Annotated in this window: 44 protein-coding genes, 2 pseudogenes and 1 riboswitch (1 of these 47 cut by a window edge); of the genes and pseudogenes, 19 read left to right on the plus strand and 27 right to left on the minus strand. The window is 67.6% G+C overall.

The annotated features are described in order from the left end of the window. Positions 1–168 precede the first annotated feature (168 nt). The gene (gene acs, locus AB4Y92_RS20170; RefSeq protein ID WP_441821292.1) at positions 169–2,121 is read right to left on the minus strand and encodes an acetate--CoA ligase; all 1,953 of its coding nucleotides are present in this window, start codon (positions 2,119–2,121) and stop codon (positions 169–171) included. A 393-nt stretch (positions 2,122–2,514) separates the two neighbouring features. Between acs and AB4Y92_RS20175 the strand changes: the two genes are divergently transcribed. The 3 genes from AB4Y92_RS20175 (at position 2,515) to AB4Y92_RS20185 (ending at position 6,576) form a co-directional block, all read left to right on the plus strand. Beyond that, on the plus strand, positions 2,515–3,927 hold the full coding sequence (locus AB4Y92_RS20175) for a DcaP family trimeric outer membrane transporter (RefSeq protein WP_441821293.1): 1,413 nt from the start codon (positions 2,515–2,517) through the stop codon (positions 3,925–3,927). A 309-nt stretch (positions 3,928–4,236) separates the two neighbouring features. Next, a complete protein-coding gene (locus AB4Y92_RS20180; protein ID WP_441821294.1) occupies positions 4,237–5,901 on the plus strand; it encodes an MFS transporter in 1,665 nt (554 codons plus the stop codon). An 87-nt stretch (positions 5,902–5,988) separates the two neighbouring features. Next, the gene (locus tag AB4Y92_RS20185) at positions 5,989–6,576 is read left to right on the plus strand and encodes a uracil-DNA glycosylase family protein (protein WP_441821295.1); all 588 of its coding nucleotides are present in this window, start codon (positions 5,989–5,991) and stop codon (positions 6,574–6,576) included. Between the two features lie 10 nt (positions 6,577–6,586). On the opposite strand, the gene AB4Y92_RS20190 is transcribed toward AB4Y92_RS20185, so the two are convergent. Further along, complete coding sequence (locus AB4Y92_RS20190) at positions 6,587–7,192, minus strand: trimeric intracellular cation channel family protein (protein WP_441821296.1); 606 nt, start codon at positions 7,190–7,192, stop codon at positions 6,587–6,589. Positions 7,193–7,350: 158 nt separating this feature from the next. Beyond that, positions 7,351–7,459, minus strand: a riboswitch (glycine riboswitch). A gap of 206 nt (positions 7,460–7,665) precedes the next feature. Between AB4Y92_RS20190 and AB4Y92_RS20195 the strand changes: the two genes are divergently transcribed. Both AB4Y92_RS20195 and AB4Y92_RS20200 read left to right on the plus strand, forming a co-directional pair. After that, complete coding sequence (locus AB4Y92_RS20195; protein ID WP_441821297.1) at positions 7,666–8,256, plus strand: RNA polymerase sigma factor; 591 nt, start codon at positions 7,666–7,668, stop codon at positions 8,254–8,256. Then, positions 8,253–8,768 (plus strand): hypothetical protein, encoded by a 516-nt coding sequence (locus AB4Y92_RS20200; RefSeq protein ID WP_441821298.1) that lies wholly within the window; start codon positions 8,253–8,255, stop codon positions 8,766–8,768. The genes AB4Y92_RS20195 and AB4Y92_RS20200 overlap by 4 nt, the downstream gene beginning before the upstream one ends. A gap of 5 nt (positions 8,769–8,773) precedes the next feature. On the opposite strand, the gene AB4Y92_RS20205 is transcribed toward AB4Y92_RS20200, so the two are convergent. The 6 genes from AB4Y92_RS20205 to AB4Y92_RS20230 form a co-directional block, all read right to left on the minus strand. Beyond that, positions 8,774–9,502, minus strand: a complete 729-nt coding sequence (locus tag AB4Y92_RS20205; protein ID WP_441821299.1) for an ABC transporter ATP-binding protein — start codon at positions 9,500–9,502, stop codon at positions 8,774–8,776. Then, positions 9,499–10,494 (minus strand): hypothetical protein, encoded by a 996-nt coding sequence (locus AB4Y92_RS20210; RefSeq protein ID WP_441821300.1) that lies wholly within the window; start codon positions 10,492–10,494, stop codon positions 9,499–9,501. Before AB4Y92_RS20210 ends, AB4Y92_RS20205 begins: the two co-directional genes overlap by 4 nt. 181 nt (positions 10,495–10,675) lie before the next feature. Then, positions 10,676–11,494 carry a kanamycin nucleotidyltransferase C-terminal domain-containing protein gene (locus AB4Y92_RS20215; RefSeq protein ID WP_441821301.1) on the minus strand — a complete coding sequence of 273 codons (819 nt, stop codon included), beginning with the start codon at positions 11,492–11,494 and terminating at the stop codon, positions 10,676–10,678. 136 nt (positions 11,495–11,630) lie between these two features. Next, a complete protein-coding gene (locus tag AB4Y92_RS20220) occupies positions 11,631–11,981 on the minus strand; it encodes a calcium-dependent protein kinase 21 (RefSeq protein WP_441821302.1) in 351 nt (116 codons plus the stop codon). Positions 11,982–12,128: 147 nt separating this feature from the next. Beyond that, positions 12,129–13,334, minus strand: a complete 1,206-nt coding sequence (locus tag AB4Y92_RS20225) for a DesA family fatty acid desaturase (RefSeq protein ID WP_441821303.1) — start codon at positions 13,332–13,334, stop codon at positions 12,129–12,131. Between the two features lie 380 nt (positions 13,335–13,714). After that, positions 13,715–14,635 (minus strand): CHAD domain-containing protein, encoded by a 921-nt coding sequence (locus tag AB4Y92_RS20230; protein WP_441821304.1) that lies wholly within the window; start codon positions 14,633–14,635, stop codon positions 13,715–13,717. A gap of 69 nt (positions 14,636–14,704) precedes the next feature. On the opposite strand from AB4Y92_RS20230, the gene mutM reads away from it, so the two are divergent. The 3 genes from mutM (at position 14,705) to AB4Y92_RS20245 (ending at position 19,334) form a co-directional block, all read left to right on the plus strand. Continuing rightward, on the plus strand, positions 14,705–15,517 hold the full coding sequence (gene mutM / locus AB4Y92_RS20235) for a bifunctional DNA-formamidopyrimidine glycosylase/DNA-(apurinic or apyrimidinic site) lyase (RefSeq protein ID WP_441821305.1): 813 nt from the start codon (positions 14,705–14,707) through the stop codon (positions 15,515–15,517). Positions 15,518–15,760: 243 nt separating this feature from the next. Further along, positions 15,761–16,333, plus strand: a complete 573-nt coding sequence (locus AB4Y92_RS20240; RefSeq protein WP_057944976.1) for an ECF-type sigma factor — start codon at positions 15,761–15,763, stop codon at positions 16,331–16,333. Positions 16,334–16,502: 169 nt separating this feature from the next. Then, positions 16,503–19,334 (plus strand): protein kinase domain-containing protein, encoded by a 2,832-nt coding sequence (locus AB4Y92_RS20245; protein WP_441821306.1) that lies wholly within the window; start codon positions 16,503–16,505, stop codon positions 19,332–19,334. A gap of 43 nt (positions 19,335–19,377) precedes the next feature. Here AB4Y92_RS20245 and AB4Y92_RS20250 read toward each other — a convergent pair whose 3' ends face one another. The 4 genes from AB4Y92_RS20250 to AB4Y92_RS20265 form a co-directional block, all read right to left on the minus strand. Then, entirely contained in the window at positions 19,378–19,920 is a 543-nt protein-coding gene (locus AB4Y92_RS20250) for a DinB family protein (protein ID WP_441821307.1), read from the minus strand. A 46-nt stretch (positions 19,921–19,966) separates the two neighbouring features. Further along, positions 19,967–20,806 (minus strand): ADP-ribosylglycohydrolase family protein, encoded by an 840-nt coding sequence (locus AB4Y92_RS20255; protein WP_441821308.1) that lies wholly within the window; start codon positions 20,804–20,806, stop codon positions 19,967–19,969. A 120-nt stretch (positions 20,807–20,926) separates the two neighbouring features. Further along, the gene (locus AB4Y92_RS20260; protein ID WP_441821309.1) at positions 20,927–24,820 is read right to left on the minus strand and encodes a translocation/assembly module TamB domain-containing protein; all 3,894 of its coding nucleotides are present in this window, start codon (positions 24,818–24,820) and stop codon (positions 20,927–20,929) included. A gap of 27 nt (positions 24,821–24,847) precedes the next feature. After that, entirely contained in the window at positions 24,848–26,854 is a 2,007-nt protein-coding gene (locus AB4Y92_RS20265; RefSeq protein ID WP_441821310.1) for an autotransporter assembly complex protein TamA, read from the minus strand. A 234-nt stretch (positions 26,855–27,088) separates the two neighbouring features. Here AB4Y92_RS20265 and AB4Y92_RS20270 point away from each other — a divergent pair, with 234 nt between their 5' ends. Beyond that, on the plus strand, positions 27,089–30,004 hold the full coding sequence (locus AB4Y92_RS20270) for a TonB-dependent receptor domain-containing protein (RefSeq protein WP_441821311.1): 2,916 nt from the start codon (positions 27,089–27,091) through the stop codon (positions 30,002–30,004). Positions 30,005–30,469: 465 nt separating this feature from the next. After that, entirely contained in the window at positions 30,470–33,370 is a 2,901-nt protein-coding gene (locus tag AB4Y92_RS20275; RefSeq protein ID WP_441821312.1) for a TonB-dependent receptor domain-containing protein, read from the plus strand. 113 nt (positions 33,371–33,483) lie between these two features. Here the strand turns inward: AB4Y92_RS20275 and glyS are convergent, their stop codons facing one another. Next, positions 33,484–35,631, minus strand: a complete 2,148-nt coding sequence (glyS, locus tag AB4Y92_RS20280) for a glycine--tRNA ligase subunit beta (protein ID WP_441821313.1) — start codon at positions 35,629–35,631, stop codon at positions 33,484–33,486. A gap of 127 nt (positions 35,632–35,758) precedes the next feature. Continuing rightward, positions 35,759–36,694 carry a glycine--tRNA ligase subunit alpha gene (gene glyQ / locus AB4Y92_RS20285; RefSeq protein ID WP_441821314.1) on the minus strand — a complete coding sequence of 312 codons (936 nt, stop codon included), beginning with the start codon at positions 36,692–36,694 and terminating at the stop codon, positions 35,759–35,761. Between the two features lie 106 nt (positions 36,695–36,800). On the opposite strand from glyQ, the gene AB4Y92_RS20290 reads away from it, so the two are divergent. Both AB4Y92_RS20290 and AB4Y92_RS20295 read left to right on the plus strand, forming a co-directional pair. Continuing rightward, entirely contained in the window at positions 36,801–37,526 is a 726-nt protein-coding gene (locus tag AB4Y92_RS20290; RefSeq protein WP_441821315.1) for a glutamine amidotransferase, read from the plus strand. A gap of 102 nt (positions 37,527–37,628) precedes the next feature. Then, positions 37,629–38,552, plus strand: a complete 924-nt coding sequence (locus tag AB4Y92_RS20295; RefSeq protein ID WP_441821316.1) for a hypothetical protein — start codon at positions 37,629–37,631, stop codon at positions 38,550–38,552. A gap of 30 nt (positions 38,553–38,582) precedes the next feature. On the opposite strand, the gene AB4Y92_RS20300 is transcribed toward AB4Y92_RS20295, so the two are convergent. The 5 genes from AB4Y92_RS20300 to AB4Y92_RS20320 all read right to left on the minus strand — a co-directional run bounded on the left by AB4Y92_RS20300 (position 38,583) and on the right by AB4Y92_RS20320 (position 41,994). Beyond that, a complete protein-coding gene (locus AB4Y92_RS20300; protein WP_441821317.1) occupies positions 38,583–39,332 on the minus strand; it encodes an RDD family protein in 750 nt (249 codons plus the stop codon). Next, positions 39,329–40,129, minus strand: a complete 801-nt coding sequence (gene tatC / locus AB4Y92_RS20305; protein ID WP_057944991.1) for a twin-arginine translocase subunit TatC — start codon at positions 40,127–40,129, stop codon at positions 39,329–39,331. Before tatC ends, AB4Y92_RS20300 begins: the two co-directional genes overlap by 4 nt. Further along, a complete protein-coding gene (tatB, locus tag AB4Y92_RS20310; RefSeq protein ID WP_441821318.1) occupies positions 40,116–40,589 on the minus strand; it encodes a Sec-independent protein translocase protein TatB in 474 nt (157 codons plus the stop codon). Before tatB ends, tatC begins: the two co-directional genes overlap by 14 nt. Positions 40,590–40,634: 45 nt before the next feature. Then, positions 40,635–40,865: a Sec-independent protein translocase subunit TatA gene (gene tatA / locus AB4Y92_RS20315; RefSeq protein ID WP_057944992.1), complete on the minus strand. Its 231-nt coding sequence runs from the start codon at positions 40,863–40,865 to the stop codon at positions 40,635–40,637. 220 nt (positions 40,866–41,085) lie between these two features. Further along, positions 41,086–41,994 carry a lipid-binding SYLF domain-containing protein gene (locus AB4Y92_RS20320; protein WP_441821360.1) on the minus strand — a complete coding sequence of 303 codons (909 nt, stop codon included), beginning with the start codon at positions 41,992–41,994 and terminating at the stop codon, positions 41,086–41,088. A gap of 534 nt (positions 41,995–42,528) precedes the next feature. Here AB4Y92_RS20320 and hemH point away from each other — a divergent pair. Together hemH and AB4Y92_RS20330 are read left to right on the plus strand one after the other, a co-directional pair. Then, a complete protein-coding gene (gene hemH, locus AB4Y92_RS20325) occupies positions 42,529–43,521 on the plus strand; it encodes a ferrochelatase (protein WP_441821361.1) in 993 nt (330 codons plus the stop codon). A 93-nt stretch (positions 43,522–43,614) separates the two neighbouring features. After that, positions 43,615–44,484, plus strand: coding sequence for an alpha/beta fold hydrolase (locus AB4Y92_RS20330; protein WP_441821319.1), 870 nt, complete (start codon positions 43,615–43,617; stop codon positions 44,482–44,484). An 828-nt stretch (positions 44,485–45,312) separates the two neighbouring features. On the opposite strand, the gene AB4Y92_RS20335 is transcribed toward AB4Y92_RS20330, so the two are convergent. The 3 genes from AB4Y92_RS20335 to ttcA form a co-directional block, all read right to left on the minus strand. Beyond that, on the minus strand, positions 45,313–46,107 hold the full coding sequence (locus AB4Y92_RS20335) for a M48 family metallopeptidase (protein ID WP_441821320.1): 795 nt from the start codon (positions 46,105–46,107) through the stop codon (positions 45,313–45,315). Positions 46,108–46,362: 255 nt separating this feature from the next. Continuing rightward, entirely contained in the window at positions 46,363–47,274 is a 912-nt protein-coding gene (locus AB4Y92_RS20340; RefSeq protein WP_057944996.1) for a recombination-associated protein RdgC, read from the minus strand. A 146-nt stretch (positions 47,275–47,420) separates the two neighbouring features. Continuing rightward, positions 47,421–48,335, minus strand: a complete 915-nt coding sequence (gene ttcA, locus AB4Y92_RS20345; RefSeq protein WP_441821321.1) for a tRNA 2-thiocytidine(32) synthetase TtcA — start codon at positions 48,333–48,335, stop codon at positions 47,421–47,423. A gap of 352 nt (positions 48,336–48,687) precedes the next feature. Between ttcA and AB4Y92_RS20350 the strand changes: the two genes are divergently transcribed. The 4 genes from AB4Y92_RS20350 to AB4Y92_RS20365 all read left to right on the plus strand — a co-directional run bounded on the left by AB4Y92_RS20350 (position 48,688) and on the right by AB4Y92_RS20365 (position 50,937). Beyond that, on the plus strand, positions 48,688–48,894 hold the full coding sequence (locus AB4Y92_RS20350; RefSeq protein ID WP_057944998.1) for a YdcH family protein: 207 nt from the start codon (positions 48,688–48,690) through the stop codon (positions 48,892–48,894). 143 nt (positions 48,895–49,037) lie between these two features. Next, positions 49,038–49,661: a hypothetical protein gene (locus AB4Y92_RS20355; protein WP_441821322.1), complete on the plus strand. Its 624-nt coding sequence runs from the start codon at positions 49,038–49,040 to the stop codon at positions 49,659–49,661. Further along, positions 49,658–50,299 (plus strand): hypothetical protein, encoded by a 642-nt coding sequence (locus tag AB4Y92_RS20360; RefSeq protein ID WP_441821323.1) that lies wholly within the window; start codon positions 49,658–49,660, stop codon positions 50,297–50,299. The genes AB4Y92_RS20355 and AB4Y92_RS20360 overlap by 4 nt, the downstream gene beginning before the upstream one ends. Then, positions 50,296–50,937: a hypothetical protein gene (locus AB4Y92_RS20365; protein WP_441821324.1), complete on the plus strand. Its 642-nt coding sequence runs from the start codon at positions 50,296–50,298 to the stop codon at positions 50,935–50,937. Before AB4Y92_RS20360 ends, AB4Y92_RS20365 begins: the two co-directional genes overlap by 4 nt. A 44-nt stretch (positions 50,938–50,981) precedes the next feature. On the opposite strand, the pseudogene AB4Y92_RS20370 reads toward AB4Y92_RS20365, so the two are convergent. Then, positions 50,982–51,056 (minus strand): annotated as a pseudogene (locus AB4Y92_RS20370) (DUF6053 domain-containing protein); the annotation flags it as partial. Here AB4Y92_RS20370 and AB4Y92_RS20375 point away from each other — a divergent pair. Then, positions 51,025–51,093, plus strand: a pseudogene (locus tag AB4Y92_RS20375) (DUF6053 domain-containing protein); the annotation flags it as partial. The pseudogenes AB4Y92_RS20370 and AB4Y92_RS20375 overlap by 32 nt on opposite strands. A 9-nt stretch (positions 51,094–51,102) precedes the next feature. On the opposite strand, the gene AB4Y92_RS20380 reads toward AB4Y92_RS20375, so the two are convergent. The 4 genes from AB4Y92_RS20380 to AB4Y92_RS20395 form a co-directional block, all read right to left on the minus strand. Then, positions 51,103–52,398, minus strand: a complete 1,296-nt coding sequence (locus AB4Y92_RS20380; protein ID WP_441821325.1) for a hypothetical protein — start codon at positions 52,396–52,398, stop codon at positions 51,103–51,105. 160 nt (positions 52,399–52,558) lie between these two features. Further along, positions 52,559–53,458: a HEAT repeat domain-containing protein gene (locus AB4Y92_RS20385; protein WP_441821326.1), complete on the minus strand. Its 900-nt coding sequence runs from the start codon at positions 53,456–53,458 to the stop codon at positions 52,559–52,561. 378 nt (positions 53,459–53,836) lie between these two features. Continuing rightward, entirely contained in the window at positions 53,837–56,482 is a 2,646-nt protein-coding gene (gene plsB, locus AB4Y92_RS20390) for a glycerol-3-phosphate 1-O-acyltransferase PlsB (RefSeq protein ID WP_441821362.1), read from the minus strand. 537 nt (positions 56,483–57,019) lie between these two features. Next, positions 57,020–57,490, minus strand: the end of a protein-coding gene (locus AB4Y92_RS20395) for a hypothetical protein (RefSeq protein ID WP_441821327.1). 660 nt of this gene lie beyond the right edge of the window; only the last 471 of its 1,131 coding nucleotides appear in the window; the start codon falls outside the window, past its right edge; it ends in the stop codon at positions 57,020–57,022.

The raw sequence follows: 57,490 nt of genomic DNA on the forward strand, positions 1-57,490 counted from the left end.
GGGGGGAACAGCAACGGCAACGGCAACAGCGGCGACAGCGACGGCGGCAAGGCTCGATCTGACGCGATCAGACGCCACTCCCACCCCTTACACACCCACCTAACGGGTTCCCCCCTTTGAAAAAGGGGGGCCAGGGGGGATTTGCTTTTCGCTCACCCCAACCGCCCGTTACTTCCCCAACCGCTCATTCACCAGACTCTCCACCACCGACGGGTCGGCCAAGGTGCTGGTATCGCCCAGCTGATCCGGCGCGTTCTCGGCGATCTTGCGCAAGATGCGGCGCATGATCTTGCCCGAACGCGTCTTCGGCAGACCCGGCGCCCACTGCAGATGGTCGGGCGTGGCGATCGGGCCGATTTCCTTGCGCACCCACGCCACCAGTTCCTTGCGCAGCTCATCGCTCGGCGCCTGCCCGGCGATCAGGGTGACGTAGGCGTAGATGCCCTGGCCCTTGAGGTCGTGCGGGAAACCCACCACCGCCGCTTCGGCGACCTTCGGGTGCGAGACCAGCGCGCTTTCGACCTCGGCCGTGCCGATGCGGTGGCCGCTGACGTTGATGACGTCGTCGACGCGGCCGGTGATCCAGTAGTAACCGTCGGCGTCGCGGCGGCAGCCGTCGCCGGTGAAGTAGTTGCCGGGGTAGGTCTTGAAATAGGTTTCGATGAAACGCTGATGGTCGCCGTAGACCGTGCGCATCTGCCCCGGCCACGAACCGGTCAGCACCAGATTGCCTTCGGCTTCGCCTTCGAGCACTCCGCCGTTGGCGTCCACCAGCGCCGGTTGCACGCCGAAGAAGGGCTTGGTCGCCGAGCCGGGCTTGAGGTCGATCGCGCCGGCCAGCGGCGTGATCAGGATGCCGCCGGTCTCGGTCTGCCACCAGGTGTCCACGATCGGGCAGCGCGAATCGCCGACCACCTCGAAGTACCAGCGCCAGGCCTCGGGATTGATCGGCTCGCCGACCGAACCGAGCAGGCGCAGCGAGGAACGCGAGGTCTTCTTCACCGGCTCGTCGCCGTCGCGCATCAGCGCGCGGATCGCGGTCGGCGCGGTGTAGAAGATGGTGACCTTGTGCTTGTCGATCACGTTCCAGAAACGCGACACGTCCGGATAGTTGGGCACGCCTTCGAACACCAGCGCGGTCGCGCCGTTGGCCAGCGGGCCGTAGACGATGTAGCTGTGGCCGGTGACCCAGCCCACGTCGGCGGTGCACCAGTAGACGTCGTCTTCGCGCAGGTCGAACACGGCCTCGTGGGTGAACGCGGCGTAGGTGAGGTAGCCACCGGTGGTGTGCAGCACGCCCTTGGGCTTGCCGGTGCTGCCGGAGGTGTAGAGGATGAACAGCGGGTCTTCCGCGTTCATGCGCTCGGGCTCGCAGGTGTCGGGCTGGCCGGCGACCACCGCGTCGTACCAGCGGTCGCGCGGCATCTGCATATCGACCGCGGCGCCGGTGTGGCGCACCACCAGCACGGTTTCGACCGAATTGGTGCCCGGCAATTTCAGCGCCGCATCGACGTTGGCCTTGAGCGGAATCTTCTTGCCGCCGCGCAGGCCTTCATCGGAGGTGATCACCAGCTTGCTGGCGCAGTCGGCGATGCGGTCGGCGATCGAGTTCGGAGCGAAGCCGCCGAACACCACCGAATGGATCGCGCCCACGCGCGCGCAGGCCAGCATCGCCACCACCGCCTCGGGAATCATCGGCAGGTAGATGGTGATGCGGTCGCCCTTCTTGACGCCCAGGTTGCGCAGCGCATTGGCCAGCCGGCAGACGCGCGCGTGCAGTTCGCGGTAGCTGATCGGCTCGGCCGGCAGGTTCGGATCGTCGTGCTCGAACAGCAGCGCGGTCTTGTCGCCGCGCGTGGCCAGATGGCGGTCCAGGCAGTTGACGCTGGCGTTGAGCTCGCCGTCCTCGTACCACTTGATGCGGAAATCGTTGAGGTCGTAGCTGACGTTCTGGATCTTGCTCGGCGGCTTGAACCAGTCCAGCCGCTGGGCCACGCGGCCCCAGAAGCCCTCCGGATCGTTAATCGATTCGGCGTACTGGCGCTCGTAGTCTTCGCGCTTATACCGGGACTTGGCGGCGAACGCCTCATCGATGGGATAGACGCTGGCGGGGTGGCTCATCAGGGGCTCCTGCTAGGGGCGGGATTCGGGACTGGGGATTCGGGATTCGGGATTCGAAAATCAGGCGCCGATGATGCCGCGCCGACGCGGGAACCGCGAATCCCCAAGCTCGGCCGTCAAGTGTGCCGCAATGCAGCAAGCGCGGCCAAGCCGGCGAGGTAGACCTTGGTCGAAGAGGCGGATTCGGCATCGAAGATGCGGCGGCCGAACTCGCTTGCGTTTCTGCAAATCGCAAATCCCCGCTCCCGACTCCCCATTTCCACCTAGACCTTCGTCGTAAACCCCGCATACAGGTGTCGGTTTTCGACCAATGGCGAATGGTGGGCGGCCAGCGCCGGCGCGCAGGCTGGCCGCGGCCGCACCTTTCGGGCGGCATTCCTTGGGAGGGAAATCATGACTTTCTCTAGCGTGCTCACACGCAGCGCCACACCGCGCGCGACGATCCGGCGGCGGCCTCTGGCCTGCGCCCTGCTGGTCGCGCTGATGCTGCCCGGACTGGCCTTGGCACAGACCGCAAAAGAAAAAGAACTCGAAGCGCGCGTCGCCGAGCTCGAACGCTTGGTCCAGCAACTGGCATCGCAACAGCAGCAGGTGCAGACCCAGGTCACCGAGGTGAAGGCCGCACAGACGGCCGCGCCGGCGGCGATCGCGGCGACGCCGGTGAAGAATCCGATCCAGGCCACCACCATCAGCACCGCCGGCAATCCCGGCACGCGTTTCAGCTACGGCGGCTTCATCAAGCTCGATGCGTCGGTGACTTCCACCAACGACGGCGACATCGCCGACGGTTCGGTCGGCCGGCTGTTCTACGTGCCCAAGGCGATTCCGGTCGGCGGCGGCGCTACCCGCGAAGGCGGCAGCGACACCGACATGGGCGCGAACTTCTCGCGCTTCTGGTTCGCCGCCGATACCGACCTGGAAAGCGGCGACAAGCTCAAGGGTTATCTGGAATTCGATCTGTTCGGCGGCGGCACCACCGCCTTCACCGGCAACGAGATCGCCACCAACACCTACGCGCTCACCGTGCGCCATGCCTATGTGACCTGGAACAAGTGGCTGGCCGGTCAGACCTGGTCGAACTTCCAGGACGCCAACGCATTGCCCGACACGGTCGACTTCCTCGGTCCCACCGAGGGCACGGTGTTCGTGCGGCAGGCGCAGTTGCGCTACACCAGCGGCCCGTGGTCGTTCTCGGTCGAAAACCCGGAGACCGTCTACACGCCGTTCCGCGGCAACATGGCGCAGGTCGCCGGCGACGACGGCGCGGTTCCCGACGTCACCGCGCGCTACACGGCGAAGGGCAACTGGGGCCACTTCAGCGTCGGCGCGCTGGCGCGTCAGCTCAAGTACCAGAGCGGCCGCGCCAACGATTCCAACACCGGCTACGGCGTCAGCCTGTCGGGCAAGTGGAACCTGGGCGCCAGCGACGATCTGCGCTACATGGTCACCGCCGGCAGCGGCATCGGCCGCTATGTCGGCCTGGCGCTCAACAACGACGCGGTGCTCGACGGCGCGGGCGATCTGGAGAACATCGACCTGATCTCCGGCTTCGTCGGCTGGCGCCATGTGTTCAGCCCGAAGCTGCGCGGCAACGTGTTCTACTCGCGCGCCGAGTACGACAACAAGACCGCGTTGACCGGCCTTGGCATCACCAAGTCGGCGCAGTCGGCGCATCTCAACCTGATCTATACCCCGATTCCGAAGCTCGACATCGGCGCGGAATACATCTGGGGTCAGCGCGAGATCGAAACCGGCGACAAGGGCGAGCTCAATCGCTTGCAGACGCATGTGAAGTACAGCTTCTGATGTTCCGATGAAGTTTCCGGTCGCGTGCATCTCTCCTGCCGTCATTCCCGCGAAAGCGGGAATCCAGTGACTTCAAACGTTCTCGCACGAAAGTGCACTGGATTCCCGCTTTCGCGGGAATGACGGTCTGGAGGGAATGTCGCCTGCGGCCGTCTACGCATTCCGTATTCCCTATTCCACGAACATATACGACGATTCTCTACGACCACCCACGATTACCTACGACCACCATCAACCATCACGCAGCTGATCGGTAACACCCTCGGCGGGCCCTAGCCCGCTCCTTCCCACTGTTCGGGGGAACAGCTCATGTCCAGCACTTCAGCCCAAGCGGCGCCGTCCACCGCGCCGTTGACCAAAGACCATAAGAAAGTCATCTTCGCCTCCAGCCTGGGCACCGTGTTCGAGTGGTACGACTTCTATCTGTACGGCTCGCTCGCGGTCATCATCGGCAAACAGTTCTTCGGCGGTTTGAACGAAACCAGCCAGTTCATCTTCGCTCTGCTCGCCTTCGCCGCCGGTTTCGCGGTGCGGCCGTTCGGCGCGCTGGTGTTCGGACGCCTCGGCGACATGATCGGGCGCAAGTACACCTTCCTGGTCACCATCGTGATCATGGGCCTGGCCACCTTCCTGGTCGGCATATTGCCCAGTTACGAAACCCTGGGCATCGCCGCGCCGGTGATCCTGATCACCTTGCGATTGCTGCAGGGCCTCGCGCTCGGCGGCGAGTACGGCGGCGCGGCGACCTACGTGGCCGAGCACGCACCCAACGGCAAGCGCGGCCTGTACACCAGCTTCATCCAGACCACCGCGACCCTGGGCCTGTTCCTGTCGCTGCTGGTGATCTGGGGCTGCCGCAATTTCCTCGGCAAGGAAGACTTCGAGTCCTGGGGCTGGCGCATTCCGTTCTGGGTGTCGGTGCTGTTGCTCGCGGTGTCGGTGTGGATCCGCCTGCAGTTGGCCGAGTCGCCGCTGTTCCAGCAGATGAAGGCCGAAGGCAAGACCTCCAAGGCGCCGATCACCGAGAGCTTCTTCTCCAAGAACGGCAAGATCGCCTTGCTCGCGCTGCTCGGCGCGACCGCGGGCCAGGCGGTGGTGTGGTACGGCGGCCAGTTCTATTCGCTGTTCTTCCTGACCAAGACCCTGGGCATGGACCCGAACCAGGCCGACATCCTGATCGCCATCGCCCTGGCGCTGGCCACCGGCGGCTTCATCTTCTTCGGCTGGTTGTCGGACCGCATCGGCCGCAAGAAGATCGTGCTGGCCGGCTGCCTGATCGCGGTGTTCACCTACTTCCCGGTGTTCAAGGCGCTCACGCATAACGTCAACCCGGCTTTGGAATCCGCGGTCGCCGCTTCGCCGGTCACCGTCACCGCCGATCCGCAGCGTTGCGCGTTCCAGTTCGACCCGGTCGGCAAGGCCTCGTTCAAGCAGTCCTGCGACGTGATCAAGTCGGCATTGGCGAAGAAGGGCATTCCCTACGTCAACGCGCCCGGCCCGGCCGGCAGCATCGCCACGGTCAGCATCGGCGGCGCCAACCTGAGCAGTTTCGAAGGTGAATCGCTCGACAGCGCCGCGTTCAAGGCCAAGTCGGAGGAATTCGGCAAGCAACTCACCGAGGCGTTGAAGACCGCCGGCTACCCGGCCAAGGCCGATCCGGCGCAGATCAACAAGCCGATGGTGATCGCGCTGCTGACCTTCCTGGTGCTGCTGGTGACGATGGTCTACGGGCCGATCGCCGCCTGGCTGGTGGAACTGTTCCCGACCCGCATCCGCTACACCTCGATGTCGCTGCCGTACCACATCGGCAACGGCTGGTTCGGCGGCTTCCTGCCGTTCACCGCCTTCGCCATCGTGGCGGCGACCGGCAACATCTACAGCGGCCTGTGGTATCCGATCATCGTCGCGGCGATGACGGTGGTGATCGGCGCGTTGTTCCTGCCGGAAACCAAGGATCGCGACATCACCGAGTAAGCGACTTGTCCATCGGTTGCGAACGACGCCGGCCTCGCGCCGGCGTCGTTCGTTGCGGCATCGGTCGTTCGCTCTAGAATCGGCCGCATGGAGTCGCTGCCCGCATTGCTCGCCCAAGCCCGCGCCTGCACCGTATGCGCGGCGCATCTGCCGCACGGGCCGCGCCCGGTGTTGCAGATGGAAGCGAGCGCGCGGATTCTGATCGCGGGACAAGCGCCGGGACGCAAGGTGCACGCGTCGGGCATTCCGTTCGACGACGCCAGCGGCGAGCGCTTGCGCGCGTGGCTGGGGATGAGCCGCGAGACGTTCTACGATGCGCGTCGCGTGGCGATCGTGCCGATGGGGTTCTGTTATCCAGGCACGAGCAAATCCGGCGATCTGCCGCCGCGGCCCGAATGCGTCGCGACCTGGCACGCGCGCCTGCTGCCGCAACTGCGCGAGCTGCGATTGAGCCTGGCCATCGGCCAGTACGCGCAGGCCTATCATCTGCCTGGCGCCGGTCGTTCGTTGACGCAGGCGGTAGCGGCATGGCGCGACACCTGGCCGCTCAAGCTCGCGCTGCCGCATCCCAGCCCGCGCAATCAGGCCTGGCTCAAGCGTAATCCGTGGTTCGAACGCGAACTGCTGCCGGTGCTGCGCGAACGCGTGGCGCGGGTGCTCGACGGCGCCGATTGAACGCGGCCGCTCACTGATACACGAACTTCGGCATTTCCCACTCAAAGCGGATCGCCAGCAACCGGAAGGCGAAACCGCCGCCCAGACACAGCAGCACGCTGAGGTTCTCCGCCACGCCCAGGCGCAGCATCAGCAGATACGCCACGCCGGTCAGCAACGAAATCACCGCGTACAACTCGCGCTGGAACACCAGCGGAATCTCGTTGCACAGCACATCGCGCAACACGCCGCCGAAGGCGCCGGTGAGCATGCCGGCGATCACCACGATCACCGGCGCGTGGCCGCCCTCGCGCGCGACCGCGCAGCCGATCAGGGTGAAGGCGATCAGGCCCAGCGCGTCCAGCCACAGGAACGCGCGGCGCAGGTAATGCAGTTTCTTGGCCAGGAAGGTCGCCGCGATCGCCGCGCACACGGTGTAGGCGAGGTACTCGGGATGCTTCACCCAGCCCAGCGGATAGTGGCCGAGCACGATGTCGCGCAGCGAGCCGCCGCCGAGCGCGGTCACGCTGGCGATGATGACCACGCCGAACAGGTCCATGCGCCGGCGCCCGGCGGACAGCGCGCCGGTCATGGCTTCGGCGCTGATGGCGATGAGGTAGATGATCTGCAGCAACACGGCGCAACTCCGTCGGACGAACGCGGGGAAACCGCGCACGCGCGAACGAAGACAGGGGCGGGACTGAACGCACAAGTTCGAGCGCCGCCGAACGCGCAGTCACGTAAGAACGCGATCGCGCGCCGATACCGATGTCTCCGAGGCCATGGCCGCGGCGCCGCTCCCGCTGTCCTTTTACCTGAGAGTTTGCGCGGCCCGGCGCAGTGCGCCGGCGGCCGCTTGCCCCTTCGGTGGGCCGCATGGCGGCCTCTCTCCAGATCGGCGATGTGTTCGCAGTGTTCCGGCCGAACGGCCGAGCCTGAGCGATTATGGGAGCCTGCGCCTTCGGCGGGCGACGGCTTGCGGGCCGGCGCCACTCTTCTGCGAACCGGCGCATGGTAGCAGGCGCCGCGCCCGCGAATCCCGCGGCCGGCACCGGTGAACCTTTTCCGCCAGATCGCGACTACAGGATCGAACCCCGCCGGAATCGCCTCTTGAACGCCCCTGCCGCCCACGCCGCGACGCCCGCCGATCCCCGCTACGACGAGTGGCTGGTCGTGCGTTGCCAGCTCGGCGAGCGCGACGCCTTCGAAACCCTGATCCGGCGCTGGCACGGGCCGATTCGCGGCTACGCGCGGCGCCTGTGCGGCGACGACGAACTCGCCGACGAGATCGCGCAGGACACCTGGCTGCGCGTGCTGCGCGGCATCGCCGGATTGCGCGACGGCGCCTGTCTGCGCGCGTGGCTGTTCGGCATCGCCCGGCGCGCGCTGATGGACCGGTTGCGCGGCCGCTACGCCGCGCCGCCTCAAGCGGAACAGATCGATCCCGACAGCGTGCCCGGCGAGGACGCCGCACCGGAGCAGGCGCTCGACCACGCCATGGACCTGGACCGGCTGCAACGCGGCCTGGACCGCCTGCCGCTGATCGAGCGCGAAGTGCTGAGCCTGTTCTATCTGCAACAGCTGTCGCTGCAAGACATCGCGCAGGTACTTGAACTACCGGTCGGCACGGTCAAATCGCGCCTGTTCCGCGCGCGCGGCCTGCTGCGGCAGCAATTGGATCCCACCGGAGCGGATCGATGAGCACCCATACGAATTCCACCGCCACCAGCGACGACGCGCCCTTGCCCGAAGCGCTGCGCCTGTTGCTGGAACAGGAACTCTCGCCCGGCGCGCGCCTGGCCTACGTCGGTCTGCTGTTGCTCGCACTCGCGGCCGGCATCACCGTGGCCTCGCTGTGGCTCACCGAGCCCTCGCTGCCGATGCGCACCCAGGTCGCGTTCGCGGCGATGCTGGTGATCGCGCTGTCGTGGTGCGGCTTCGCGATCTGGGCCTTGCTCCACCGGCGCGTGCTGTACGCGCGCCATCGGCTGGTATCGGCGCGCATGGCCACGCTGTTCTGCGCGGCCTTCAGCGCTGGCGCCTTCATCCTCGCCGCCATCGGCGGCGGCGGCCTCGGTGCTTTCCTCGCCGGCGTGCTGGGCCTGATCATGCTGGCGGTGGCGATGGCGCTGTTGCTGCGCGCGCATCGTTACTACGACGGTTTGCGCCGGCGGCAATCGGAGTTGCAACGCGCCCTCGATGAGCGCGGTTGAACGTTTCAACCGGCCAGCGCTTCGACCATCGACTGCTCCAGCGAGCGCTGCGGATCGGCGCGGATCGCATCGAGTTCGGCCGCCTGCCATTCACGCCGCAACCGCCCGTCCATCAACAGCACCGCGCGGGTGATGAAGCGCTCGGCCACGTCCAGCGAATGGGTCGCCAGCAGCACGGTGGTGCCGCGTTCGCGCGCGAGCTGTTGCAGGTGGCGCTTGAGCGCGTAGGCGCTGAGCGGGTCCAGGCCGTTGAGCGGCTCGTCCAGCACCAGCAGCGGCGGCTCGCCGAGCAGGCCGAGCGCGATCGCCAGTTTCTGCCGCGTGCCCAGCGAGTATTGGCCGATGCGGCGGTCGAGCATCGGCGACAGCGACAAGGTTTCGGCCAGCGCCAAAGTCGATGCCGGGATCTCGCCCAGGCCGCGCGCGCCGGCGAACAGCCGCAGGCATTCGCGCCCGCTCAGCAGCGGCGGCAATCGCGCCGGATCGACCGCGAAGCCCAGCAACTGCTTGGCCGGCAGCGGCGCGCGCACGATGTCGTGGCCGCCGATCAACACCCGCCCGGCACTGGGGCGCTGGATGCCGGCCAGGCAATGCAGCAGCGTGGTCTTGCCGGAACCGTTCGGGCCGATCAGCGCGGCGAACTCGCCGGCCGGCAGGCGCAGATCGATGCCGTGCAGCACCGCGTGCTCGTCGTAGCGGTGCTGCAGTTGTTCCAGTTCGAGCACGAAGGTCATGGCGAGGCCGGGCGATGGGCGGGACGCAGCGCGAACAGCGCCGGCAGGCACAGCACGATCAGGATCGCCAGCAACACCGGCGCGGCGCGCCAGCTCAGCGACAGCAGCGCGCAGCCCACGGTCGCGAACCCGGCCGCGCAGACGAACGCGAAGGCGGGATAGCGCCAGGCGGCGCGCGCCAGCGCATGCGGTGCGCGCGGCGCGCTGTGCAGCAGGGTTTGCGCGGCGACGATGCTCGCCGCGCAGGCCTGCACCAGCAGGCTGAACCAGGCCAGCGCGATCACGATCAACAACACGCCCAGCCCGCTCGCGGCGCCGGTGGAACTGGGCAGCGCCAACAGCACCGCGCCGATCATCCAGGCGTGGCCGCCGCGGCGCCAGCGCAGCAGCGCTTCGCGCCGTTGCCAGTCGCTGATGTGCGGCAGGCGCGCGTCGTCGAGCCAGCGCAGGCCGAACAAGGGCTCGCGCGCGCCTTCGCGCGCACGCCGCGCGGGATGGCGGCGATGGCGCAGCGCCGAGATCAAACCAAGCACGGCGCCGACCGCAACGCCGGCTTCGACCACCCAGCACGCGCCGCGCCATGTGCCGGCCTGCCCGCCGAACGCGGCCAGCACGATCGCGACGATCGCCATCGCCGCCGCCGTGGCGATTGCGGCAAGCACGATCAGAGTGCGGGTGGCGCGGGCCGGATCGATCGGCGCCGCCGCCCACCAGCCGTGGCGCAGGTGTTCGTCGAGCGCGATCAGCCGGCCGCGGGCGATCGCGTAGGCGAAAGCGATCGCGAGCAGGCCGAACGGCAACGGCAGTTGCACGATCAATCGCGGCAGCGCCGCCGGCAAGGCCGCCGCCTGCGCGCTCCACAGCCGCAACGCGATCGGCACCAGGATGCACGCCGCCAGCACCAGCCCCGGCGTGCGCCAACGGCGCCGGCCGCCGCCGCGCGCGGCGGCGATGCGGGCCTCATGGAGCCACGGATGAAGCAGCATCGTCATGAATGGGCGCTTGCAAGGACGGGATCGGGCAATGACACGAACGCGGCGCGCGGCGCGGATCGGACCGCGCCGGAGACATCGTCATGATCGCGCACGCGCCGCTCCAGTGCCTTAGGTATCGGCCTTGCGCGATCGTGCCGGACTCATCGGGCCGGCGAAAGATCCGCCCGCGTGCAGTGCCTCAGCGTTCGCCGGCCACGCAGCGCCGCAGCAGCGCCGCGTCCAGGGCCACCTCGCCGGCCCAGGCCTCCATGCCGACCCAGACCCGCTCGATCGCCGCGGTGATCTCCGCTTCGTCGCTCAGATCGCCCTTGGCGACCAGTTTGAACAAGGCCGTCGCGCCGTCCGGCGCCGGCAGGTCGGCGGCTTCGTCGAACAAGGTGCCGGCGCTGACGAACACGTGCCGCTCGGCCAGGCCGATCAGGCAGGCCAGTTGTTCGGCGAATTCGCCGGCCAGCAGTGCCAGCGGTTTGCGCGCGAAGCGGTTGCGCAGCTTGCCGACCAGTTCGTACAACTCGCCGACCACGGCCTCGGCCATGGCGCGGTCGACCGCGTCGTCGTCGGGATGCGCGGCCAGCGAGCGCAGCGTTTCGATCAAGGTGCCGTGATCCGGTGCGATCCACAGCGCGCGCGCATGCACGAACTGGCCGTGCGTCAGCGCCCAGCGCTCATCGACTTCGCGCGCGAACGCTTCCACCGTGGTGCGCGACATCAGGTTGACCTCGGCCTTGCCGCGGCCGTGCACCCATTCCAGCGATTCGTCGAAATCCGCGCCGAAGGCGCCGTCGTCGAGCACCGCCCACAGCTCCACGTCCGAGTACGGGCCGTCGCTCTGGCGCGCGGTGGAGCCGTACAACGCGACCGCGAGCAAGCGCTCGCCGTGACGGCGGCGCAGTTGTTCGACGATATCGTCCACGAGTTCGCGGCGTTGCTCGCCGGTGACCGATTGGGGGCCGGCGAACAGGGTGTCGAGTTCGCCTTGCGGCAATGCGTATTCCATCGGCGCTAGTTAACACGCGGCGCGCGAATGCGGCAATTGCGCGACGCGGGCATTGCGACGCGCGGCGGAGAATTCGCATCGCTCCATGCGCCGCGCGCGCGCGAACGCGCGATTCAGCTTGGGATCGAACGCGGCTTCACTGCGGCGGCGAGGCGAGTTCGCGCGCGTCCAGCCAGCCGTCGTGATTGCGATCTTGTTTGCGAAAACGCTCGGCCAGGGTCTGCCGGTGCTGCTCGCGGGTCAGCGTGGCGCGCGCGCCGCGGCCGCTGGCGGGCTGCTCGGTCGCATCCAGCACGCCGTCGTGGTTGGCGTCCATTGCGTCGAAGGCGTAGCTGAGCCAGTCCTGGTATTCGCTCAGCGAAATCTTGCCGTCGCCGTCGGCGTCCATGCGCGACAGATAATCGCCGGTGGAGGTCACCACCTGCGCGACGCACAGCGCCGGAGACAGCAAGCACAGGCCAAGCAGGGCGGACAGACGATGGCGCATGGGGGTATCGGCGACGGGGGACGCGGCTGAGCCTGACGCGGGCGCGGCGCGCAGGCAAGGGGCGCAGGCCGGATCGGCGCGGCGCGGATACGAAAAACCCGCGCATCGCTGCGCGGGTCTTCGGTCGTCGTGGCTTGCGGTGCGGGCTCAGTGGCGCGCGGGCGCCAGGGCGTAGCCCTTCAAGCGCTCGGAGAAAGCCTGCAGGGCGTGGATGCCGCTGGCTTCGGCTTCAACGCACCAGGCGTGCAGGCGCTGCAGCGTGGCCTGGGCGTCGTGCGAGCGATCGTCCAGCACCTGCGCCAGGCGCTGGCGGAAATCGGCCAGGGTCGCCATCTTCGGGCGCTCGTCGATCCAGTTCTGCAGATGCGTGCGGGCGCCGTCGTCGAGCCAGCGGCCGCCGTCGGCCAGGCCCTTGCGCAGGCGCCGCGGCAGCGAGCGCATGCGGTCGCCGGCGTTGCCGGCTTCCTCGCGCAGCGCCGGCAGGGTGACGTTGCGGTAGTAATCGGTCATGGCCTGGAAGCGGATCGCCAGCAGCGCCTTCAAGGTTTCGCTGTCGGGCATGGCGATGTTCGGGCGCACGTCCAGCGACGGCGCCACGCGCAGCACCTTGGCCAGGCGCAGCGCGCTCAGGCCGCGGATCACGGTCCAGCCGATGTCGAATTCCCACTTGCGCAGGGCGAACTTGGCCGAGCTCGGGAAGGCGTGGTGGTTGTTGTGCAGTTCTTCGCCGCCGATCCAGAAACCCCACGGGGTCAGGTTGGTCGCGGTGTCGGTGGTTTCGAAATTGCGATAGCCCCACCAGTGGCCCAGGCCGTTGACCACGCCGGCGGCCCAGAACGGAATCCACACCATCTGCAGCGCCCAGATCGCCACGCCGGCGGCGCCGAACAAGGCGAAGCTCAGCACCAAAAGCAGCACCGGGCCCATGGTCGCGTGCGGGGTGTAGAGCTTGCGTTCGATCCAGTCGTCCGGGCAGCCCTTGCCGTATTTCTCGATGTCGTCGCGCTCGGCGCGCGCTTCGCGATACAGCTCCACACCGCGCCACATCACCGTGTCGATGCCCTTGAACTGCGGGCTGTGCGGGTCTTCCTCGGTCTCGCACTTGGCGTGGTGCTTGCGATGGATCGCCGCCCACTCCTTGGTGATCATCGAGGTCGTCAGCCACGTCCAGAAGCGGAACACGTGCGCGAGCGCGGGATGGAAATCGACCGAGCGGTGCGCCATCGAGCGGTGCAGGTACAAGGTCACCGACATGATGGTGAGCTGGGTCACCACCAGGAAATACACGGCGAGTTCCCAAAAGCTGGCCTGGATCAGGCCGCCGGCAAGGAAATCGATCAGGGACGCGGGCATTGCAGACTCCGGGAGGGACGGTGGCTGTGGCGGCAGCCGGACGGTACGGCCTTAGGCCAATTAAAAGACAGTTGTATATTGGATGATGCCACGTAGTGATGACCGTTCGCGCGGGTACGGCTTCGGGTGTTGTGATGGGGTTGTAAATTCCAACGGGCAAGGCGGGCAGAACCGGGCGCGGCGGCGGGGTTCAGGGGTATGAACCACAGGCGCGACAGGGCCGGGAAGTCTGTTGTGGGAGGGGCTTCAGCCCCGATGCTTTCCGGTCCGGGGCGGCGATCCAGCTCTGACCAAAAAGCATCGGGGCTGAAGCCCTTCCCACAAAAGCTTTCCAAGGTCCGCGAGGGTCCGCACCGGGCCCGATCCACCCAGGCCGCGGCTCAATCCTCCGCCCGCTCCCCATCCACGGCGATCCGCTCGCGCTGCCGCGCCAGCTCGGTCTCGGCGAAGCGCTTGAGCGCGGCGCGATCAGGTTTGCCGAACGGCGAGCGCTTGCCGCAATGGTCCAGCAGCAGGTTCAGGTCCTGGGCCTCGCCCAGGCGCTCGATCTGGTGCTTGTCGAACTTGGGCGCATCGCGGCCCAGCTTGGCGGCCTTCAAGGCGCGCTGCTGCTGCGACAGCCGCCGGGCGCGCCGGCGCCAGTCGTGCCAATCCTCGTCCGAGCCGCTGCGGCGGTCGCGGGCGCCGGTCTGGGCGACCCGCATCAGGCTGGCGGCGACCGCTTCGCGCCAATGTTCGGGCTGCAGGTCCGCCCAGGGCAGCGCCCGCAGGCCGGCGCGCAACACCCGCAGCAGGGAACGGCGCGCGCCCAGATCCGGATCTTCCGTGCGGGCCTGACGCGCCGCCGCCGCGCGCCCGGCGGCGGCACGGCGGCGCGTGCGCAGCAGCAGCGGACGGATGTCGGCCTGCGTATGGCTGCGCAGCAGGCGGTCGAAGGTTTCCACCAGGGCATGCGCGTCGCGCAGGCCGGACAGGTCGCGGTTGAGGCGGCGCAGTTCGCGATCGATCAAGGCCGCGCCCGGCCCCAGCGCCGCGCCGCCCAGGGCCAGGGTGGCGCGCGCCCGGCGCAGGCTCTTGCGGGCCAGATGCACGCCGGAATGGATGCGGTTGCCGCGCCAGCCCAGCGCGTCCAGGGCCAGATCGAGCTCCCTCGATGCAAACCCACGCAGGCGCAGGCCGGGCGGCCGCTCCGAGTCCTCGACGGCGGCGGCCTGCGCCGCGCCTTCGCCCGCGACGCCATGCGCCGCGGCCGACCTGGACCCGGCCTCGGCGCCTTCTTCGGATGCACTCGCCTGCTGCATGAGCGACTTCCTCGATTCGCGACCGATGCCGTATCGGCAGCGGCCCGACCGGGATAGTACGCTGGCGCCATGCCTGAATTACCTGAAGTCGAAACCACCCGGCGCGGCCTGGCGCCGCACCTGGAAGGCCGCCACGTGGTGACCGCGATCCTGCGCCGGCCCGACCTGCGCTGGCCGATCCCGCTGCAGATCGAAGACACCCTGCCCGGCCAGCGCATCGACGCGGTGCGCCGCCGCGCCAAGTACCTGCTGCTGGACACCGCCGCCGGCAGCGCGCTGCTGCACCTGGGCATGTCCGGCAGCCTGCGCGTGCTGCCGGCGGACACGCCGGTGCGCGATCACGACCACGTCGATCTGCTGCTCGACAGCGACCGGGTGCTGCGCTTCAACGACCCGCGCCGGTTCGGCTGCCTGCTCTGGCAGCCGCCGGGGGAAACCCACGAACTGCTGCGCGACCTGGGCCCGGAGCCGCTGTCGGACGACTTCGACGGCAACTACCTGTTCGAGCTCAGCCGCGGCCGCAAGGCGCCGGTGAAGACGTTCCTGATGGATCAGAAAGTGGTGGTCGGAGTCGGCAACATCTACGTCGCCGAGGCCTTGTTCGCCGCCGGCGTGTCGCCGCTGCGCGCGGCCGGCAAGGTCTCGCGCGAGCGCTACGCCGAGCTGGCCGGCGCGATCAAGACCATCCTGAGCTACGCCATCCAGCGCGGCGGCACCACCCTGCGCGACTTCATCAGCCCCGACGGCGCGCCGGGCTATTTCGAGCAGGAGCTGTCCGCCTACGGCCGCGGCGGCGAGCCCTGCCCGCGCTGCGCGCGGCCGCTCAAGCAGGCCAGCATCGGCCAGCGCACCACGGTGTGGTGTGGGCACTGCCAGCGCTGAATGCGGGCCGGCGCGGCGCCGCGGGCGCTGCCGACAGTCGGTCGATACCGCGCCGTCCATCGGTCGGCGGACGCGTTTGTCATCCGATCCGCGAGCCGCGCGTTCACCGGCCGGGGTAATTCAGCTGCACTCTGCGTGCCTTGAAGACGGGCGCATTTCGGCCATCCGGAGCCGGATTGGTGCCACCAGGTGCGCTACCAAGTAAAGATGAACGCGCTATAGTCGCACCGAGTCGAGGGGCATATGGCCGATAGCGCTGACATCACCATCCTGTTGGATGCCGCCCGCGAGGGCGACCGCGGTGCGCTCGACCGCGTGCTGGCGACGCTGTACCAGGAGCTGCACACGATGGCCCGGCGCCAACTCGCCGGCCAGCACGGCCAGACCCTGGACGCGACCGCGCTGGTCCACGAGGCCTACCTCAAACTGGTCGGCCGCCGCGAAGCCCAGTTCGACGACCGCGCACACTTTTTCGCCTATGCCGCTTCGGCCATGCGCAGCGTGGTGGTGGACTACGCGCGCCAGCGCCTGGCGCAAAAGCGCGGCGGCGATCTGCACCGCGTCACCGAATTGCCCGACGACGTCGAGGGCGGCCTGCGCCTGGACGAAGACACGCTGGGCCTGGACACCGCGCTGACCAAGTTGGCCGCGGTCGATCAGCGCCTGGCCCAGGTGGTGGAGCTGCGCTATTTCGCCGGCCTGTCCGAGCTGGAAATCGCCGCGCTGCTGCAGCGCTCCGAGCGCAGCATCCGCCGCGACTGGCAGAAAGCGCGGCTGTTCCTGTTGGCGTCGTTGCAGGATGAGCCCAGCCGCTGACGGCGTCCGCGTCGACGGCGGCACACGCGCAGCGCGTCTGCAAGGAATGCGCACCGTCATGATCGCCAAGGCTTCATCCCCGCCGATCGCCGCCGCGTGCGATGCCGCGTGCGCCGATGCGGCCGCCCGCCGACGCGCCACCGTCTTCGCTGCGGCGACCTGATCGCGCATGGATGCCGAGCGCTGGCAACGCCTGTCTCCGCTGCTCGATGCGCTGCTCGAGCTCGATCCGGTCGCCCGCGCCGAGCGCCTGCGCGAACTCGGCGCCGACGATCCCTCGCTCGCCGACGATCTGGCCGGGCTGATCGCGCTGGAAGAAGGCCACGAGGACTTCCTGTCCGAACCGCTGGTGACGCCGCAGGCCAGCGGCATGCGCCCGGGCGTGGAAGTGGGTTCGTACCGGCTGGAAAGCCTGCTCGGCGAAGGCGGCATGGGTCAGGTCTGGCTGGCCTCGCGCGCCGACGGCCTGTACCAGCGCCGGGTCGCGCTGAAATTGCTGCGCCCGGGCCTGGCCGACACCAACCTTCGCACCCGCTTCACCCGCGAACGGCAGATCCTCGCCCGCCTGGCCCATCCGCACATCGCCCGCCTGCTGGATGCCGGCGTGACCCGCGAAGGCTTGCCGTACCTGGCGCTGGAATACGTCGAAGGCGAACCGATCACCGACTACTGCCGCAATCAACGCACGCCGCTGGACAAGCGCCTGCGCATGTTCCAGCAGATCTGCGACGCGGTCAGCCACGCCCACGCCAACCTGATCGTCCACCGCGACCTCAAGCCGTCCAACATCATGGTGACGCCGGGCGGCGACGTGCGCCTGCTGGATTTCGGCATCGCCAAGCTGCTCGACAGCAGCGACGTGCCGCTGCCCGAACAGACCCGCACCGGCGCGCGCGCCTTCACCCTGCACTACGCCGCGCCCGAACAGGTGCGCGGCGAGCCGGTCACCACCATGACCGACGTGTACTCGCTCGGCGTGGTGCTGTACGAACTGCTCACCGACGCCAAGCCCTACAAGCTCAAGCGCCAGACCGACGCGGAATGGGAAGAGGCGATCCTCGCCGCCGATCCGATGCGGCCCTCGCAGGCGGTGCTGCGCTACGCCGACGCCAGCGACGCCGACATCGATCCGGTGTCGCTGCGCCGGCTCGGCCGGCAGTTGTCGGGCGATCTGGACAACATCGTTCTCAAGACCCTGGCCAAGCGGCCCGAGCAGCGTTATCCCTCGGTGGAAGCGCTGTCGCTGGATCTGCAGCGCTTCGAATCCGGCCGCCCGGTGCTGGCGCGCGCGCAGAGCCTGCGCTATCGCTTCAACAAATACGTCGCCCGCCATCGCTGGGCGCTGGCGACCGCGGCGTTGGTCGCGGTGGTGCTCAGCGCCGCGCTGGTCATCGTCGCCTGGCAGGCGCGCGAAGCGGTGGCCGAGGCCGCGCGCGCGCAGGCGATGCAGGACTTCATGGTCGGCCTGTTCGAAAGCGCGCGCGGCACGCCCGAAGGCGAAGCGCTGGACCTGCGCGGCCTGCTCGACGCCTCGGTGGCGCGCGGCAATCGCGAACTGGCCCGGCAACCGCGCGCGCGCGCGGAATTGTTCGGCGTGATCGCGCGCCTGCGCACCAGCCTGGGCGACTACAACGAAGCGCGCGCGCTGCTCGAACGCCAGACCTCGATCATGGCGTCGGCCGACGACATCCCCGACAGCCTGCGCCTGGAATCGATGACCCAGCGCGGCAAGGTCCTGCGCCTGCTGAACCTGCCGCGCAACTGCGCCGCGCTGATGCAGCCGGCGCTGGATCTGGCCCGGCGCGAACAATCGCAACTGCCGCTGCAGTCGAGCGAGTTCTATTCCGAACTGGGCCGCTGCCGCCGCGCCAACGGCGAACGCCAGGGCGCGCGGCAATTGTTCGAGCGCTCGCTGGCGATCCGCCGCGAGATGCTCGAAAGCACCGACGCGGGCGAAGTCGAAAACCTCATGGACCTGGCCAGCCTGCAAGCCGATGCCGGCCAGAGCCGCGAAGCGCTGCAAGGCTTCGAACAAGCGCGCCGGCGCCTGCAGCAACGCGTCGGCGACCGCCATCCGCTGCAGGTCGAGATCGGCCGCAGCCTGGCGGCGTTGCGCCGCGACCTGGGCCAACTCGGCGACGCCGAACGCGACGCCAGCGAGGCGCTGGCGATCGCGCTGGAAGTCAACGGCGCGCAGCATCCGGCAACCCTGGCGGTGCGCCTGCAACTGGCCGAGCTGCATGTGGATCAGGGCCAGTACGTGCAGGCGCAGACCGAGTTCGAACTGATCCGCGGCCTGCTCACCCAGCGCCTGGGCCCGGATCATCTGGAACTGGCGAGCGTGCGCAACGCGCTGGGATTGATCGCCTGGGAACGCGGCGACCTGGACCGCGCGCTCGCCGAACTCGATCGCGCCATTACCATCGTCCGCCAGCATCGCCTGCCCGCCGTTCAATCCGATCGCCTCGCCGAGCTGTTGTTCAATCAGGCCGTGGTCCTGCACGAAGCCGGCCGCGACACCGAAGCGCGCTCGGTGCTGGAGCAGACCCGCAACCTGCGCATCCGCCGGTTCGGCCCCGAACACGGCAGCGTCGGCGACACCGAGCGCGTACTCGGCGATGTCGAACTGGCGCTGGGCGAACCCGAGCGCGCGCTGCCGCGGCTGCAACGCGCCCTGCAGCTCACCCGCGCGGCCTACGGCGAACGCCACCCGCGCACCCGCCACGCCGAACTCGACCTGGCCCGCGCCGAAGCCGGCAGCGGCGACAACGCCGCGGTCGCGCACCTGGATTCGCTGGCCGAACTGCCGACCACCAACGAAGACCTGCGCGCGATCGGCTGGCGCGCCCAGGCCTACGCCGCGCAGGCGCGCTGCGTGGGTACGCAACGCGGGCAGGCGCGGGCGAAACTCGACGGTTTGCTGCGCACCATCGCCGAAGCGCGGCCGGACGGCAGCGAAGTGGGGCGCGAGGTGCAGGCGATACGCGACGCCTGCGAATAAATCGCCGTCGCGCCGCGCGGCGGGTTCGAGCGCGCGCGAAGTTTCAGTCGCCGTCCACGTTGGCGATCAAGCCCAACAGATCGGTCGCGCCCACATCCACGCCGGCCTGCGTCAGCAAGGTCGTGGTCTGGCCGCGGTGATGGGTCTGATGATTGAAGAAATGCATCAGCACACTGCCGAAGCGGCGGCGCGAGGGCACGCCCTTCATGCTGGCGTAGTCCAGCGCGTGATCCAGATCGCTTTCGCTCAACTCCGCCGCCCAGGTTTCGATCAAGGCGTCCAGGGCTTCGCGCTCGGCGCGCAGTGGCGGCAGGCGGTCGTGGACGATGGCGGCGATATCGAGCGGCCGCGGCCGCGCGCGGATCGGATCGAGCGCGGCGAAGCGCGAGGGATGGGCGGCGAAGCGATGCAGCCAGACTTGGTCGGCGACCAGCAGATGATTCAGCGTGCCCAGGATCGAGCCGAAGAACGCGCCGCGATCGGCGGCAATCGCCTCGTGCGGCAACTGCGCCGCGGCGGCGTAGACCTTGTCGTTCATCCAACGGTTGTAGGCGGCCATCAGCACCGCGTGTTCGCGCAGATTCATGCGAGCACCTATCTCGGCTATAGATTCTGTGTCCGGTGTGCGGACATCATGCCGCGCGCCCCATCAAGCGCAGGTCCAGATCACGCAGGAAGTCGCGGCCGAACGGACCATTCTCCAACCCGTCATAGAGAGATGCCGGGAGGTCCTGCGCGATTTCCGTGCAATGCGCTCCAGCGGCCAACGCGATCGTCGCCACAGTATCGACATCGCCGGTGTAGGCAATGCAGGCGCGCAGCAAGTCGCTCATCGACGAGTGCGCGATCACAGCGGTTATTGCCGCGCGCACGCTGTCCACGCCTTCCGCTCCGACCTTGCCCTTCCACGCGAGTTCCCACGGTCCCGGCACCCGGGCAGCGATGAAGGCCGCAAGCTCGGATTTCGGGCCATGTTCATGGATGAAGTAATGGGTACTCAATGCCGCGGCGATCGCCGAATCGATACCACCGGGCGTGTCGTGGGTGATCCGCGCCTGCAACGTCGCTCGCTGGATCACTTCATCGGTAGAGGCGAACACGCCGATCGGTGAGGCACGCATCGCCGCGCCGCTCTTGGCGCTGTCGGGACGGATGCGGGCGACGAAATCAGCAGCGTCATCCACTTCAAGCAAGAACGCATGAAACCGACTGGCATAGCCTTCGCGCGGATCACGCCTGAATGCAGTCACAAAGCGTTCGGCGAGTGCCTCGGATGTCCATTGGTCCCCGTCGGCGATGGCTTCGGCGATTGCGATGCTCATTTGGGTATCGTCGGTATAACATCCCGGCGTGATGGCGTGGCGTGGATGCTGGATGTAGATATCGCCGCTATTGCGCTCGCGCACGATGCGGTCAGCAGCGTACTCGAAGCCGGCGCCGTAGGCGTCGCCGATGGCCAGTTCCAATAACATGCCGATCCTCCTTGAGATGAAGTCCGCATCACCACGACGCCGGTCGCGCGTAGTCTAGCCGGTCGCGCTTTGCCAGCGTAGGAGCGCGCCGGGATTTTGACCGTCCTGGAGCGATTCGGCCTATTTTTCCTTGCGCCAGTTGATCGAAGCGCGATTTTCCAAAGTGCTCGATTCGATTTCGATATCGAAACCCTTGCGCAGCAGATACTTCAAGGTCAGCACCTGACCGGTGCCCAGCAACGACACGCCGTAACCGACGTACAAGCGCGGCGACAGGTATTTGCCGACGCCCAGCACCGAGCCGCCGAGCGCGCGGCTCTCCATCACGCCGGCGTCGTCCAGGCCGATCTTGGCGCCGAGCTGCGAGGCCAGCAGGCCGCCGCCGGCCGACAGCGCGGCGCTGGCGGCGTTGAGCTGCTTGTTCTCGTCGCCGCTGGCCGACGACAAGGGACGGCCCAGCGCCAGATACGCCAGCGCTTCGGATTGCGAACTGGCCGGATCGGACCAGACGTTGACCTGCGGCGCGCTGACCCGGCCGCTGATGTCCACGCCGGCCTTGACCGCGCCGACTTCGCGCTCGGCGCGCACGTCCAGAATCGGGTCCGACACCGGGCCGTTGTTCCAGTTGAGATTGCCGCGGGTGATCTGCAGCTTCTGCCCGTAGGCGGTGTAGCGGCCTTCGATGTTGAGCGCGCCGCTGGCGGTCATCTCGCGCCCGGGCTTGGAGCGCACGCGCATCTGCCCGCCGAGCTTGCCGTCCAGGCCGAAGCCGTTGAGTTTGACGTCGTCGCCGATGGCCAGAGTCAGGTCGAGTTCCAGCGGCGAAGCGCCGGTGTCTTCCGGATCGACCGGATCGAGCACCACCACGTCCTCGGACACCGACACGCCTTGATCCAGGCGCTCCAGATCGATCCGCGCCGAGGGAATCGTGACCTTGCCGGTAACGTTCAACGGCTGCTTGGCCGCGTAACGCACGGTGAGTTCGGGATTGGCGACCGCGCGCAGATCGCGCGTGTCCGAAGCGAGCACGTTGCTGCCGCGCACGTTCAACACCAGCGGCGTGTCGTCGCCCTGCCAGCCCAAGGTGCCGTCGATGTTGAGCGTGCCCTCGCCCGAGCGCACGCTGCCGGCGATGCGCGCGCTGCCGTCGGGCTGCGCGTCCAGGCGCACGTCGCCGTCTTGCAGCACGATGCCCAGCGACGGCACTTCGGTGGTGAACTGCGACAGCCGCGCCTGTCCGCCCAGCAGCGGCTTGGAACGCGTGCCGGCCAGGCTGATGCGGCCTTCCAGCTTGCCCTTGGGTTCGACGATGTCCGGCGAGAACAATTCGATCCAGGTCAGTTCGTCGGTGTCGACCGCGACATTGCCCGCCAGCGGCGCGAACGCGTCCCAGCCGGTGCTGACCGTGGCCTCGATGCGGCCGTCGTCGTTGAAGCCGGCCTTGATCTCGGCGTTGAGTTTGTTCGGATCGAAACTGGCCTTGAGCGAGAGCTCGTTGTAGCGCACCAACTCACGCCGCGAGCGCTCGCTGAACTTCAGGCCGCCGCCGCTGGAACTGACGTTGAACTGGCCGCGCCAGGCGTTGCCGACCGGGCGCAGTTCGCCGTCGAGGGCGATCTCGCCGCGCAGAATCCACGGCCGTTTGTCGCTGCGTTCGGGCAGATACGCTTGCGCCAGCAACAACGGCAGGCCCTGGCCCTTGAGCTCGACGCCGCGTCGCGGCCAGTCGGCGCTCGCGCACAACGAACCGCCGCTGCTGGAGGCCAGACAGGCATTGGTCAGCGCGCCGTTGCGCCCGTCCCAACGGTATTGCGCGGGCTGCTGCAACTTCCACGATGCGCCCTTGCTCGGCGCCAGTTGCAGCGACGCCAACGCGCCCTGCCAGGTCGCGCCGCGTTTTTCCGCATTGCCGGACAGATCGAGATTGGCCACCTCGCTGCGCGCCTGCAATTGCAACTGCAAGGCTTCGACCGCGCCGTGCGCATCCACGCTCAGCGACGACAGCGCGATGCCGGCGTCGAGTTCGCTCGCGCGCAGCGCCAGTTCGCCGCCGCGGCCGCGCCAGGGCAAACGGCCCTTGGCGCTGAAACTGGCGGCCTTGTAGTCGCCGTACTTCAAGCCGCTGCCGGTCAGGTCCGCATCGATGTTGGGCGCATCGTGCGCGCCGGTCAGCTTCACCGTGCCGTTGAGGCTGCCGGCCGCACTCGGCAGCAGATCGTTGAGCTGCAGCGGCGCGAACTTGGCATCGACATCGATGGCTTGCGCGTACTTGCCCTTGGCCTCGATGCGGCTGCCGCCGAGGGTCAGGGCGACATCGCCTTCATAGCCGTCGTCGCTCTTGCCCGGCGCGGCGCCATGCATGACGAAACTGCCGCGGCCGCCGAGCGGACGATCGCGCAGGCGCCCGCCCAGCTGATCGGCATTGGCCTTGATCTCCAGGCCGCCGTCGTCGCGGGTGGTGCCGGTGGTGGCGATCTTGCCGTCGATGGCGCCCTTGAATTCCGGGGCGAAATAACCCGGATCGAACCCCGACAGCGTGGCCTTGAAATCCCAGCCCAGTTTCGGCGCCCAGGCGACATCGCCGCTGCCGTCGAGCAGACCGGTCGGCATCTTCGCCTTGAGTGTTTTCAAGGTCATGCGTTGATCGTCGCCGCGGCCGTCGAACTCGATCGTCGCCGCCTGCTTGTCGCGCAGCAGGCGGGCGTCGCCGATCGCCGCCCAGGCCTTGACCGTGCCGGCGAAGCCCAGGTCGGCGCGCTCCAGCGTCACCGCCGGCGTGGCGGGCGTCTGCGCCGCCTGCGAAGGCTTGGCGACCGACTTCAACGTCGTCGGCGCGGCCTTGCCGCCCCAGGTCAGGCCGCGCGCGTTGATCGAAAACTTGAATTGGCCGTTGTCGGCGTCGGTGAAATCGGCGTGGCCGCGCAGGGTCGCGGTGCCGTCGAACAGCTTCAGCGCCAACGGCTGCACGTCGAGCACCTGATCCTTCAGCGACACCTTCGACGGCAACACGGTCACGGCCAGATCGCCCTGGCGGAATTCGCCGTTCAGATCGGCCTTGCCGCCGACACCGGTCACATCGAAGCGCAAGGCCATCGGCGTGTCGCTGGGCTTGGCATCGGGCGAAGTCAGCAGGCCGATGTCGAGCGCGTCGCTGCGCGCATGCACTTGCCAGGTCGGATCGTCCTTGCCGCGCAGCGTCGCGGTGATGTGCACCGGTCCCGGCGCGGCGCCGCCCACGGCCACGTCCATGCGCGACAGATCGCCGCGCGCGACCAAACCCAGGCGCGGCGGCGTGCGGCCCGCGGCGCTGGGAAGCACCGCGGTGGCGACCAGATCGGTTCTAAAATCCTTGCGCGGCTGGTAGTCGCCGTGCACGGTGAAATGGCCGCGGTCGGTGACCGCGTCGATTTTTTCCACATGCAGCTTGCCCGACTGCGCATCCAGGCCGCCGCGCAATTGCCGCACCTCGATGATGTGCTCGCCGCCCTGGCTGATCTTGAAGCCGTCGATGCGCACGTCGTCGGCCTGCACCGCCAGCGGCGGCTCGATCTGCGGCAACACCTCGGGCCAGCGCGGCAGCTCGAACGGCTCGTCGCTTTTTTCGATGTCCAAGGTGGCGTTCTGCACCTGCAGCGCATCCAGTCGCAGCTTGCGTCCCAGCAGCGGACGCAGGGACGGATCGATGTAGATGCGATCGGCGGTGAACACGGTTTTCTTGTAGGCGAAGCGCACGCCGCGCAAGGTCAGCGGGCCCGACACCGGGCCTTCGGCAGCGCGCCAGCTGAAACTGGAATCGGCCGGCAATCGCGCGACGATCTGCGCCAGCAACAGGTCGCGGCCGGCGATGGTGGCGATCAACCAATACACCGCGAAGGCGATCAACAAGGTCAGCGCCGCGGCCGCCAGGCTGCTGCGCCAGGCCCAGCGTTTGGCGGCGGCGCGGCGGCGGCGGCGGCGTTCGAGCAACAGCTCGTGCGCGGTCGGGGTCTGCGAAGGCGGGGGCGTATCGCTCATGTGTTGCCGGTTCGTCCTTGCCGCGCCTTACAGATCGGCGCCGATATTGAGATAGAGCTGGAAGCCCGAATCGGGGTGATCCAGGCCGCGTGCGATATCGACCCGCAACGGGCCGACCGGAGAGCGCCAGCGCACGCCGACGCCGACGCCGGTGCGCATGTCCGGACTGTCGTCGAAGGCGCTGCCGCTGTCCACGAACACCGCCGCGCCCCAGCTTTCGTTGAAGTACTGCTCGAATTCGACGCTGCCGGTGATCACGTTCTTGGCGCCGAGCGCGAAGGCCTTGCGGCCGGGAATCGCCGGAATGCGCGGGCCGACTTCGCGCCATTCGTAACCGCGGATGCTGCGATCGCCGCCGGCGTAGAAACGCAGCGACGGCGGCAGATCCACCAGAGCGTTGGTGAAGGTGTGGCCGAGTTCGCCGCGGGTGATCAGGCGGCTGCGCTCGCCCAGGCCCTTGTACCAGCGCGCGGTGACCTGCGCCTGCAGGAAGTTGGCGTCCGAGCCCAGCGCCTCCAGGCCGCCGCGCAGCAGGCCGGTGGCGCTGATGCCGTTGCGCGGATACAGGCGGTCGTCGGCGTCGATGTATTCCGCGCGCAGCGAGGGATACAGGAAGGTCGCGGTGCGGTAATCGATCGGCGTGGTCGGATCGTTGTCGTCTTCGTCGGCATAGGCCCAGCGCTCGCGCAGGCCGTGCAGCGAGGCGGTCGCGGTCCAGCGCTGATTGATCTTGCCGCTGCGGCTGGCGACCAGTTCGATCCGGCGCGAATCGATGTAGTCGGTCTGTTCGTCCGCGCCCTGCAGGCTGAAGGTGTACCAGCCGTCGAGCCAGGCGAAAGCGGGAATGCGGTATTGCAAGGTCGCGGTCTTGCGCCGCTGGGCGAAGTCGATCTGCGCCAGCGCCTTGTGGCCGCGATCGTTGATATAGCGACGCTCCACGCCCAGGCGCACGCCGGCGCCACTGTCGGTGCCGTAGCTCAGGCCGGAGGTGTAGATGCTGCGCTTGGCCGGGGTCAGCGTGACCTTGACCGGAATCTGCCCGTCCACGGCGTTTTCCGGCTGCGGCTCGATATCGATGCTGGAGAAATAATCCAGCCGCGCCAGCGATTCGCGAAAGGTGTCGAGCTTGCGCTGGTGGTAGTAGCTGCCCTGTTCCCAGTACACCAGCCGCTCCAGCAGGCTGTCGCGGATGATCCGCTTGGGCGTCTGCTCGAAGCTGATCGGGCCCATGTCGTAGCGCTGGCCGCTGGTCCAGACCAAGTCAATGGCAGCCGCATGTTCCGCGCGAGTAATTTCCACCCGCCGCGAAGAGAAATCAGCATCGAAGTAGCCACGTTCCGCTAACCGCCGGCTGATCTTGGTCTTGCTGGCCTCGTAAGCAGCGTGGTCGAACACCTGCCCCGGGCCGGGCCGGAACGCGGCCAGGTCCTGCTTGAGATAACGGTCGTCGCTGCCGGCGCCGAGGATAGCGATGTCGGAACGGCGCACTTTGACCGGCTCGCCCTTGTCCACGGTGATGATGACGGTGATCGGCGGCGAGGCCGCGCGCGCCGCGGCGGTGGCGGCCGGATCGGCGGCGGTGCCGGCCGGGCCCGTGGCCGGATCGGCGTTGGTGCCGGCCGGGTTCGTGGCGGTATCGCCGGCGGGCGGATCGGCGGCGGCGGCCGGACCGGTGGCGGCATCGGCGGGGTCGGCCGGCGCGGTCGGATCGGTGCCGGCCGGGGTGGCGATGCGGCGAGTTCCGCGCGAATCCTCGATCTTGATGGTCGGCGAGTAGTAGCCGAACGGCTCCAGCGCCTCGCGGGTCTCGTTCTCGGCCTCGCGCAACAGATAGCCCAGGCGGCGCCCGGACACGTCCTTGTCGATGGTGTCCACCAGGGACAGCGAAACCCGGACGTTATGGGTCATGGCCTCGTCGAGGCCGCGAATCTCGACTTTGCCGACCTTGGCGCCCCAGGCGGGGCCAACGGCCCCAAACCCCGCTGCAACGGTGGAAAAGACGAAAAAAAGGCGGGGGATCAATGGCATAGCCATCAGGATAACCGGTTGGCGGTGACTCTGTTTGCTGACTTTGGCCTCAGGCTTTGCACATTCGTTGCATCCAGCGTTAAGAAGTCGTAATTTCGATGCCAGGGGAACTGGCCGTAAGCGCGGGGGGCTGCGCTGCCGGCACTCGGAATCTCCTAGATAAAAGACCGTCCCGCCCTTCCATAAAGGAAGTCACAAGGTAGGGAAGCAATGTCATTGCATATTCCAGGAGTCCACTTCGTGAATAGAAAAATTTTGACCACTGCTGTCTGCACCGCGCTGGTCAGCGCAGTCGCACCGGCTTACGCCCAGCAGGCGGCGGCTACCGCTTCAAACGATGACGTCACCCGGATCGAGACGGTCACCGTCACCGGCTCGCGCATCTCCAACCCGAACGTCGTCTCGCCCGCTCCGGTCAGCGTGCTGACCGCGGAAGACATCAAGGCCACCGGCGCCATCAACATCGGCGACCTGCTGACCACGATGCCGCAGCTGGCCACCACCTTCACGATGGGCAACTCCGGCCGCTTCATCGGCACCGCCGGCGTGGCGATGCAGGACCTGCGCAACCTCGGCACCGCCCGCACCCTGGTGCTGGTCAACGGTCGCCGCATGGTCGGCGCCTCGGCCGGCACCTCGGCGGTCGATACCAACCTGATTCCGGCCGACTGGGTCGAGCGCGTGGAAGTCATCACCGGCGGCGCGTCCGCGGTGTACGGCGCCGACGCGGTCTCCGGCGTGGTCAACTTCATCCTCAAGAAGAAGTACGAAGGCGCCAACCTGCACGCGCAGATCGGCGACAGCCAGCACGGCAGCTTCGGCAAGCAGTTCATCTCGGTCACCGGCGGCGGCAACTTCGCCGAAGACCGCGGCAACTACGCGCTGTCCTTCGAGCACAGTCAGCAGGACGATCTGCAGTTCCCCGACCGCTTCGGCCACCAGGCCTATCGCGGCCTGCGTACGCCGGGCACCGGCTACGACACCACCCTGCTGGGCGATGCCGGCAACTACACCATCACCAAGGGCGGCACGTTCTCGCTGGGCAGCAACTTCAACCCGGCCCTGCGCTACGTGTTCGACGCCGGCGGCAAGGTGCGCAAGCAGCGCTTCGACGGCGCGGTGGACCGCAACAGCAACGCCACCTGCTCGAACTGCGATCGCCTCGACGGCAACCAGGACCTGCAGCTGCAGCCCAAGTACAAGCGCGACACCATCAGCGCGGTGGCCGGCTTCGATCTGAACCAGGATCACCGCCTGTACTTCGAAGGCATGTACAGCAAGGTCTCCAGCAAGTCGCACTTCTCCTCGGCGTTCGGCGCCACCGGCAACCCGCACATCATCGAGCGCGACAACGCCTACATGACGCCGGAGCTGCTGGCGATCATCGGCGCGCGTCCGAGCATCAACGTCGCGCGTAACGACGTGGATTCGGGCTTCCGCGGCGAAGACACCGACCGCCAGACCGCGCGCGTGGTGTTCGGCGCCGAAGGCGCGGCGTTCGGCAGCGACAGCAACTGGCTGTACGACGTGTCGGTCAACTACGGCCGTACCCACGAGCGTCGCCGCAACCTCAACAACCGCGTGCTGGAGAAGTTCTACGCCGGCCTGGATGCGGTGAAGGACGCCAACGGCAACATCGTGTGCCGTTCGAAGATCGATCCGACCCACGTCAATCTGGCGTACTTCAACAACACCGCCAGCCCCGACGGCATCATCTCGCCGGAAGTCGCGGCCAGCTGCATTCCGTTCTCGATCTTCGGCGAAAACGCGATCAGCCCGGGCGCGGCCAACTGGTTCAACGCCACCACCATCTCCAAGGCGCGCCTGACCCAGTTCGTCGCCGGCGGTTCGCTGACCAACAACAACCTGTTCGAACTGCCGGCCGGTCCGGTCAGCTTCGGCGCCGGTGTCGAGTACCGCCGCGAGACCAGCCAGACCATCAACGATCCGCTGGACATCTCCGGCCAGACCTTCCTCAACGCGATCCCGAACTCCGGCGGTGCCTACAACGTCCGCGAAATCTGGACGGAAGTGGCGATCCCGCTGCTGCACGACCTGCCGCTGATCAAGAGCCTGACCGTCGGCGCCGCCGCGCGTTATTCCAAGTACGACACCATCGGCAGCACCAAGGCCTGGCGTTACAACCTGGACTGGGCGATCAACGACAGCCTGCGTCTGCGCGGCAACATGTCGGCGGCCGTGCGCGCGCCGAACATCGACGAACTGTTCGGCGGCCAGTCGCAGAACTTCGGCGGCGTCGCCGATCCCTGCGACGTGCTCAACATCCGCAACGGCAAGGACCCGGCCGTGCGCGCCCGCAACTGCGCCGCGCTGGGCCTGCCGGCCGACTTCGAAGACACCTTCTCGGCCACCAACGAGGGCCTGTCGGGCAGCAACCCGGACCTGGATCCGGAAACCGGCCGCAGCTGGACCGCCGGCTTCGTGTTCACTCCGACCTTCCTGGAAGGCTTCGGCATGAACGTGGACTACTGGAAGATCCGCATCACCGACGCGATCGGCGCGCCGAGCTTCCAGCAGACCGCCGACCGCTGCGTCGATAACCCGGCCGGCATCAACAACATCTACTGCACCAACACCCGCCGCGGTCCGGACGGCCAGATCGACTTCCTGGTTTCGATCAACCAGAACATCGCCGCCACCGAAACCGACGGCGTGGACATCGGCGTTTACTACTCCCACGACCTGTGGGGCGGCCGCATGCGTTGGGACCTCAACGCGACCAAGGTGCTGGGCTACACCGACTTCCCGTTCCAGGAGGAAAAGGACGAGACGGTCGACCAGAACAAGACCCTGGGCTTCCCGGAATGGAAGGCCACCCTGCGCGTGGGCTACACCCGCGACAACTGGGACGTGAACTGGAACACCCGCTACGCCGACGGCGGCCTGCGCGTGACCAACGAGACCTACCGCTCGAATCCGAAGTCGGTCAACGTCTACAACGCCGGCTCCGGCGTCGCCCACGACGTGCGCGGCAGCTTCACGATCAAGGACACCGGCTGGCAGATCTACGGCGGCATCACCAACGTGTTCGACTCCGATCCGCCGGTCAATCTGTTCGGCACCGGCTTCGGTTCGGGCCTGTACGACCAGATCGGCCGCGCCTACTACGTCGGCGTGAACTACAAGTTCTTCTGATCGAACGTGTAGCCGTCCGGCACCATCGTTAGAGCTTTATCGCAAGAGCCGGCGCAAGCCGGCTCTTTCGTTTGCGGAGACCGGCGACCCGCGCCGCCGCCGGCCCGCTCGCGCGCCCGTCAGGCGCCCCGTCCGCCCCGTATGACCCTGAAATCCTTCGAAAAAACAACCGCACAGCGGCCTAGGCAGCCCTGAATTCGGCCATTCGGCCAAATTCGGCAAAGAATGACGCTTCGGCTAACCAATTGTATTTGTTACATATTTTTTAACGAGACTTTGCACAGTTCGTTGCATCTTTCGTTAAGAGTCCGTAATTTCGGCGCCAGGGGAACTGGCCGTACGCGCGGGGGGCTGCGCGACGGGCACTCGGGATCTCCTCTGACCACACCTAATCCAGCCTTCCAACACCAGGGAAGTCGCACGGTAAGGAAGCGATGTCATTGCACATTTCAGGAGTCCACTTTCGTGAATAGAAAACTGCTCACCACGGCTGTCTGCACTGCGCTGGTCAGCGCGGTCGCGCCGGCCTACGCCCAGCAGGCGAACGCCGCGTCGAACGACGACAGCATCACCAAGATCGAAGCCGTCACCGTCACCGGTTCGCGCATTTCCAACCCGAACGTCGTATCGCCCGCCCCGGTCAGCGTGCTGACCGCGGAAGACATCAAGGCCACCGGCGCGGTCAACATCGGCGACCTGCTGACCACGATGCCGCAGCTGGCCACCACCTTCACGATGGGCAACTCCGGCCGCTTCATCGGCACCGCCGGCGTGGCCATGCAGGATCTGCGCAACCTCGGCACCGCCCGCACCCTGGTGCTGGTCAACGGTCGCCGCATGGTCGGCGCCTCGGCCGGTACGTCCTCGGTCGATACCAACCTGATCCCGGCCGACTGGGTCGAGCGCGTGGAAGTCATCACCGGCGGCGCGTCCGCGGTGTACGGCGCCGACGCGGTCTCCGGCGTGGTCAACTTCATCCTCAAGAAGAAGTACGAGGGCGCCAATGCCCACGTGCAGATCGGCGACAGCCAGCACGGCGGCTTCAAGGAGCGCCTGTTCTCGTTCACCGCCGGCACCAACTTCGCCGACGACCGCGGCAACGTCGCCGTGTCGATCGAGCACAGCCAGCAGGACCCGCTGTGGTTCCCGGACCGCTTCGGCCATCAGAACTACGCCACCGTGCTCACCCCGGGCGGCGCCTACGACGGTCTGTTGCTGCCCAACTCGCGCAACTACATCTACACCACCGGCGGCGCGTTCTCGCTCGGCAGCCCGCGCGATCCGACCCAGCGCTACGTCTTCAATCCCGACGGCAGCGTGCGCAAGCAGCGCTTCAACGGCATCTACGACAACCGCAGCAACTGCCAGGACTGCGAAGGCCTGACCAACGATCAGACCCAGCTGCAGCCCGACTACAAGCGCACCACGGTCAGCTCGGTCGCCAGCTTCGACCTGAACCAGGACAACCGCCTGTACTTCGAAGGCATGTACAGCAAGGTCGCGAGCAAGTCGTTCGGCTCGGCGGCGTTCGCCGGCACGAACAACTTCCACATCATCGAGAAGGACAACGCCTACATCCGTCCTGACCTCGCGGCGCTGACCGCCGATCTGGACTACATCAACATGACCCGCGACGACCTCGACTCGGGTCTGCGCGGCGAAGACACCGAGCGCCAGACCTTCCGCGTGGTGTTCGGCGCCGAAGGCGCGCTGGGCGACAGCGGCTGGCTGTACGACGCCTCGGTCAACTACGGCCGCACCCAGGAGCGTCGCCGCAACCTCAACAACCGCATCATGGAACGCTTCTACGCCGGCCTCGACGCCGTCGTCGATCCGTCCAGCGGCCAGATCGTGTGCCGTTCGAAGATCGATCCGACCCACGTCAATCAGTCGTTCTACAACAACACCAGCAGCCCCGACGGCATCATCTCGCCGGAAGTGGCGGCCAGCTGCATTCCGTTCTCGATCTTCGGCGACGGCGCCATCAACCCGGCCGCGCGCGACTGGTTCAACGCCACCACCATCTCCAAGACCCGCCTGACCCAGTTCGTGGCCGGCGGCTCGCTGACCAACAACAACCTGTTCGAACTGCCGGCCGGTCCGATCAGCTTCGGCGCCGGTGTCGAGTACCGCCGCGAGACCAGCGAGACCAACAACGATCCGCTGGACATCTCCGGCCAGACCTTCCTCAACGCCATTCCCAGCGCGCGCGGCAGCTACAACGTCCGCGAAGTGTGGACGGAAGTGGCGATCCCGCTGTTGCACGACATCCCGCTGATCAAGAGCCTGACCGTCGGCGCCGCCGCGCGTTACTCCAAGTACGACACCATCGGCAGCACGCGCGCATGGCGTTACAACCTGGATTGGGCGGTCAACGACAGCCTGCGCATCCGCGGCAACATGTCGGCGGCGGTGCGCGCACCGAACATCGACGAACTGTTCGGCGGCCAGTCGCAGAACTTCGGCATCGTCGATGACCCGTGCGACGCGACCGAGATCCCGAACGGCAAGGACCCGGCGGTGCGCGCGCGCAACTGCGCCGCGCTCGGCCTGCCGGCGAACTTCCAGGATCAGGTCGGTTCCTCCAACGAAGGCCTGTCGGGCAGCAACCCGGACCTGGATCCGGAAACCGGCCGCAGCTGGACCGCCGGCTTCGTGTTCACTCCGACCTTCCTGGAAGGCTTCGGCTTCAACGCCGACTATTGGGAAGTCAAGATCGAGAACGCGATCTCGGCGCCCGACTTCCAGCAGACCGCCGACCACTGCGTCGATTCGCCGTCCGGCATCAACAACATCTACTGCACCAACGCCCGTCGCCGCGCCGACGGCCAGCTCGACTTCATCGTCTCGACCAACCAGAACATCTCGGCCATCGAGACCGACGGCGTCGATATCGCGATGTACTACACCCACGACCTGTGGGGCGGCCGCATGCGTTGGGACCTCAACGCCACCAAGGTGCTGAGCTACAAGAACTTCCCGTTCCAGGAAGACCCGGACGACGAGACCGACAGCAACAAGACCCTGGGCTTCCCGGAATGGAAGGCCACCCTGCGCGCCGGCTACAGCCGCGACAACTGGGACGTCAACTGGTCGACCCGCTTCGCTTCCGGCGGCCGTCGCGTGACCAACGAAAGCTACGCCTCCAACCCGAAGCAGACCAACGTCAGCTGGGCCGGTTCGGGCGTGTTCCACGACATGCGCGGCAGCTACACGTTCAAGGACACCGGCCTGCAGGTCTACGCCGGCATCACCAACGTGTTCGACTCCGATCCGCCGGCCAACCTGTTCGGCACCGGCTTCGGTTCGGCGCTGTACGACGTGCTCGGCCGTGCGTACTACGTGGGCATGAACTACAAGTTCTGATCGCGGCAACGGTTGCACGCAACAAAAAAGGAGCCGGCGCAAGCCGGCTCCTTTCTTTTTGTCCGCGATCGAAACACGCCGGCGTCGCGCGGGCTTACCTCGCCGCGATCACATCAGACCGACAAATGCTCGATCGCCGCGACGCTGCCGAGGCGATCGGACAGACGCTTGAGCAAGGCCAAACGGTTGTTGCGCACCGCCGCGTCGTCCACGTTGACCATCACCTTGTCGAAGAAAGCATCGACCTGCGGACGCAGGCGCGCCAGACGGCCCAGCACGGCGACGTAGTCGCGCTGCGCGAGCAAGGGATCGGTATCGGCGACGGCGGCATCGACGGCCTGCGCCAGTTCGCGTTCGGCCGGCTCGTTGAACAACGCGGCGTCGATCGCGCTCGGCACGTCGCCGTCCACTTTCCTGAGGATGTTGCGGCTGCGCTTGTTGGCCGCGGCGAGGGCCTCGGCTTCGGGCAGTTTCGCGAACTCGGCGATGGCGTTGAGGCGGCGGTCGAAGTCGGGCAGCATCGGCAGGCGCAAGGCGGCGACCGCGTCGAACTGCTGACCCGGCACACTGCGCTCGGTGTAGTAGCTGCGCAGACGTTCGACCACGAAGTCGTACAGCTCATCGGCCGTCGGCGCGGCGGCCTTCGCATCGGCGGGCTTCGCCTTGCCGCTTTCGTCGGCCTGCGTTTGCTTGCGCGTGGCCTCCAGCGCGATCGCCGTGGCGGCCGCAGCCAATGCGCTTTGCAGCGCCTCGCCCAGCGGCAGATCGATTTCGCCTTCGATCAGCGTGCGCGCCAAACCCAGGGCATTGCGGCGCAGGCTGAAAGGATCCTTGTTGCCGGTCGGCTTGAGGCCGGCCGCGAAGCCGCCGGCCAGCGTGTCCAGGCGCTCGGCGATCGCGAGCACGCGGCCCAGCGGCGACGGCGCGATCGCATCGCCGGCGAAACGCGGCATGTAGGCTTCGTCGATCGCATCGGCAACCTGCGCCGGCTCGTTCGCGGCGGCGGCGTAGTAACGGCCGGCGATGCCCTGCAATTCGGGAAATTCGTTGACCATGCGCGATTGCAGATCGTTCTTGGACAACTCCGCGGCGCGGCGCGCCTGCGCCGGATCGACGCCGGCGATCAAGGCCACGTCCTGCGCCAGCGCGGTCACGCGCGCGACCTTGTCGGCCACGCTGCCCAGCTTGGCCTGATAGGTCACCGTCTTCAGCCCTTCGCCCATCGACGCCAGGCCCTGCTTGAGGTCTTCGTCGAAGAAGAACTTCGCATCGGCGAAGCGCGGGCGGATCACGCGCTCATAACCCTTGCGCACTTCGCTCACGTCGCGGCTTTCGATGTTGGCGATGCCGACGAAACGCTCGCTGAGCTTGCCGGCCGCGTCGAGCACGGGGAAGAACTTCTGGTTGGCTTCCATCGTCGCGATCAAGGCTTCCTGCGGCACGGCGAGGAATTCGCGCTCGAAGCCGCAGGCCACGGCCACCGGCCATTCGGTCAGGCCGTTTACCTCTTCCAGGATGCCCTCGTCGATGCGCGCGCTGCCGCCGGCCTGCGCGGCCGCGGCGGTGACTTCGCGCACGATGCGTTCGCGGCGTTCGTCCGGATCGACCAGCACCTTGGCCGCGCGCAGCGCTTCGATGTAATCGCCGGGCGCGTTGAACGACACGGTCCGGTCGTGCATGAAGCGATGGCCGCGGCTGACGCGATCGCTGCGCACGCCCAGGATGTCCGCGGGCACCACCTCGTTGCCGAGCAACAGCACCAGCCAGTGCATCGGCCGGGCGAAACCATAGTCGTGATCGCCCCAGCGCATCGGCTTGGGAATCGGCATCGCGGCGATGGCCTCGCGCACGATGTCGCCCAGCAGGCTGGCGGTGTCGGCGCCGGGCTTGCTGGCGCGGTGGACGAAGCGCTCGCCCTTGGCGTCGCTGGTCTTTTCCAGTTGCGTCCAGTCGATGCCGGCCTTGGCGGCGAAACCCTGCAGTGCCTTGGTCGGCTGGCCCTCGGCATCGAGGGCGATGTTGAGGTAAGGGCCGAGCACTTCGCTGTTTTGTTCCGGCTGCCGCAGCGTCACCGCGGGCAGCAGCACCGCCAGGCGGCGCGGCGTGTACAGCGGCTTGGCGCCGTCGCGATCGAAACCGATGCCGCGCTTGTGCAGGCCGTCGAGCACGCCGTCGAAGAACGCCTGGGCCAGGCCGGACAGCGCCTTGACCGGCAGTTCTTCGGTGCCCAGTTCGATCAGGAGAGGTTGGGTCGTGCTCATGCGGTGGCCTTTGCGGTGTTGTCTTCGTTTCTTGAAGACGCCTCGCGCTCGATGCGGCGAGGTTGAAGTTGATCGGTGCGCTCGCCCTCGCCCCTCTCCCGCAGGCGGGACAGGGGTTGTGCGCGAATCAGGCGGCTTGCGCTTTCGGCGTCTGCTTCAGGCCGGGAAAGCCGAGCTTTTCGCGCTGCGCGAAGTAGGCTTCGGCCACGCCCTGGGCGATCTTGCGCACGCGCAGGATGTAGCGCTGGCGTTCGGTCACGCTGATCGCGCGGCGCGCGTCGAGCAGGTTGAACGAATGCGAGGCCTTGCACACTTGGTCGTAGGCCGGCAGCGGCAGGCCCAGCTCGATCAGCTTGGCCGCTTCGCGTTCGCAGGCGTCGAAGCGGTGGAACAGCTCGGCCACGTCGGCGTGTTCGAAGTTGTACGCGCTCTGCTCGACTTCGTTCTGGTGGTAGACGTCGCGGTAGGTCACCGCGCGGCCGTCGGGGCCGTAGGTCCAGACGATGTCGAACACGCTGTCGACGTTCTGCAGGTACATGCACAGGCGTTCGAGACCGTAGGTGATCTCGCCGAGCACCGGCCGGCACTCCAGGCCGCCGGCCTGCTGGAAATAGGTGAACTGCGTGACTTCCATGCCGTTGAGCCAGACTTCCCAGCCCAGGCCCCAGGCGCCGAGGGTCGGCGATTCCCAGTTGTCCTCGACCAGACGCAGGTCGTGCACCAGCGGGTCCACGCCCAGCGCCTTGAGCGAATCGAAGTACAGCTCGACGATGTTGTCCGGGCTGGGCTTCATCGCCACCTGGTACTGGTAGTAGCGCTGCAGGCGGTTGGGGTTGTCGCCGTAGCGGCCGTCGGTGGGACGGCGGCAGGGCTGCACGTAGGCGGCGTTCCACGGCTCCGGACCCAGCGCGCGCAGGAACGTGGCCGGGTGGAACGTGCCTGCGCCGACCTCCAGGTCCAGCGGCTGGATCAACACGCAGCCCTGTTCAGCCCAGTAGGCGTTCAGGCGCTGGATCATGCTTTGAAAGGTGATCACCGCAGGGGGTGCGTCGCTCGCGCTCATGGTCTCATCGCAGTGCAGCAAAGCGGGTTAGTATAGCCATGAGCCTTACAAATACAGGGCTTCACCCCGGATTTCAGCAGCGCCCATCCCCCCTCGACGCCACGCCGTGAACCCGCCCTTTCTGATCGTTGAGACCGGCCAGCCGGTCGCCTCCATGCGCCGTCACCGCGGTTTTCCGCACTGGATCCGCGTCGCCGCCGGTTTGGGCCGCGATGAGGCAGTCGTGATCAACGTCGAACACGGCGAACAACTGCCCAGCCGCGAAGGTTTCGCCGGGGCGATCGTGACCGGTTCGGGCGCGATGGTCACCGACCGCGCGCCGTGGAGCGAGCGCAGCGCCGACTGGCTGCGCGAAGCCGCCCACGCCCACCTGCCCTTGTTCGGCATCTGCTATGGCCATCAGCTGCTCGCGCATGCGCTGGGCGGCGAAGTCGGCAATCACCCGGGCGGGCGCGAGATGGGCACGATCGGGCTGGAGCTGCATTCCAGCGCCGAGCACGACCCGCTGTTCCGCGGCCTGCCGAGCCAATTCCCGGCCCAGGCCACGCATCTGCAGACCGTGCTGCGCGCGCCCGATGGCGCCACCGTGCTGGCGCGCTCGGCGCACGATGCCTGCCACGCGTTTCGCTGGGGCGATCATGCCTGGGGCGTGCAGTTCCATCCCGAATTCAGCGCCACGCACATGCTCGGTTACGTGCGCGCGCGCCGCGATGCGTTGCGCGCGGAAGGCCATTGCCCGAAGACCATCGCCGGCAACGTCAGCGCCGCGCCGCATGCCCGGCGCGTGCTGCGCCGTTTCGTCGGCCATGCGCGTGCGCTGCACGGGCGCTGAGCCCGCGGTTTCGCGACGGCCGCGCCGCGCGGTTCCGGCCTTCGCCGTGGCGCCGTGCGTACACGGCGCGCCCTTGTTCCCTCTCCCCCCGGGATCGATCCGATGAGCCAACCGATACGCAAGGTACCGCTGACCCACGGCGCGCAGTGGCTGATCCGCGCCATCAACCTGGGTACGCGCAATCCGCGCGCGATCTTCGGCGCGGCCTTGCTGTTGATCGCGGTGCTGTACCTGGTGCTGTACCTGTTCACCATGCCGCTGCGGCTGGGCGCGGATTCGATCAGCATGGACAGCTTCATCTCCACCCTGGTGCTGGCGGTGCTGGCCGCGGTGCTGGTGCTGCCGGTGCTGCTGGGCGGGCTGATGCACGTGATCCGCGAAGCCGAGAACAACCGGCCGGTGCGCGCGCGCGATCTGTTCGCGCCGCTGCGCCTGCACAAGGCGCTGCCGCTGGCGCTGCTGGGCCTGATCCAGATCGCGCTGGCGCTGATCTGCGGCTCGCTGCTGCTGTGGGCGACCGGGCCGGATTTCTGGTCGCAATATCAGGACATGGCGCGCGGCGCCATCACCGGCCGCATCACCAACGTGCCCAGCGCGGAACAACCCATGCTGGTGATCCTGGTGCAGTTGGCCTACTACTACTTCAGCACCGCGGTGGTGCTGGTGTCGGTGCCGCTGATCATGTTCTCCGGGCTGGGCATTTCCGATGCGGTCAAGCGCAGTCTGGGCGCGTCGCTGTGGAACCTGGGCTCGTATCTGTTCGCGGCGATGTTGTTCATGTTCGGCGCGATGATCACCGGCCTGCTGGTCAGCGTGGCCTCGCTGCTGCTGATGCAGCTGGGTTCGCTGCTCGCGCCGACGGTCGGACAACTGCTGGTGATGGCCTTGTTCGCGGTGTACGGCACCGCGTTCCTGGTGGTGATGTGCGGCACCTGCTATTTCGCCTGGCGCGATGTGTTCGCGCAGGACGAAGACGCGCCGACCGCGCCGGCGGCGGCCGCGAATCCAGGGCATTTCGAGGCCTGAGCCCGATCGCGCGGCGTTGAGCGGCGCGGCTTAGATCGCGCCGCTTTCGAACAGCGCCGCGTCCATCGCCGCCTGCATCGCCCGCATCAACCACACACACGCGGCCAAGGTGGCGAAGGCCTGCAGCAGCAGCCAGGCCCAGCCCCACAACGGCACCCGCCCGTCGCCCGCGCGCAACACCCGCGCGCCGGCGATGCGGTCGTGCAGGGCGCGATGCTCGGGTTTGGCCATCGCCATCACGTGGCCGATGTTCAAGGTCAGCCACGACAGCGCGCCGCCGAGATAACGCACCGCCACCGCGCCGACGCCGAGCCGGCGACCGGCCATGTCGGTCACGCGCAGGCCCAGCGCGCGCTTGCCCGGCGTGGCCTGCCACGACGAAAACGCGACGAACGCCAGCTCGTAGACCAGGCCGAACAAGGCGAACAGCACGATCCAGCCCAGCACCAAGCCGGTGACGGCGGCGGTGGTGGCTTGTGCGGCCGCGTGCAGGGTCGGATCGGCCAACAGTTGCTGCGCGTAGCCGGCGAAATCCATGTCGCTGAGCACTGAGGCGGACATCATTTCGGCCATGCGTGCGTTCATCGCCGCATAGGCTTCGCGCGCGGCGGCGGCCTGATGGCGCCAATGGCTGGCGCCGATCACGCAGGTCAAAACGGCGATCAAGAGCGCGTCCAGGGACCAGGCCATGTAGCGCGGCCAGAATCCGGCCGGAAGCAATGCGGCGGCGGGCGCGGCCACCGTGGGCGATGCGGTCGCCGACGGGGCCGGCGAACTCATGGGCCGCGCGCGTCGCCGGGCGAAGGATCGTCGGCGTCGCGGCGATCGGAGCCGACCCACTTCGCCGCGATGATGCCCATCTCGTACAGCAGGCACATCGGAATGGCGAGCATGAGCTGCGAAACCACGTCCGGCGGCGTGATCACCGCGGCGACGATGAAGATGCCGACCACGGCGTAACCGCGGCCTTCCTTGAGCTGCGCCGGCGTGACCCAGCCCAGCAGCACCAGGATCACCAGCGCCACCGGCACTTCGAAACTGATGCCGAAGGCCAGGAACAGGATCAGCACGAAATCCAGGTAGGCGTTGATGTCGGTCATCATCGACACGCCCGTCGGCGTGATCTTGACCAGGAAACCGAACACCGACGGCAGCACCAGGAAGAACGCGAACGCGCAGCCGGCGTAGAACAGCACCAGCGCCGAGGCCAGCAGCGGCAGGGCCAGGCGTTTCTCGCGCTTGTACAAGCCCGGCGCGACGAAGGCCCAGGCCTGGAACAGCAGCCACGGCATCGAGATCATCAGCGCGGCGAAGAACGCCAGTTTCAGCGGCGCGGAGAACGGCGAGGCCACCTCCACCGCGATCAGCTGGCTGCCGGCCGGCAGCTTGGCCAGCAGCGGCGTGGCCAGGAAGTGGTAGAGCTTGTTCGCGAACGGCAGCAGGCCCAGGAAGACGACGATCAGACCGGTCACGCCGCGCAGCAGGCGCGCGCGCAGTTCGATCAGGTGATCGAGCAGGCGCGGTTCGGCCGCGGCCTCTTCGTTGAGGTCGCCGGAGCGGGGATCAGCGTCGCTCATCGTTCGGCGTCTGCGCGGTGGAGGCGGGGCGATAGTCGGGCAAGGCCGCGCCGGTGTAGTCGTCGGCCGGGGCGGCGGGTTCGGCGGCCGGCGGCGCGGCGGCGGCCGCTTCGCCGCTGTCGGCCGGCGCCTCAAGCGCGGGTTGCGTCGCCGCGGCGACGCCCACGGGCGCGGCGATGCTGCGGTTCAACTCATCGACTTCGTTGCGCACGGCCTGATCGCTGTTGCGCAGTTGCTCCTGTACCTGGCGCAGATCGTCCTGGGCCTGGCGCAGGCTGCGCTTGAGTTCTTCGTCGGCCAGCTCGTTCTCGAGCTCGGACTTGACCGAATACCACTGCGCGCGCGCGCGCCGCACCCACAGGCCGGCGAACCGCGCGGCCTTGGGCAGGCGCTCGGGGCCGAGCACGATCAAGGCCACGATCGCGATCACGAAGACTTCCGAGAAGCCTATGTCGAACATGCGCGTATGCCGGGCGGGGGAAGTCGATGACGCAACAGACCGGACTCAGCGCGGGTTCTGTTCGTTGTCGCGCGACTGCGTGCTGTTGGTAGTGTCGTTGCGGGTGCTGTCGTTAGGCAGTTGCTGCGACGGCTTGTCGTCGTCCTGCATGCCCTTCTTGAAGCCCTTGACCGCGTCGCCGAGATCCTTGCCGACCGAGCCCAGTCGCTTGGTGCCGAAGATCAGCAGCACGATGACAAGGACGACAATCCAATGACCGATGCCCCAGGCGCCCATGACGATGCTCACTGCTGAATGATGAAGAGGGCAAGGATACCGCAACCATCGCTAAGCCAATGTGGCGAAGGTCCTGTCTGATCGCGCGATCCTTATCGGCATTCGACCGGCCCTCGACCGAGCCGATTCGGCACGGTCTAGGCCGCGAACGACTGAATGGGGCCGCGGCGCGATCGCGCCGGCAGCGGGTCGGCGACCCGCGATCCGGCGCGCGGCGGCCTCAGGGCAGCGGTTCGACCTTGGCCGGATTGGGCTGCGCCGGCACGGTTTCGAACGGCTTGGGGCCCTGCGCGGGCTGCTCGGGCACCGCCGGCGCCAGGCGCTCGTGCGCCGGCGCGCGCGCCGCGGCGGCGGGCTGGGCCGGGGCGGCCTGGGTGGTGCCGGCGGCCGGATACACCGTCGCGCCCAGCGGCGTGCGCTGTTCTTCGGCCAGGCGATGCTCGCGCGCGGCGGCGTTGGCTTCTTCCAGGCGATCGCGGAAATCCACCACCGCCGAGGACGGCTGGCCGGTGGCGCGGCCTTCGAAAATCATCCGCGGCGTGTTGCCTTCGCCGTAGACGGCTTGATTGGCGTCGTCGTCGATCGACAAGGCGGCGCCGTCGAGGGCGATGCCGGCGAACAGGCCGCGCGCGCGCGACCACGACCAGATTTCGGCCTTGAGCTGGCCGTCGGTGGCGGCGGCGGCGGTGCGCCCGACCGGCCCGGCGGCGACACTGGCGTCGGCGCCGAGGGTCAGCTTGCCGTTGACGATCGAATCCAGGCCGCGGTTGCCGCGGAACACCAGCACGATGTCGGAAGACTGCACACCGGCCTGGAAGCCGACGCTGCCGCCGGTGAGCTTGACGAAGCTGGGGTTGGACCAGGTGCCGTCGGGATTCTTCACCGACACCAGGCCGTGGCCGCGGCGTCCGCCGACGACCAGGCCGATCTTCAGAGTATCGGGCACCACGACGATCGCGCGCGCTTCGTCGAAGAGCTTGTCGGGAATCGAGGATTCGGGAATCTGCTGGATATCGCCGAGCACGCGCACCGCATCGCGGGCGCGCTGGTCCTCGGTCGGACCGGCCATGGCGGCGGTGGCGGCGAGGCCCAGGCTCAGGGCGAGGCTCAGACTCAGGACGCGGGGCAGCGGACGGGACATGGGGAACTCCGGCGATGGTGCGGGATGTGATGCGCCGCGGGCGACAAGCCCGGGGCCATGACGCTGTCTATATCTATGACCGCGACGACGGCGATCGGTTCAGGCTAGTGCGGCGGCGATGAATCACCGCCTAACTGCCGCCTGACCGGGGATGCGGGCCGCGGCCGCGACGCAAGGCATCGCGATGCCGCATCGATGCCGCCGCCGCGCCGTATCGCGCGCGATGCGCGGCGCATTGTAGGCCGGCGAACGCCGGGGCGTGCGCATCGGCGCGGCGGGCTTGCGGCGGATGTCTCATTCGATCGGTGCGCTTTTGGGTTTAGCGACTGCGAATCGGGCCGCATCGGCGAGACCGCGACGCGCGGTCGCACCGAGCGCATCGCGCCGGCGCCGTTTCGCGATGATTTGCGCCGCTTCGGGCGCGGCCGAGCGAAGCGCCATCGACGCTGCTGATCGCCCCGATCGAAAACAACGATGCCGCGGCGAGTGCCCAGGCCGGCGCGCGGATGTCATCCTATGCGCATGCCCGCCTCCGCCAGCATCGACGCTCCCCCGTCCCGCTCCGCCGCCGACACCGCGGTGGTGCTGGTCAATCTGGGGACGCCGGACGCGCCCAACACCTCGGCCGTGCGGCGCTTCCTCTCCGAATTCCTGCACGACCATCGCGTCGTGGACATGAGCCGCTGGCTGTGGTGCCCGCTGCTGCATTTCGCGATCCTGCCGCTGCGCAGCAGCAAGGTCGCGCATAAATACGCCAGCGTGTGGCTGCCGGAAGGCTCGCCGCTGGCCGTGCACACCCGGCGCCTGGCCGAAGCGGTACAGCGCGAACTGCCGCAGCATCGCGTGCTGCACGCGATGCGTTACGGCAAGCCGTCGTGGAAGCAACTGCTGCAGCAACTGCGCAGCGAGGGCGTGAAGCGGGTCGTGGCCTTGCCGCTGTATCCGCAGTATTCGACCTCCACCACCGCCTCGGTCAGCGACGTGCTGGAGCAGGCGCAGGGGCTGCGCACGCGGATGATCGGCGATTACCACCTGGACCCGGAATGGATCGCCGCGGTCGCCGATTCGATCCATCGCCACCGCGCCAACCACGGCGCCGGCGAGCACCTGCTGTTCTCCTTCCACGGCTTGCCGCAGCGTTTCGCCGCCGCCGGCGACCCGTATCCGCGTCAGTGCGAAGCCAGCGCGCGCGCGATCGCGCAGTCGCTGGACCTGCCTGACGAGGCGTGGACGCTGAGCTATCAGTCGCGTTTCGGCCGCGAGCGCTGGCTGGAGCCGGCCACCGCCGACACCCTGACCGCGCTGGCCGCGCGCGGCGTGCGCAAGGTAGACGTGGTCGCGCCGGGCTTCGCGGTGGATTGCCTGGAGACGCTGGAGGAAGTCGCGCTGATGCTGGCGGAAGACTTCGCCGCGCGCGGCGGCCAGCTGCGTTACGTGCCCTGCCTCAACGATTCGCCCGCGCACGCGGCGGCCCTGGCCGGCGTGGTGCAGCGCGAACTCGCGGACTGGGAATGACGCCGGAATGCGGCAGCGGTCGATACGCGCTGTCACCGGTGCGTGGTCTGATGCGAACCGGGCACGGAACAAGGCAGTGACAGGAACCCATTGATGGCCGCAATGCAGGAATTCGTCGTCGATACCGAGTTCGGCCGTCTGGCCGGACTACGCAACGGCCGCGTCGGCGCACCGCGCCTGCTGGCCTTGCACGGCTGGCTGGACAACGCCGCCAGCTTCGTGCCGCTGGCGCCGTGGTTCGAAGGCTTCGATCTGGTCGCGCCCGATCTGCCCGGCCACGGCGCCAGCGCGCATTTGCCCGCGGCCGGCGAATACAGCATGACCACCGCCACCCGCGCCGCGCTGGCGATCGCCGACGCCCTGGGCTGGGATCGGTTCCATCTGCTCGGTCATTCGCTCGGCGGCGCGACCGCCAGCTTCGTCGCCGCGGCCACGCCGCAGCGGGTGCAGCGCTTGCTGCTGATCGAAGCCCTGGGTTCGCTGTCGGAAACCGAAGAACGAGCCGGCACCCGTCTGCGCGAAGCCTTCGCCGGCATGGCGGCGGTCAACAACAAACAATTGCGTGTGTTCGCCGACATCGCCAGTGCGGTGAAGGTGCGCATGGCCGCCAACGATCTCAGCGAACCGGTGACGCGGTTGCTGGTGGAGCGCGGAATCGCGCCGGTGCGCGGCGACAACCATCAGGGCGGTTTCGTCTGGCGCAGCGATCCGCGCCTGACCTTGACCTCGGCGCAGCGCATGAGCGAAGGCCAGATGCGCTCGTTGATCCGCGCCATCGAATGCCCGACCTGCATGATCTGGGCCGACCCGGCGCAGAGCTACATGCCCGATGCATTGCGCCGCGAACGCGCGACGCTGCTGGCTCACGGCGAGTTGCATACGCTGCCGGGGACGCATCATCTGCATATGGAACGGCCCGGAGCGGTTGGTGAGTTGTTTCAGAATTTTTTGACGGCGGGGTGAGGTGGGTGGGTTGTGCGGCGCTCGTGCGTACACGTCCATGAGCCACTGCAAAATCCAAAGCCCACTTTGAAAAAGGGGGCGGCGCGCCGAGCAGGCAAGATGTCTGAACATCCCGGCTCCCGCGGGGGATTTGCTTTTTTGCCCGGCAGCGCTGCGATCTGATCGTAAAAGCGAATCCCCCCTGCCCCCCTTTTTCAAAGGGGGGGAACAGCAGTGGCGTCGAGGGTGTAAATCCCCCGATCAAGCGGCGGCAATATGCCCCCTTTGAAAAAGGGGGCTGCGCGCTGAGCAGGCACGAAGTCTGAGCATCCCGGCTCGCGCGGGGGATTTGCTTTTTGCCCGGCGGCGCTGCGATCTGATCGGAGAGCGAATCCCCCCTGCCCCCCTTTTTCAAAGGGGGGAACAGCGGCAACGTCGGGGTGGAAGTCCCGCGAACAAGCGGCGGCAATATGCCCCCTTTGAAAAAGGGGGCTGCGCGCTGAGCAGGCACGAGGTCTGAGCATCCCGGCTCGCGCGGGGGATTTGCTTTTTTGCCCGGCAGCGCTGCGATCTGATCGTAAAAGCGAATCCCCCCTGCCCCCCTTTTTCAAAGGGGGGAACAGCGGTGGCGTCGAGGGTGGAAATCCCCCGAGCAAGCGGCGGCAATATGCCCCCTTTGAAAAAGGGGGCTGCGCGCTGAGCAAGCACGATGTCTGAACATCCTGGCTCGCGCGGGGGATTTGCTTTTTGCCCGGCGGCGCTGCGATCTGATCGGAGAGCGAATCCCCCCTGCCCCCCTTTTTCAAAGGGGGGAACAGCAGTGGCATCGTTCAATACGACTACGCAGCTCTACTTATCGTCCGCAATCAACCGCCGCAGACCCGCCTTGAGCGCGCGCCCCGAGGCGCGAAAATACTCGCGCTGATCGCGCCAATCCGGACAGCGCGCTTCCACTTCGCGCCAGAACGCGCGCGAATGGTCGGCGTGGATCAGGTGGCACAGCTCATGCACCAGCACGTATTCGAACGCGGCCGGCGGCGCCAGCACCAGCGACAGGTCCAGCGACAGCGCGCCGTCGGGCGCGAGCGAACCCCATTGCGAGGACATGACCCGGTAACGCAGGCGCGACGGCGCGCGCGGCAGGCCCGGCAGGTATTTGGGCAGCCAGCGGCCGACGTCGGCGCGGGCCTGGCCTTCGTAGAAATCGCGCAGCGCACGTTGCAGGGCTTTGGCGTTCACCGTTTCCGGCGCGGCGACGACCAACGCGTCGTCTTCCAGCTGCAGGCGCAGATAGCGCGCGACCTGCCAACGCAGCGGCATGTCGCGCCCTCGCAGCGGAATGCTGGTGCTGAGGTGCGCCTGCAGGCTGGGCGCATCGGTGCCGGCGCTGGCGATCTGCGCCAGCAGCCACTCGCCGTGCTGGATCACGAATCGCTGCCCGGCGATGTCGCTGGCGCGCATCGGCAGGGTCAGGCGCGGGCCGCGCTCATCGACGCTGAGTTTGATCCGGCGCGCGCGCGGATCGCGCACGCGCAGCACCTCGACGGTCTGGCCGTTGGCGAGGGTGATCGCGATGGTTTCGCGCGAGATCGTGCGCGGCGCAGCACGCAGCTGGCCGGTGAGCAGGCGCAGAAGGCTCGTCATGGGTGGGGGACCGCCATGGGCGAAGCATAGCGCTTGCGAGGCGCGAAGTTGATGTCGGCTCGGGAGTTCAACGATGTCGCCAGAGCCCTCACCCCAACCCCTCTCCCGCCAGCGGGAGAGGGGCTCCCGGGACTCGGGGCGCTAAGTCCCTTCTCCCGCTCTGGAAGAAGGTGCCTGGAAAGGCTGCCTCCCGCGAAGGCGGAGGCGGATGAAGCCCGCCCCACCTCGAATCGCAATCGGCTCAGATCTGCGCCGTCAAGCTTCGACCTTGGACAACTTCAACGCCGACTCCAGCACCCGGAACAAACGCTTCACCTCGCCGCTCATCAGCGCGAAGCGCGCGTCGAGTTCGGCGCGCAGGCCGTCGCCGTCGCTGTGTTCGAGCTGATCCACCGCGCCGTCGAGCAGCTTGAACTTGCGCACGACCAGGTCCTCGCCGATCACGAACGACACGTGATCGTCCAGGCTCAGCGCCAGGCGCGTGACCTGCTTGCCGGTTTCCAGGTGCTTGGCGATTTCATCGCTTTCCAGCTCCTGGCGCTGGCACTTGACCACCGCGCCCTGATCGACCGGATCGCGCAGTTCGCATTCGTCGCCCAGGCTGATGCCGTCGGGCAATTCCTCGCCGGCGACCCAGCCGGTCAGGATCGAGCGCGGGGCGATTTCCGCGTTCAGCGGCAACGCCGGAAAACTGCCGATGGCGCGGCGGATTTCGCTGATCACGTTCTCGCCGGTCTTGCGGCTGGAGGTATCGACGATGACCAGCCCGTGCTCCAGGTCGATGATCGCGTCGGTGCGGCCGGGCTTGATGAACGCGCGCGGCATCAGATCGACGATGAGTTCGTCCTTGACCCGCTTGCGCGTGCGGCCGCCGGGTTTGCGGCCTTCTTTCTGTTCGATCTCGGCCAGTTTCTTGGCCAGCATGTCGTTGATGACCGATCCGGGCAGCAGGCGGTCTTCGCTGCCGACGGTGATCCAGATCGCGTCGCCGATGCGGTTGCTCATCATCGCGTCCTCGGCGTCGCGCCCGAACGGCGAGATGAAACCGCGCGAGGACAGCTCCAGCGGACCGACCGGCTTGAGCGCGCATTCGGCCAGGCCTTTGTCGAGATCGTCGAGTTTGTGGGTGGTGGGGAAGCGGAAGAACGTCAGGTTGCGGAAGAACATCGAAGGACCGAATTGAATAGGAATGGAGTCGAATGCTCTTGCTCGTCATTCCCGCGAAGGCGGGAATCCAGAGACTTCAGAGTCATACCGCGATAAAGCCCTGGATTCCCGCCTTCGCGGGAACAACGGGCCGGGGAAATCCGGGGTTAACCAACTGGCGTTGCGTTCGTGTCGGCGGACGATTCGTCCAGCCACACCGGTGCATCTGTCATGGGTGCGGCACCGGCCTTACCCAACCCCAGAAAATCGAACAGCTTCGGATCGCTCAACTGCGACGGCCGGATATCGCCCAGCGCGCGCGAAATCGTTTCGATGCGGCCGGGCGTTTCGCGCTCCCACGCATCCATCATGCGCTTGACCTGCTTGCGCTGCAGGTTTTCCTGCGAGCCGCACAGGTTGCACGGGATGATCGGGAACTGCTTGATCGCGGCGTAATCGACGATGTCGTCTTCGCGCACGTAGGCCAGCGGCCGGATCACCACGTGCTTGCCGTCGTCGGACAGCAGCTTGGGCGGCATGCCGCTGAGCTTGGCGTGGAAGAACAGGTTGAGGAAGAAGGTGGCGACCAGATCGTCGCGATGATGCCCGAGCGCGATCTTGGTGAACCCTTGCTCGGCCGCGTAGGTGTAAAGCGCCCCGCGCCGCAGCCGCGAGCACAGCGAACACATGGTCTTGCCTTCCGGCACCACCCGCGTGACGACCGAATAGGTGTCCTGTTCCAGGATCTTGTACGGCACCCCGATCGATTGCAGATATCCCGGCAGCACGTGCTCGGGGAAATCCGGCTGCTTCTGGTCCAGGTTCACCGCGACCAGCTCGAACTTCACCGGCGCCTTCTTCTGCAACTGCAGAAGGATGTCGAGCAGGGTGTAGCTGTCCTTGCCGCCGGACAGGCAGACCATGACCTTGTCGCCGTCTTCGATCATGCCGAAGTCGGCGATGGCGCGGCCGACCTGATGGCGCAGGCGGGTCGCCAGGCGCTCGCCGTCGGGGGCGGGGGCAGCGGAGGTGTCGGCGCGACTGCGGCGGACGGGTTCGGCGAGGGGCAGGACGGTGCTCATGTGGCCGACGATTCTACGGGCTGCGCGCCGGTCACGGCGAACCGCGGCGCTCCGGGCCCGGCGCCTGGGATGCGGCGCGCGGACCGGTTCGCTCGCCCTTGAGCGCTGGCGCGGCCTTGGGCTGAGCTGCTTTGCTGTCGCCGCGCGCGGACGGCGCTACTCCGGCCCAACAAAATATTAACAAAACCCCTGCTTGCCCCCGATGCGGCGCACCGCCCGGCGCCCACGGAGCATGGCAACGAACCGAATCGCCCCCGCACGAGCGCCCCGCCGCCATGCCCGGCACCGATCCCGATCGTCCGTCGCGCCAGGGGGATATGGAATCGACATCCGCGCGCGTTAAGCTCATCGGATGATCGAAAGCGATCCCGCCGCAATAACGCACCAACTGGCCCATCTGCGGTTGGAACATCGCGACCTCGATCTGGCGATCGACCGTCTGGCGCTGGACGCCAACGCGGACGAACTCACGGTCAAACGGTTGAAGAAACGCCGGCTATGGCTGAAGGACTGCATCGCGCGGCTGGAGAGCGCGCTGATTCCCGACGAACCCGCCTGAGCCGCGCCGCCCGGGGCGCGCAAACCGTCTCGCGCGGCGATCCCTGCAGCGACGGCGCTGTCATGTCCATCTAGTGCGAAACCCAGCTGCAGCGAGGCACATCGGCTGTGCTAGGGTGCCGCCACCCGATGGCAGGCAGCGGCATGGCGAACAAGGACGAACTGGTCAAAGCGGCACGCAATCCCTGGTGGCAGGGCGCCACGGCCGTGGCCGCGATCGCGCTGGTGCTGACCTTCGCGCTCGGCGGCTTCAAGCAGGCCAAGAGCGTGACCAAGCCGCTGCCGCAGTATCAGGCCGGCCATCGTTACCAGGGCGGGGCGATGGCGGCGACGCCGCTGCGCGCCTGGGTCGCGCGCTACAAGCCCGGCGGCCAGGTCGATGCCTTCAATCAGGGCAAGCTGTATCTGGTGCTGCAGGTCGAGATCGAGAACCGCACGCCGCGCAGTTTCAGCGGCTTCGGCTATCCGCTCAAAGATCTGATCCTGGTCTCGAAGGGCGGCACTCCCATCCCCGCCCAAAGCTTGATGATGTCCGACGATCACACCATCGTCGCCGACCTGCATCCGCGCATGAAGCAGCGCGTGGATTTGGTCTGGGATCTACCCAAAAATTACGTTTATTCGCCGCAGGAGACCTTCGGCGTGTTCGCTCGCGACTACAAGGCCAAGGCCTATCTCAACGATGAAGGCGCATGGCTGCAAGGCAAGCCGGCGGCCAAGTACCGGATCGCGGTGAGCGATCTGCGCGACCGCATGGTGGCGCCATGAGCGCGCCGATCGGACCGGCCGCCGCGCCCGCGCGCTGGCGCCTGCCGCGCTGGCGTTGGCGCGATGCGCTGTGGATCGCGCTGGCGCTGATCGCGGTGGTGGCGCTGCGCAAGGGCGAATCGACCTACGAAGAACGTGACGCACCGCTGCTGCAGGCGGCGAAGGCGCCGGGCCGCGTGGCGGGGCGCAACTTCGCGGTCGAGGTCGGCAACGTCAAGGCCGCGCACGCGTATCTGCTCAAGGGCGACTACTCCCGTCCCGGCGATTATTTACTGCGTACCTCGGGCCTGTGGCTGTCGGTGGTGGCCAAGGTCGAGGCGTTCGATCATCCTGGCTACCTGGGCGCGCAGTTGCGCACCCGCGACGGCCTGGTCTATGTCGCCTCCAGCGACGAACGGCCCAAGCTCAAGGGCACCAACCTGCGCGATCGCGCGCTGGCGCCGGGCCTGGTCGAGAGCGGCGCCTGGTTCTTCGAAGTGCCCGCGGACAAACTCGAAGGCGCGCACCTGCAGTTGTACTGGGGCAATCTGTTGCCGCAGGGCGGCGACAGCCTGGTCGATGTCGATCTGGGCATCGACGCCGCGCGCGCGCGCAAGCTCGCCGCCGAGGCCAAACCGGTTCTGGATCTGCGCCCATGAATTCGCCCACGACCTCCGAACCCATTCAAGTCGCCGCCGTTCCGGCGTCCGCGCCCGCGCCGGCCGGCTGGTGGCGCCGCAACGTGTGGTGGCTGCTCGGCACCGCGGTGCTGGGCACGTGGGCGATCTATGCGCCCTACCGCGAAGCGCTGGGCAGCTATCGCCAGCGCCATCCCAGCCAACCGGTCGCCGCAGGCAAGAGCGCGTGGACGCAGTACGAGGGCGCGCGCTGGCGACTGGTGAGCGCCGAAGCGCTGGCGCCGCGCGATCCGCGCATCCTCGGCTCGTTGCGCAAGGACGCCGGCGTGCTGCTGGTGCGCTTCGAAGTGATTCCGGATTCAGGCACCAAGACCGCCACGCTGGACGCGTGCCGCGGCAGCGTCGCCGATGCCAAGGGCCGGTTGTGGGAAGCCAATCCCGCACAGCTGCCGCGCCTGAGCGGCGCCAAGTTGCCGACGACCTGCGGCAGTGGCTACGACTCTTCGTTCAAGCAGATTCTGGCGGTGCCGGGGCGGCCGTTCGCGTTCCAGCATGCGTATCTGCTGCCGCGCGGGCAGACGATGGAGGGGCTGCGGGCGCGGATCGAGTTGCGTAATTCGGAAACGGCCAAGGGCCGGTATCTGGATTTCGCGTTGTAGTCCGGTCGGCTCGGCCGAGCCACTTTGAGGTCTGTTGTGGGAGGGCCTTCAGGCCCGATGCTTTTCGATCCGCGGCGATGAACTTTCGCTGCGATCGGATCGAAAAGCATCGGGCCTGAAGGCCCTCCTACAAAAAATTCCGGGGCCGCGCGGTAACTTCGCGGCTTAAGCGCTGCGCGGCAACCGCGCGATCGCCCGATCGAACGTCGCCGCCAGCAACACCACCCGCAGCACATCGGTCAGCAGCGAGGTGCGGAACGACAGCGGCGTGTTGAGAAACACCGCGTACACCTGCCCGCTGACGCGCTGCCAATCCGGATCCTGCGGACCGACCCACTGCTGCATCAGCCGCCACGACCACGAATCGATATACGACAGCAGCTGCCAGCACACGCACAGCGTCAACAACGCCGGCAGCCCCGCGCGCAGCACCAGGCGCAGACTGTTGACCACCGGCACGCCCTTGCTGCTCCAGCCGGCGCTGGCCTTGTCGGCGAGCATGCGCAGGGTGAAGTGCATCGCCTTGAAGCGCTCGACCATCTTGCCCAGGTGTTCGTCGGCCGCGTCGATGCGCTGCGCGCGGCGCAGGTCGATGCCGTAGATGATCGCGGTGATCGCCAGCCAGATCAGCGGCAAGGCCACCGCGCCCGCGGCGGTGCTGACGAAATCCCACAGCGGCGCCAGCGTGCGCTTGGCCGGCGCCAGGGTCTTGAACAACGCGGTCGGGCTTTCCCACCAGTCGGTCGCGGCGACGTAGACCACGCGCTCATGCCACCAGTCCTTGCCGGCCGTCATCACCTGCGCGATCGCGGCCACGCCGACGAACACCCAATAGGCCTCGCAACTGGTCGCGACCACGTTCCACGCCGCATGCCCGGTCGCGGTCGCGCGGCGCTTGCTGAACCAGCGCACCGCCCAGGCCACCGCGAGCGCGATCCACAGCCCCTTGAGCTGCAGCACGCGGTTGAGGTTTTCCTTGTCCCACACGCTGAAGATGTATTCGGTGCGGAACTGCCGGCGCAGGTCTTCGAGCAGGCCCCAACCGGCGTAATAGGCGAAGAACGGCAGCATCGCGATCGCCAGCGCGGTAATCCACTGCTTGCGCACCGCGGCGGTGTCGGGCGTGGTCGCGCCGCCGGCGAGCATCGGCAGCGACGGACGCAGCGACTGGAACATCAGGATGGTCCCGGCCAGCTGGGTCACGATCAGCAGCGACAAGGCCGCGAACGACAGCAGCACCGAGCGCTCGCCGAGCTTGACCGCCAGGTCCATCAACAGGTTGTAGGACACCCGCTGGGCGAAGAACCAGAACGCCAGCGCCGGCCAGTGGCGCCAGAGCAGTCGCGCGGTAAGCAGCGGGATTTCGAGCCAGGCGCTGGGGCCGGAGCCCTGTGCGCCGGCCCGAACCGACGCATCGGGCGACGCAGCAGACGGAACGTTCGAGAGGGTGCTGGCGGACATCGAATACGGCCGGGACGGAGTCGCGCCATGGTAACTCGCGGGAATCGCCGGCTTGCAGTGACGAGTATCAGGCTACCGCCACGCCATAGCCGGCTCCTTACCAGACGGATCGGGGCGCCGCCGATGCGACGGCGCCCCGGTTCATACGCTCACCGCCGAATTACAGATACAGGCCGATGACCTGCATGGTCCAGTTGGCTTCCTTGCTCGAGTCCTTGTCCGACGCCTTGCCTTTCCAATGCGCCATCTGCTCGGTCAAGAACGCCTTGGATTCGGAGGTGTCCAAATCGCCGATCGCCTTGATCGCCATGGCTCGGTCCTGCCAGATGTTGGCGCTGCCGTAGATCGACTTCAGCAGTTCGAACTGACCTTCGGCACGCAGGTTGCCCAGCGACGAAATCGCGGCGATACGCACGTACTCATCGTCGTCGCGGGTCAAACCGACCAGGGTTTCGACGGCATTGGGATTGTTGGTGAAACCCAGGGCATAGACGTCGATGAAACTGTTGTCGTTGCGCTGGGCGATTTTCGCCTTCAACGAGGCCACCGCCGCATCGTCGGCGCTGGCGCCGTACAGCTGGCGGCCGATCTTCGCTGCCAGTTCCTTCACTGCCAGCGACAGCGGCTGATTGAGCGTGGGCTCGATGATTTCCTCGAAGCTCCACACCGGCACTTTGCCGCGCTTGACGAACACGCCCAGGCGCTTTTTGCCGGTAGCGGTTTCGACATCGGCGCTGATGTAGGTGAAGGTTACATACGGAGAAAAGCCGTTCTGACGATGATTGAGAATCCGGAACGTCTTGAGGTCGATGCGCGGAAACGCGCCGTCCTGACCCGGGCCAACCTGCGCCGCGATGCCGCGCGCGGTGAGCTCGGCCTGCAGATTGCTAGCCAGGAACGCACCCGGGTCGAGGGGCGATTTGTCGACCATCAAGGTCGAAGCCAAGGTGCCGGTGAGAAAGCTACGTTCACTCGCCGCGCGATTGTCCACGAACGCCAGTTTCGTCGGCTCATTGGACTGCGCGTGGTAACGCACATCCGAGGGCACGGGATTTTTCACCACGTAAGCTTTCGGCGCGCAGGCCGCCAACGACAACAACGCGAGCGCAGCGCAGCCCGCTCGCAAGAACGCAAATGACTTCATTACTGATCCCCTGTGATTGGTACATCCCTTTGCGGTGGCGTTGCACCGAACCGCGCCGGGATTATAGGGGCTTTTCTAGATTTTCGTGATATCTATCACGAAATATAAGGGCGAAATACGCATCTGCAGCCGGCGATCCGGCGACGGAGAAATCACGCAAGGACGCGTGCGGAAAGAGCGCATGCCCATGCGTTAATCACCTGCACCCAGCGGGCGATGCGCCACGGACGGCCGAACGCGGACGGCTTCGTTTCTCGCCGACATGCGCTGAAACCCTCACCTGCCGTGATCGCCTCAGTCGGCCCGCGCGCTTTCCGGCGCCGCCGGCTTGACCGCCATCTCCGGACTGATCTTCTCGATCGTATGCCGCAGCTCGCGGCCGAGGATCACCTTCGCGTCCTTCGCCCAGGTATCCAGGCGCTGGTCGAAGGCGAGCTTGCCCTGGCTGTCGGGCCACACCAGCTTGAGTTCGCGCAGTTTCTGGATGAAGCCGCGGAACAGGGTCTTGTCGAAGAACTCCGGCGCGGCCGGCGCGTACAGCAGCGACAGGCGCTGCGCGGCGAGCTGGCACAGGCTTTCGAGTTCGCCGGCCGACATCGTGCCCGGGCCGTTCTTCACCAGCACGCTGATGGCGATGTAGTACCGCTCGAAGGCCTGCTGCAGCGAATGGCCGATCGCGCGCAGGCGGAACACTTCGTCGGTCTGGCCGGCGTTGCGCGCCAGGATGCCGCCGTCGTCTTCGCTGACTCGCTCCAGCAGGCCTTCGCGCACGAACACATCGACCGTGCGCGCCAGGCGCTGGCTGAATTCGTCCTCGTTCCACGGCAGGAACAACTCGGCCTGCAGGAACGGATACACGCTGCGGCCCAGGCGCAGCACGCCGGCCAGGCTCATGCGCCGGTTGTGCTGGAAGCAGCAGGCGATCCACGAGGCGGCGGTGAACAGATGCAGGACGTTGTTGCGGAAATAACTCAGCAACACCGCCTTGTCTTCGCCGTCCACGCCGAGCACGTCGCCCAGCGGATGGGCGATGCGTTCGAGCACGTTGATTTCTTCGCCGTGGGCGACGATTTCCTGCGGCGTGTGCGGGGTGACGGTGACGCGGTCGGAATACGGCAGTTCGGCCAGCAGCGTTTTCGACAACGCGATCTGCGCGAGCAGGTCGGCCTCGCCCATCGCATGCTTGGGCGTGGACAGCAGCGCCAGCGCGAGCAGGTTGATCGGGTTGACGTCGGCGGCGCGGTTGACGTTGATCTGGATCTTTTCCGCCAACGCATCGACCGTATCCGACAGCCACTGCGGCTTGTCGTCTTCATCGACCGGGCGGCCGTCCCACTCGGGCGCGTGTTCGCTCAGCAGGTCGTTGAGCTTGATCGACTCGCCGAAGTTCACCACCACCTGGCCGAAGTTGGACCGCAGCACCTTGGGAATGCCCCACAGCAGCTGCCAGATCGATTCCTTTTCCTTCGGCTTGCCCGACAACTCGTCGAGATAGCTGGTGCCTTCCATCAGTTTTTCGTAACCGATGTAAACCGGCTGGAACAGCACCGGACGCGTGGGCTGGCGCAGGAAGCCGCGCACGGTCATCACCAGCATGCCGCCCTTGGGAGGCAGCAGGCGGCCGGTGCGCGAACGTCCGCCTTCGATGAAGTATTCGATCGAATAACCGCCCGCGACCAGCTGTGCGACGTATTCGGAAAACACCGCCGAATACAGCGCGCTGCCGCGGATGCTGCGACGCAGGAAGAACGCGCCGCCCTTGCGCAGGATGGTGCCGACCACCGGCAGATTGAGGTTGGCGCCGGCGGCGATGTGCGGCGGCACGATGCCCTTGGTGTAGAGCAGATAGCTCAGCAGCAGATAGTCCAGATGGCTGCGATGACACGGCACGTAGACCACTTCGAAACCGGGCGCGTCCTGCTTGAGCTTGTCCAGGTGATGGACCAGCACGCCGCGATAGATGCGGTTCCACACCGGCGTGAGCAGGAAGCTGGCCGAGCGCACCACCGGATGCGAATAGTCGGCGGCGATTTCGTAGGCCATCGCGTGGGCCTTCTTCCAGGCCTCGGCGCTGTCGCCGCTGTCGCGGCGGGCCTGGTCGGCGATGGCTTCCTTGACCGGATCGGCGGCGAGCACGCGGTCGATCAGCATGCGCCGGGTCGAAAGGTCGGGCCCGATCACCGCCGCGCGGATGCGGCGGAAATGGGTGCGCAGCACGCGCGAGAGCTTGCGCACCGTGCGTTCGGGTTCCAGGCCTTCGTTCTGGCCTTCGCTGACGATGCCGCGCAGCGACACCGGCGGCGAGAACCGCACCATGGTGTGGCGGCCGTTGAGGGCGATCGCCAGCAGGCGGCGGAAGCGGCCGACCAGGGTCCAGTTTTCCGAGAACAGCACCGAGAACCAGCCGCTGCTGCGGTCCGGCGCGCGGCCGACGAAGATCGAGACCGGGACCAGTTGCACGTCCAGGTCCGGATCGACCCGGTGCGCGTCGAGCAGGCGCGCGAGCGAACCCGAATGGGTCTTGGCCGACGGCGGCCCGGCCGGCGCCAGCGCGCCGGCGTTGCGGCGCGACAGCGCGACATAGGCGCGCTTGCGGCCGAGCGGATCGCCCGGCAGCGGCTGCAACGGCGAGGGCAGGCCGCTTTCCAGGCAGGCGCGCTCCAGGATCAGGGCGTTGGACAGGCCGTAGTCTTCGAGCACGTAGCAGACCGGGCGGCCGTGCCATTCCTCGGCGATGTGTTCCTTCGGGCTCTTGGGCTCGATGGTCAGCGAGACCCACGGCGCCATCAGCTGGCCGAGCAGGCGCGCCCACCACGGCCGGTGCGCGGACGGGCGTGGGCCGGCGTCGCGCGCTTCGGCAGCGGCGGCGGACGGCGGTGCGGCCATCGGCAGCTCGGGTTGTTCCGGGTCGTGTTCGTCGACGGCGGCGGCTTTCGGCACGGCGGCGGGGGCTTCGGACTCGGGCACCGCGGCGGTCGCTTCGGGGACGGAGTCGCCCGGGGCCGGTGCTTGAACCGCGGCGGCCGGTCCGGATTCGGGATCGGCCGATGCCTGCACGGGTTCGGTCGGCGAGTCGGCACTCGAGCCTGAGCCCTTGGCGGCGAAGCCGCTGGCGGACTCGGCGGTAGCTGGCGGCCTCGCCTGAGCGGCGTCCGTCGGGTCGTTTGGGGTCGGATCGGAATCGTTCGGAACGGACGCTTGGGGCATGTTTTCTATGAGCGGATTCGCGCTGGCACCACCGGGATCGCGCTCGGCAGCCGGCTCGGGTTGACCGGCCGGCGGCGGCGCGGACTCGCCGGCGGACGCGTTGGCGTCGGCCGGGGCAGCGTCGGGGAAAGGCAGGGGCGTCTGTTTCGGCATTGCCGGCATTATGCCTATTCGGCTTGCGCGCGCGGCCCGCCCATACGGGCCGGAGCGGGCGAATGGGCGACGGGACGGCGGTGTGGCCCGCGGGTCGATGCCGCGGTCACCGGCGCGTCAGTGCGGCTTGGGCGCGGCCGGGGCGGGAACGGTGGCGGCCGGCGCCGGTTTCGGCGCAGCCGCGGGCGCGTCGTCGGTCGCGGCCGGCGCCTGGACCGCGGGCGCGGCGGGCACGGCCGGATTCGCCGGACCCGCGCTGCCAGCAGGGTTTGCGCTGCCGGCGGTATTGGCCGGAGCCGCCGGCTTGGCCGCGGGCACCGGCGCGCGTCCCTGCAGCTTGGCCACCGCCGCCAGCCGCTCGGCGACCGCCGGCGAGGACGGCGCCTTGGCCGGGGCGTCGGCCTCGCGCTGGGCATGGCGCAGCACGTCGCTGAGGTACCAGCGGCCGTCGATGCGCTCGACCAGCACGTAGGCATCGACCGCTTCGTCGGCCAGTTCATAGCGAATCCGCACCCGCGCGGTGTCGCCGGTCTGCTCGGCCAGGGCGGCGTCCAGGCCGTCCAGCGCCGCGTCCAGGTTGAGGCCGTA

Source organism: Lysobacter sp. TAB13 (assembly GCF_052113885.1).
GTDB lineage: Bacteria > Pseudomonadota > Gammaproteobacteria > Xanthomonadales > Xanthomonadaceae > Lysobacter > Lysobacter gummosus.

What these genes read in the sequence shown, in the direction of transcription:
- acs (WP_441821292.1), bottom strand. Translation starts at nt 2,121, where the DNA reads ATGAGCCACCCCGCCAGCGTCTATCCCATCGATGAGGCGTTCGCCGCC.
- AB4Y92_RS20175 (WP_441821293.1), top strand. Translation starts at nt 2,515, where the DNA reads ATGACTTTCTCTAGCGTGCTCACACGCAGCGCCACACCGCGCGCGACG.
- AB4Y92_RS20180 (WP_441821294.1), top strand. Translation starts at nt 4,237, where the DNA reads ATGTCCAGCACTTCAGCCCAAGCGGCGCCGTCCACCGCGCCGTTGACC.
- AB4Y92_RS20185 (WP_441821295.1), top strand. Translation starts at nt 5,989, where the DNA reads ATGGAGTCGCTGCCCGCATTGCTCGCCCAAGCCCGCGCCTGCACCGTA.
- AB4Y92_RS20200 (WP_441821298.1), top strand. Translation starts at nt 8,253, where the DNA reads ATGAGCACCCATACGAATTCCACCGCCACCAGCGACGACGCGCCCTTG.
- AB4Y92_RS20205 (WP_441821299.1), bottom strand. Translation starts at nt 9,502, where the DNA reads ATGACCTTCGTGCTCGAACTGGAACAACTGCAGCACCGCTACGACGAG.
- AB4Y92_RS20210 (WP_441821300.1), bottom strand. Translation starts at nt 10,494, where the DNA reads ATGACGATGCTGCTTCATCCGTGGCTCCATGAGGCCCGCATCGCCGCC.
- AB4Y92_RS20215 (WP_441821301.1), bottom strand. Translation starts at nt 11,494, where the DNA reads ATGGAATACGCATTGCCGCAAGGCGAACTCGACACCCTGTTCGCCGGC.
- AB4Y92_RS20220 (WP_441821302.1), bottom strand. Translation starts at nt 11,981, where the DNA reads ATGCGCCATCGTCTGTCCGCCCTGCTTGGCCTGTGCTTGCTGTCTCCG.
- AB4Y92_RS20225 (WP_441821303.1), bottom strand. Translation starts at nt 13,334, where the DNA reads ATGCCCGCGTCCCTGATCGATTTCCTTGCCGGCGGCCTGATCCAGGCC.
- AB4Y92_RS20230 (WP_441821304.1), bottom strand. Translation starts at nt 14,635, where the DNA reads ATGCAGCAGGCGAGTGCATCCGAAGAAGGCGCCGAGGCCGGGTCCAGG.
- mutM (WP_441821305.1), top strand. Translation starts at nt 14,705, where the DNA reads ATGCCTGAATTACCTGAAGTCGAAACCACCCGGCGCGGCCTGGCGCCG.
- AB4Y92_RS20240 (WP_057944976.1), top strand. Translation starts at nt 15,761, where the DNA reads ATGGCCGATAGCGCTGACATCACCATCCTGTTGGATGCCGCCCGCGAG.
- AB4Y92_RS20245 (WP_441821306.1), top strand. Translation starts at nt 16,503, where the DNA reads ATGGATGCCGAGCGCTGGCAACGCCTGTCTCCGCTGCTCGATGCGCTG.
- AB4Y92_RS20250 (WP_441821307.1), bottom strand. Translation starts at nt 19,920, where the DNA reads ATGAATCTGCGCGAACACGCGGTGCTGATGGCCGCCTACAACCGTTGG.
- AB4Y92_RS20255 (WP_441821308.1), bottom strand. Translation starts at nt 20,806, where the DNA reads ATGTTATTGGAACTGGCCATCGGCGACGCCTACGGCGCCGGCTTCGAG.
- AB4Y92_RS20260 (WP_441821309.1), bottom strand. Translation starts at nt 24,820, where the DNA reads ATGAGCGATACGCCCCCGCCTTCGCAGACCCCGACCGCGCACGAGCTG.
- AB4Y92_RS20265 (WP_441821310.1), bottom strand. Translation starts at nt 26,854, where the DNA reads ATGGCTATGCCATTGATCCCCCGCCTTTTTTTCGTCTTTTCCACCGTT.
- glyS (WP_441821313.1), bottom strand. Translation starts at nt 35,631, where the DNA reads ATGAGCACGACCCAACCTCTCCTGATCGAACTGGGCACCGAAGAACTG.
- glyQ (WP_441821314.1), bottom strand. Translation starts at nt 36,694, where the DNA reads ATGAGCGCGAGCGACGCACCCCCTGCGGTGATCACCTTTCAAAGCATG.
- AB4Y92_RS20295 (WP_441821316.1), top strand. Translation starts at nt 37,629, where the DNA reads ATGAGCCAACCGATACGCAAGGTACCGCTGACCCACGGCGCGCAGTGG.
- AB4Y92_RS20300 (WP_441821317.1), bottom strand. Translation starts at nt 39,332, where the DNA reads ATGAGTTCGCCGGCCCCGTCGGCGACCGCATCGCCCACGGTGGCCGCG.
- tatC (WP_057944991.1), bottom strand. Translation starts at nt 40,129, where the DNA reads ATGAGCGACGCTGATCCCCGCTCCGGCGACCTCAACGAAGAGGCCGCG.
- tatB (WP_441821318.1), bottom strand. Translation starts at nt 40,589, where the DNA reads ATGTTCGACATAGGCTTCTCGGAAGTCTTCGTGATCGCGATCGTGGCC.
- tatA (WP_057944992.1), bottom strand. Translation starts at nt 40,865, where the DNA reads ATGGGCGCCTGGGGCATCGGTCATTGGATTGTCGTCCTTGTCATCGTG.
- hemH (WP_441821361.1), top strand. Translation starts at nt 42,529, where the DNA reads ATGCCCGCCTCCGCCAGCATCGACGCTCCCCCGTCCCGCTCCGCCGCC.
- AB4Y92_RS20330 (WP_441821319.1), top strand. Translation starts at nt 43,615, where the DNA reads ATGGCCGCAATGCAGGAATTCGTCGTCGATACCGAGTTCGGCCGTCTG.
- AB4Y92_RS20335 (WP_441821320.1), bottom strand. Translation starts at nt 46,107, where the DNA reads ATGACGAGCCTTCTGCGCCTGCTCACCGGCCAGCTGCGTGCTGCGCCG.
- AB4Y92_RS20340 (WP_057944996.1), bottom strand. Translation starts at nt 47,274, where the DNA reads ATGTTCTTCCGCAACCTGACGTTCTTCCGCTTCCCCACCACCCACAAA.
- ttcA (WP_441821321.1), bottom strand. Translation starts at nt 48,335, where the DNA reads ATGAGCACCGTCCTGCCCCTCGCCGAACCCGTCCGCCGCAGTCGCGCC.
- AB4Y92_RS20350 (WP_057944998.1), top strand. Translation starts at nt 48,688, where the DNA reads ATGATCGAAAGCGATCCCGCCGCAATAACGCACCAACTGGCCCATCTG.
- AB4Y92_RS20355 (WP_441821322.1), top strand. Translation starts at nt 49,038, where the DNA reads ATGGCGAACAAGGACGAACTGGTCAAAGCGGCACGCAATCCCTGGTGG.
- AB4Y92_RS20360 (WP_441821323.1), top strand. Translation starts at nt 49,658, where the DNA reads ATGAGCGCGCCGATCGGACCGGCCGCCGCGCCCGCGCGCTGGCGCCTG.
- AB4Y92_RS20365 (WP_441821324.1), top strand. Translation starts at nt 50,296, where the DNA reads ATGAATTCGCCCACGACCTCCGAACCCATTCAAGTCGCCGCCGTTCCG.
- AB4Y92_RS20380 (WP_441821325.1), bottom strand. Translation starts at nt 52,398, where the DNA reads ATGTCCGCCAGCACCCTCTCGAACGTTCCGTCTGCTGCGTCGCCCGAT.